The sequence below is a fragment of the Treponema sp. OMZ 855 genome, from assembly GCF_024181145.1.
In the GTDB taxonomy this organism is placed as follows: domain Bacteria; phylum Spirochaetota; class Spirochaetia; order Treponematales; family Treponemataceae; genus Treponema.
Genome location: NZ_CP051194.1, coordinates 689736 through 747406, shown reverse-complemented (window position 1 = coordinate 747406; position 57671 = coordinate 689736). Strand labels below are relative to the sequence as shown.

Genomic DNA, 57671 nt, shown 5'->3' with positions numbered 1-57671 from the left:
AACTAATTTATGATTTTCATATTCTGCATGGTAATTTAAATATGGTTCACCACCAATCGTGCTATGAAAATATGTCATATCACCATTTGAGTCATATTCGTAAAAGTATTCAATTTTCCATTTTTCGCATCATAAAAAAATATTTCCGCTTTATCTGCTGATTTCATAATTCTCGCACGTTCAGTCCATTCACGGTTGTAGGTAATGTAACGGCTAGCTGCAAACATTGGGAGCTTTTCTAAATAGTTGGTTTTATGAATATAACAACCGTTTCCATTGTACCTACCAGCAACAAGCAAACTTGATTTTGCATCTGGATTATCAAAACCCACACTATCAGCCACTAAATAGCAAAGCATATCTTTACTGTAAAGCGGTTTTATTCTCTTTTTTACTGAATCATCTGCTTCTAGTCCATTGAGACCAGTTAAAATACCATCAAAGGTTGATTCCCTAAAATCGGATTTCTCATAATACTTTGTACTAAAAAGTTCATGAATTTTTTTCACAGGCAATATGAGTTCATCAGAGATAGAATAATCGTATACTTAGGGTCATCTATATACTGCTTTATAACTTCATTTTCTACATACTCTTTTGAAAGTGCATCCGCCGATGTGTCGCTTACTCATTTTATGAGCCGTGTTGAAAAAAAATTAGAAAAAAGCGATACGCAGGAAAACGATTAAAAGTGTATAGCACCACAAAAAAAGAGACTGCCGATATCATTTCAGCAGTCTCTTTTTCCGTCGTATTCAGGTGGGGGAAAGGGCAAGCCCTTTCCCCCACCACGTGATGTTCATTCTTTAAGCGCCATGATGAGGATACCGATCGTATAAATATGTATGCACACCATGATTGCTCGGAAAATAAGCGATAGAAGCTCGCCTTGCCCAATATAAATAGAAGTCGGTCCGTCAGCACCGCCTATTATTGCAATTGCACACGCACTATAAAATGAGGTAAAGACCGTCGTCGCTTGCGCTTGCAGCGGAATGAGACCTATGTTTAATATCAGCGCTATTATCAATAGCGTTTTCCGTACACTTCTTTTCATACTCTGCAATTTCAGAGGCTCTACCTCTCCTACACTCCAGCCGCCTTCTCCAGCGCGATGTGCCAGCAAAGCCCGTCGCCCATGTCAAGCTCAGCAGCAGTCTTTCCTGCAGGCAGCTGCACGCCAAAGGCCGCCTCGACAGCCAAGGTCTCATTCATCAGGTAGTCCTTGTTTGCCTCGAACGCTTTCTGCAAGAGGCGCTTTCCGTCCGTATCGGTGCCGGAAACAGAAAGCGTAATCCGGTCGGTTACTTCAAGCCCGGACTCCTTCCGCAAGTTTTGCACCGCGCGGACGAGGTCGCGGATATAGCCTTCCAGCAGCAACTCCTCGGTTACCTGCGTATTAAGAGCAACCGTCAACGTCCCTTCGTTCAGCACCTTGAGGTTCGCCTTTTCAATGCGGTTCAGGATCACCTTGCCGGAAGTCAGCTCAACAGCCTGCCCCTCAACATCAATGCTCAAGGTTGCACCGTCAAAGAGGCTTTCGATCTCCGCGGAAGAGAGTTTTTCAATCTGAGCCGCTGCGGTTTTCATCTTTGCACCGAGCTCTTTTCCCAGCACCTTAAAATTCGCCTTTGCGGAATACTCAACCAGCTCATCTTCTTTGTCGTGGAAAATCACCTCTTTCACGTTCAGCTCTTCCATAATGCTGCTTTCCATTTCACGTAAGACCGACTTCTCCTGCTGGTTTTTCGTAACAATTTCCACAGCCTTGAGCGGCTGGCGGATTTTCAAATTGAACTGATACCGGAGTGCCCGTCCCATCGACACGGCTTTTTGCACCGTCTCCATCTTAAACTCAAGCTCGGTATCCCGCGCCGCTTCCGCATAGACGGGATAATCCGCCAAGTGTACGGAAAGGGGATCATCCGCTGTTCTCAAGTTTTGCCAAATCGATTCGGTAATAAACGGCACGACCGGAGCCGCGACCAGTGCAAACTTCTTGAGCGCGCGGTACAGAGTCTCGTAGGCTTGCGCCTTATCGCCGTCGTTTTCGCTCTTCCAGAAGCGGCGGCGGGAGCGGCGGATATACCAGTTGTTCAGCTGATCGATATACGCAACAATCGGGTCAATCGCCTTCGTAAGGTCGTAATCGTCCAACGCCGCCGTTACATCAAACACAAGCTTTTCAGTTACGGAGAGAATCCAGCGATCAAGCGGATTGTTCAGCTCTTTCACAAAGGCGGCGATGTGGGCATCCGTGCCGTCGAGTTTCGCATGGGCAGGCGGCGTAACACCGTCGATGTTCGCATACGTAACGTAGAAGCTGTAGCTGTTCCACAGCGGGATTAAAATACCTTTCAGAATATCGCGCACACCGTCATCGGAGTATTTCAAATCCTCCGCCTTGACCACGTTTGAGTGCATCAGGAACAAGCGCAGCGCATCCGCCCCGAATTGCCGGACAACCTCATTGGGATCGGTATAGTTCCGCAGCGACTTAGACATCTTTTTCCCGTCGGTTGCCAATACCAGCCCATTGACAATACAGTTTTCAAAGGCGGGGCGGTCAAACAACGCAGCCGCCAAGACAGTCAGCGTATAGAACCAGCCGCGGGTTTGATCCAGCCCTTCGGAAATAAAATGAGCGGGGAAGTGCTCTTCAAAGTATTTTTTATTCTCAAAGGGATAGTGCACTTGCGCATAGGGCATCGCACCGGACTCAAACCAGCAGTCCAGCACTTCCGGAACACGGTACATCGTTTTGCCGCACTGCTTACACGGTATGGTAATCTTGTCAACAAAGTGCTTATGCAAGTCTTCAGGATAAACACCGCTCAATGCTTTCAGTTCATCGCGACTTTCCACACAGAGGGAGTGTCCGCAGTCGGGATTGGAACACTTCCAAATCGGCAGCGGATTTCCCCAGTACCGGTTCCGGCTGATTGCCCAGTCGCGGGCGCCTTCAAGCCATTTACCAAAGCGTCCTTCTTTGATATGAGCAGGCTGCCAGTTGATTTTGCTGTTTGCCCGCAGCATCGCGTCCTTTACCTTTTCCACCGAAACAAACCAGCTGCTCACTGCACGGTAAATGAGCGGGCTTGAACAGCGCCAGCAGTGCGGATAGGCGTGCAGGATTTGATCCCGTTTCACCAGTTTCCGCTCAGCCTTCAGCCGCTCCATAATATCTTTATCAGTATCTTTTACAAAGCGTCCCTGATAGTCCGGAACCTCCGCTGTAAACTTACATTCGGCATCAACAGGGCAGATCATCGGTATTCCGCTGCCCTTGAATAGCGTGCTATCCTCTTCACCAAAGCCCGGCGCCGTATGGACAATACCCGTACCGTCTTCCGTCGAAACAAAGTCGCCGATTAAAGTCTGGAACGCACCCCGTCCTGCATCATCGGAACTGCCGTCCTCTTTTACGGTCAAATTCGCAAAATACGGGAAGAGCGGCTCATAGCAAATACCTTGCAGCTCTGCGCCTTTTTTCTTCCATACAATGGTGCATTTTTCCGGTTCACGGTAGTACGCAGCTAAGCGGGATTCCGCAAGAATATAGTGCTCCCCTTCATCGGCAACCAGCACGTAGTCGATATCCGCGCCGAGTGCAAGCCCCAGGTTGCTCGGCAGTGTCCACGGGGTGGTCGTCCACGCCAAAAGATAGGTGTTCGGCGGAAGCGCCACGGCAGCAAAGGTTTTCGCTGCAGGAGTTCCCGCAACGGTGTACCGCACCTTAAAGCGGATGGTAATCGCAGGATCGTGTACATCCTTATAACCGCCGAGATTCAGTTCATGATTGGAAAGCACCGTGGAACAGCGCGGGCAGTACGGCAGAATATAGTGCCCCTCATACAACAGCCCCTTCTCCCACAGCTGCTTCATCACCCACCAGATCGACTCCATATACGCCGGTTCCATCGTCTTATAGTCGTTATCAAAATCAACCCAGCGCCCCAGCCGATTAATCGTATGCCGCCACTCCTTCACGTACCGCAGCACACTCGCCCGGCACGCCTCATTAAACTTGGCAATACCGTACTTTTCAATGTCGGTCTTCGAGTTCAGCCCCAGCTCTTTTTCGATCAAGTTTTCTACCGGCAACCCATGACAGTCCCATCCAAACCGCCGCTCAACCTTCTTTCCTTTCATCGTCTGATAACGCGGAATAATATCCTTAATCGTACTCGGCACAAAATGCCCAAAATGCGGCAGCCCCGTTGCAAAGGGCGGGCCGTCAAAAAACACGTACTCATCAGCCCCCTCACGCTGCGCAACTGACTTCTTAAAAACATCGTGATCTTCCCAAAAGCGCAAAACCGCTTCTTCCTGTTTCGGAAAATCCACCTTAGGATCAACCGGTGTATACATACCTCATACTCCTTGTCTATAAAAGGCGTTATCTGGAACCCCTAAAACTTTAATCTTTAGAAATGCCCCTCTTTCACTAAAACGCACATCTATTTATCTGTGTAGTTTCAATTTTTTGTGTTGTTATGTCAATATTTGGGCGGCTTTTTGCTTACGCAAAAACCGGTCTCCGGCTCCAATCTTTTTCCCGCTCCTGCATCATCGGAGGCAGGTTTTTCCGCTCCACTACAAAGCCTTCCTGCTGTTCTTTTTCTGCAAAACGTCCACGGATGGACGTGGTTCTGCTCAGCAACGAGTTTGACATCTCGTCAAACTCGTTATCAGGTGCTGTACACGGATGTATAGCACCTGATAGGGGATATCCGCCTCCGCCCTTCCGCTGAACAGTCCCTTGACAGCATTTCCTCCGTTAGTATATAGTACAAGTAAGGAAAGTAAGGAGATGTTTTATGGAACTGGCAAAAGTAACATCGAAAGGGCAGATCACTATTCCTCTTGTAATACGAGATATGCTTGGGTTAAAAAGCGGTGATAAAGTTTTTTTTGAAGAAAGCAAAGGAAAAGTGTATATTGCAAATGCTTCTCAAATAACTTTGTCAAATATTCAAACTCAAATGCGAGGAGAGGCAGAAAAAGAAGGCTTTCAAACGGAAGATGATGTTGTTGCATACATCAAAGAATTAAGGAAAACACGTTGAGAGTTTTCGTAGATACCAATATCATTATTTCTGCGATACTTTTTCCCAATGCTAAAGTTGCTAAAGTTTTTTCTCATTTAATTGAAAAGCACACGGTAATAATTGCTTCATACATAAAAGACGAATGTAAAGAAGTTTTTGAAAAGAAATTTCCATTAAAAAAAGAACAGTTGAATATTTTTTTTAATGGAATCAGGTTTGAAGAATTTAAGACTCCCGAAAAAATTGATGAAAAGAAATATCCGGAAATTCGAGATATAAAAGATTTACCGGTTCTTGTATCTGCAATTTTATCCGATTCGGATATTTTAATCACAGGTGATAAGGATTTTGAAGATATAAAAATTGATAAACTACTCATCTTTACACCGGCAGCGTATTTTGAATTGATTTAAGTTTGAGCTTTCCATTATGGACTTCTGATTTCACCAAGAGGAAAAATTGATATGAAATGCCCTATTTGCAAGTTTTGAAAAATGCAAATAGGGTTTTGGCAAGTTGTACTGACCAGCGGCAATACAACAGTTATTTTCCGTAATGTTCCTGCATAAATTTCTAGAGCCTGTCAGGAAAACTGTGTAAATGGATATGTACGTATTAGCAAACAACTTTCATACCAAAGCATTTAAAATAGTTAGTAAGTATTATATTTTTTAAAAGAAAGTTGGGATTATTTGCTCTTTAATCGGGTGTATCGAAGAATATGATTACCTACATCGAAACGGGTAAACGCCCCCCCCACCTTAAATACACTGTTAAAATTATGTACGGCAATGGGAATTGATCCATCTGTATTATTTCCGCAGAATAGCATTTTGTCAAAAGATGAGGCTAAAAAAACAATTATTAATCTCATTGAAATGTATCTATAACTGATACATTGCTGCGACAGATTTACCGAAGCACCAATCTAAGAAACGTTCATAACAAAACAAATGTCAGATTTGAAGCGGGTGATGAGATTTTCTATCTTTTACCAAATAGTTTTTACATTATATAACGGAATATTTCCATCCGTAGTTACGATTGTTAAATCATTTTCAAGTGCTTGTGAGATTAAAATTCTATCAAATGGGTCATTATGTTTTACATTATCTTGAAACGGCAAATTTCGAATTCTGTTGAAATCATCAAGTGTAATCGGAAGTTTTCTAAATCCTGCTCGTCTGCACATCTCATCTATTTCATATACAGTATGAGTAAATTCCAATTTTTTCTTACTTTGTTTTATTGAAATCTCCCAAAATGAAGCATAACTGTAAAAACAAACATTAGATTCAATGATATTTTTAGTACTTTTCGATAATCGCTCATTCCCAAATAAATACCAAAGAATTGTATGAGTGTCGAGCAAGTACTTCATTACATATACTCCGCAAAATCTTCGAGAGGGTCATCAAAATCCGGAGACATATAAAAAGGTTCATTTTTCCAAACGCCAAAAAGAGACTTCTTTTCAGAAATAGCATCGTCTTCAGGAAATTTCAATTTTATCAGGCGGATAAAATCAACAACCTCACTTATTGCAGCATGAGGGAGCGTTGCAAGTTCTTTTTCTAAAACTGTATAAGGCATATATGGTCTCCTATACAATTCTCTAAAAATCTACCCAAGTTCTTAGAGATGCTCTATTATATGATAAATTCATCAAATTTTCTACATCTCGCATCAGATTTCTATTCCGTTTTCTTCGGAATAGAAATCGTCGTAAAATCTGAGTTGATAACCCGTTTTCCTATATCCGTGCCAAGGCTCCCATCGGATCCCACGGCTCAAGCTGTACGAGCGGCTGTTTTAAGGCGTCAAGCCATTTTTGTTCAACAAAGGTCTTTTCTACCATAATCTGATAGGTATACTCATCGAACCACGCATCGGACATCGAGAACATTCCCTTTTTGCCTGATTCATCACCCCACGAATTTTCTACCTGCCATTTAATCGGCTTTCCCGATTTATCCAGATCGACGCCGGTCAGCACCATTGCGTGGGTAAGAAGGCTGTCGCCGTAATCGAGCCGTTCCGCTTTTGTGAATTCAGGCAGTTCGCCAAGCGTTTTATCGTAGAGGTATACTTCGGTATCCATAATGCCTTCGGGGCGGCAGATATACGGCCCCATATCGCAGCCGAACCAGACTGGTTTACCGGCTTTAATCGATTCAATAGCCGCCGTTTTGAGCACGTCGATCGGTACGTTGATGTAGTGAATGGGCTCCGCTTCTTTCACGGTACCGAGGAATTTTACCGTGTAGGCTCTGCCGTAAGGCTTATCCGCCGTCGGCGCATTGATTAAGCTGATTTTATTGTTTAAATCCCAGCCGACATATTCCTTAAAGAATTGCTGCGGGGTAATTTGCTCTGCTTTGTGAAACTTCTTATCCTTATCGCGGCATTCAAAGTCGAATACGCGCGGCGGTTCGCCGAGTGCCTTAACCAAAAAGCTGTATACATGCGAAAGATAGGTTTCTTTGTCTGCACGGAGCTCTTTGATAGACTTGCCGGCCTTGTGCCCGTCCCGCAACAGCTGCGCATATTTGCGGAGGCGATGGGTTAATTCGGCAACAAAAAAGCGCGTATCGGAAGAATGGAAGGTTTCGGGCATCACATCCTTAGGCACAGCGCCGTATTTTTGCAGAATACCGGAGAACATATCCCACTGCCCGCCGTCCTGAATAGGATTGGCCAGCAAATGCGCGAGCAGCCGTCCTTCAAGCGGTTCGTCAAGGGTTTCCAAAATGCTTTCAAAAAAGTAATTGGATTTTTCAAGTTTATCCCAAAACAACGTGTAGTTCTGGGAAAGCTCGAAGGTTTCCAAGTTGAGCTTTTTCATTATTTCTACACGGGCGGCATTTAGCGAAGCAAACATCCAGCAGCGTCCGCTCTTTTTTTGATTGGTAATTTCTCCACGCTCGGTTTCGTGAGAAAAACAAAAATTGTGGCGGCGGCGGACATCATAGTTAAACGATGCGTCCTCGATGCCACTCTTGGCGACAGCCCCTGCAATAATCGTATTCGACGGGTCTGCACGATAGTCACTTTCAAACTTTTTTAAAAGTTCAGGTGAAATATTCATATATAACTCCTCTCGGTTTGATGTACCGTATGTAAACTGACGGTAATAATACATCGCATAGGCTATAAAATCAACCTTTTAGCAATGCAGCACATCGACTGCGCCGTATCCAGCCCAGCACTTTTGAAAAGAGCCAATGCAGATACAGGGCAACCGCATTATAAAATATTTGCAGCGGTTGCCTTCCTTCTGTGCGAAATTTTGCTTAAAATTTCGCACATTTTTCCAGCAAAGGGGGAAACGCATCAGGCAAAATAGATAAAAATCGCGGAAAAATTGAGACTGTGAGACCATTTGAACCATCTTCAACTGTTGTACATCCATGTACATCAGTTGAAGGCGAGTTTTGGTTGTACCAAAACATCGCTACTATATGAAACCACTGCCATCCTTGGCAGTTCTGGTCGAATAGTCTCAATTTTTCCGCGGGGGTGTTAAAAAAACGGCCTGATGCGTTTCCCCTGAATGCAGATATGCCGTATATTTTCAAAAGGAACGCATTATGGTATAATAAAAAGCGATATCAATGTATTTTAATATTGCTAATGAGGTTATACATGGGAAACATGAAGGTGCGGAGTACAACCGTTATTGCCGTCAGACGGAACGGAAAGGTTGCGATGGCAGGCGACGGACAAGTTACGATGGGGCAAACGGTAATGAAAGGCAATGCCCGCAAGGTCCGCAAGATTTACGACGGCAAAGTGATGACCGGTTTTGCCGGTGCAACGGCAGATGCCTTTACACTGCTCGAAAAGTTTGAAGGGCGGCTCAAGGAATACGGAGGCGACATTACCCGCGCTGCGGTCGAGCTTGCCAAAGAGTGGCGCACCAACAAAATGCTGAAAAATCTTGAAGCACTGCTGCTGGTCGCGGACGCAAAGACCATTTTACTGATTTCCGGAAACGGGGATGTTATTGAACCGCAGGAAGATGTACTCGCTATCGGATCAGGCGGCAATTATGCGTATGCCGCAGCGCTCGCCTTACTCCGCAACACGGACTTATCAGCCCGCGAAATTGCCGAAAAGAGCTTAAATATCGCCGGACAGATTTGCGTATACACCAACGAAAACGTACATATAGAGGAAATATAATGACAATCAACTTGGATGAACTCACCCCTCCGCACATTGTGGCGGAACTGGACAAATATATTATCGGGCAGACAAAGGCAAAGAAGGCTGTTGCTGTTGCCTTGCGAAACAGGACACGCCGGCTCAAATTGAGCGAAGAAATCCGCGAAGAAATTGCGCCTAAGAATATTCTGATGATCGGGCCGACCGGTGTGGGTAAAACCGAAATTGCCCGGCGGCTTGCAAAACTTTCGGGAGCGCCGTTCCTCAAAGTAGAGGCGACAAAGTACACCGAAGTCGGCTATGTCGGCCGTGATGTCGAATCGATGATCCGCGACCTGATGGCTGTCGGTTACTCTATGGTAAAAAGCGAGATGCAGGAAACGCTGAAAGCACAGGCGGAAAAAAACACGGAAGAAATCCTCCTTGACCTTTTACTACCGGGTTCCAACAAAAAGAAGCGGAATCGGAAAGAAAGCGCTAAGCCGCTTTTAATCGCCGGATCGGAACATGATGCAGATACTGAAAATAACAAAGAAATCCGAATAGAAGTCAATTCAACAGAAGACAGCGAACAAGCCGAAGACGATATGCACGAAACGAGGGAAAAATTCCGCAAGATGCTTCGGGACGGCAAGTTTGAAGATAAAATGGTAGAAGTTTCCGTGCAGCAGTCCGGTATGCCGAGTTTTGAAATCTTTGCCGGCGGTTCCAGCATGGAAGACCTCGAAAGCGCGATGTCGAATATCAGCAGTATGCTGATGGGCGCCGGTAAAAACAAACGTAAAACGACCAGCGTAAAAGAAGCCCGCATGATCATTATGAACGATCAGCTCGATAAGCTCGTCGATCACGATAAAATCGTAGAGGAAGCCAAAGAGCGGGTTGAGCAAATGGGCATTATCTTTATCGACGAAATCGATAAAGTTGCTTCCAAAAGCGAGCGAAGCAGCGGCATCGACGTATCCCGCGAAGGGGTACAGCGCGATATTCTGCCGATTGTAGAAGGCTCCAAAGTCAACACAAAGTTCGGCGTGGTCGATACCCGCCACATCCTGTTCATCGCGGCGGGGGCTTTCAGCATTTCAAAACCGAGTGACCTTATTCCCGAATTTCAAGGACGCTTCCCGCTGCGGGTGGAACTGGAATCGCTCCATGCGGAAGACTTCAAGCGGATTTTGCTTGAACCTAAGAACGCATTGACCAAACAGTACAAAGCATTGCTCGAAACCGAAGGGCTGACCGTCATCTTTAAGGATGAAGCAATCGACCGCATGAGCAATCTCGCAGCGGAAGTCAACTCGACAATGGAAAACATCGGCGCCCGCCGCCTCCACACGATTATGGAAATGCTGTTGGAGGATATCTCGTTTAATGCAAGCGGCATGACGGAAAAAACCGTCGAAATAGACCGTGCATACGTCGATGAACGGTTGAAGGACATCGTACAGGATCAAGATTTATCCCGTTATATTCTGTAACGTTCCTCAAGGGAATTTTTATAATGCCGATATATGAGTATACGAATAGCTTAATAGAAATAAAGAGGAGTTGAGATGCACATAAACAGTTTTCAAAAGACAGTTGATCTTTTACACCGTGCGCTTGATGTAAACGCCCTTCGCTATACCGTGTCGGCAAATAACCTTGCAAACTCGGAGATACCGGATTTCAAGCGGACATCGGTCAATTTTGAAACGGAGTTAAAACATGCGCTCGATTCCGAAAAACGGGCTGCCGGTCAATTTCAGTTAACGGTAACCAATCCGAATCATATTAAGTCGGACGGTGTTATCGACTATCGTTCGGTTTCTCCGCGCCGTGTGCTGGACTATACCACGACGGCAAAGGCAAACGGCAACAACGTAGATGCTGAAGAAGAAGCAATGACTATCCTCAAGATTCAGATGCAGTATCAGCTGTTAAGTCAGATGACCGGTTTTCAGTACAGCCAAGTACAGTCGGTGTTAAAATAAGGAGCGGTAAATGGGTATCTTCAGCAGTATCAACATAGCGGCGACCGGCATGAGCGCCGAACGGTTACGGACGGATGTTATTTCCGATAACATCGCCAATGCTTCCACCACCAGTTCACAGGAAGGGGGCTATTTCCGCCGCAGCCGCGTCGTTCTTGCGCAGAAAAATGACGGCATCGATTGGCGGCTTCCCTTTGTTTCTTCCGATATGGATAGAGGCGTCGGAACGGGTGTCCGCGTAACCGGTATCGAAAAAGATAACTCCGAACCGCGGCTTTCCTATGAACCCGACCATCCCCATGCAATACTTTCGGGGCCGAAAGCGGGCTACGTGGAATATCCGAATGTGAATATCGTAACGGAAATGGTTGACCTGATCTCCGCATCCCGCTCGTATGAAGCGAATGCGGCAGTTGTTCAGGGTTCAAAAGAAATGTTTCAGCGTGCGCTCGAGATCGGACGCTAACGAGATAAGGGGCACCTATGACTATTACCAATACGGCAACCTTGTATAAGGTTCCGGCTATTATGAAAAATCCGGCAATAGCGCCGATCGCCGTCGATAACTTCCGCAGCCGCATGGTTTCTAATACGGATTTAGTCGATACGGCAGTAAATAAAAAAGCAATGAGCTTTGAGCAAACCCTGCTCAAGGCCTTTGACGAAGTAAATGCAAAACAGCAGCGGACTGCGGAACTCGGACAACAGATGATTGTCGATCCGGAATCCGTAGATGTACACGATATTACCATCGCAATGGCGGAAGCCGGTATGTCGCTGAAAATTGCACAGACGCTGATAGACCGCGTCGTAAAAAGTTGGAATGATATTACCATAACCAGATAATGGAGCTGTTATAATTATTGTAGCAGGTTCGTTCAGTAAGGGGGAGGACACATGAACGAATGGTTTAAAAAAACATTAACGCAAATCAAAACACTGTGGAGTAAGTGGACGCTTATCCAAAAAGGCATACTGGCAGCCGTAGTTGTTGCAGCGATTGTCATTATCGTCTTGCTTACTTCATGGTCAGCTAAGCCCTCTCTTGTGCCGCTCATCGATACCCCGGTAACGGATGCAACGGTCAGAGAACGTATCATTCTAAGGCTCAACGAAGAGAATGTGAAAGCAACCGTTTCGCAATCGGGAGTTATTTCGGTGAATGACGAACAAACCGCTCGCCGGATGCGCGCCATCCTCTTGCGTGAAGACCTTATTCCGCAGAATACCGACCCGTGGGCTATTTTCGACGTAGAACGCTGGACACGCACGGACTTTGAACGCAATATCGACGTACGGCGCGCTGTTATCGAAGAAGTCCGCAAACACATTAAAGCATTGGACGATGTAGATGACGCAAGTGTCGTAGTCAATATGCCGAAAGATAAGTTTTTTCAATCAGAGCAAAATCCCGTAACGGCAAGTATTATACTCTATCCGAAACCGGGCAGCGACATCAGTACAAACCGAAAAAAAATTGAAGGTATCCAAAAGGTCTTAAAATATGCCGTTGAAGGTTTGACCGATGACAATATCACTATTGCCGATAACAGCGGCAATATTCTCAATGATTTTGCAGGGATGAAGGACTTTGACCGCCTCTCCATTATCGAAAAACAACAGAAGATTATTGCAAAACTGGAAACGCAGTATGAAATCAAAATTCTTAATATTCTGCAAAAGACCTACGGCACCGATCGTGTCCGGGAACTCAGTATTAAGATCGATATGGATATGTCGGAAAAGACAGCCGAAACGGTAGAATTCCTGCCCTTCCAGCTGAGACCGGACAATCCTGAAACCCCGTACGATGAATCCGAGGTACGAGCTTCGGTAACCCGCTCTTCGGAAACGGCAACAACAACCTATCAGGGAACAGGCTTTAATCCTGAAGGCCCCGCCGGTGTGGAAGGACAAACAGCTCCTTCATATCGGGATACCAGTAATTTAACGGGATTGTCTACGCAGTCGATTGTAAGAACAAACGAAGAAATCGGCAGCCGGAGAACATCCGAGATTGTCAGCCCTGAAATGGGACGCCGTACCGTGTCGGTAAACATCGACGGGCAATGGCGCAAAAAGAAAGATGCAAACGGCAATCTCATCATTAAAGACGGACAGATTGAGCGTGAGTATATCCCGATTTCCGATGAAGAATTGCAGAAAGCCACACAGGCTGTGCAAGCCGCAATCGGATACAACGCACTGCGGAATGATTCAGTCAGCGTTCTTAACATCCAATTCGACCGCTTATCGGAATTTGAAAAAGAAGATGAGGCTTATTTTAGAGCGGTTCAGCGGCGGTTGATATTACTGGTCAGTTTAGCAGGCTTAGCGGTTCTCTTACTCCTCTTTATCATCTACCGTATTGCCACCCGCGAATTCGAACGCAGAAAGCGGCTTAGAGAAGAAGAACTTTTGCGGCAACATCAGCTTGAACGAGAAAAAGCGCTGTGGGAGGCTGAACAGGCCGGCATGGAAGTTTCAATGTCCGTAGAAGAGATGAAACGGCGAGAACTGTTGGAAAATGTGATAAACAATGCGCGTGAACATCCTGAAGATGTTGCATTGCTGCTGCGCACATGGTTGATGGAGGAATAGTATGGCAGTATCACCCGCAAAAGAAAAAGCGAATGCAGCAAACAGCAAAAAGCAGAAAGATATAAAATCGCTGAATGGGCGGCAAAAGGCGGCAATTTTCTTGGTTGCAGTCGGAGAAGAAATCTCCGCCAAAATCATGGAACAGATGCGCGAAGACGAGATTGAAAAACTCGTCTTCGAAATTGCCCGTACCGAAACGGTTGAATCCGAGCTGAAAGAAGCGGTATTACAAGAGTTCCAAGAACTCATGGCCGCCCAAAACTTTATTACGACCGGCGGTATCGACTATGCGCGCGGCTTATTAGAGAAATCTTTAGGCAGCCAAAAGGCGATTGAGGTTATCAACCGGCTCACCAGCTCGTTACAGGTACGACCTTTCGACTTTATCCGGCGTACCGATCCGGCGCACCTTTTAAACTTTATTCAGCAGGAACACCCGCAAACCATTGCGCTCATCCTTGCATATTTGGAACCGCAAAAAGCGTCGGTTATTTTGCAGAACCTGCCCGATGAAATTCAAAGCGACGTAGCCCGCCGTATCGCAACGATGGACAGAACATCGCCCGATGTTTTGCGTGAAGTTGAACGAGTACTCGAAAAGAAGCTTTCTACCCTCTCCAGCGAAGATTATACGGCGGCAGGCGGTGTCGAAAGCATCGTTGAAATACTCAACCTTGTAGACCGTTCTTCCGAAAAGTCGATTATCGAATCGCTTGAAGACCAAGACCCTGACCTTGCGGAAGAGATCAAGAAACGGATGTTCGTATTCGAAGATATCGTTATGCTCGACGACCGTTCTATTCAGAAGGTGCTGCGTGAGGTTAACAGTGAAGAGCTTGCAAAAGCGCTCAAGATTGTCGATACCGAAGTACAGGACAAGATATTCAGAAATATGTCAAAACGCGCGGCAAGCATGTTAAAAGAAGAAATGGAATACATGGGACCGACCCGTTTGAAAGACGTCGAAGAGGCACAGCAGAAGATTGTTTCGATTATCCGGCACTTGGAGGACAACGGCGATATCGTTATTGCACGTTCCGACGAAGACGAGATGATTGTCTAACCCGGGCAGCGTAGTCAAATCGGCAAAAGGAGATTCTGAAAGTGGCTAAAAATATTTTTCGTGATTTTGAAGTTAAAAAGCTCAACGGCGATATGGTGCTGGCATTAGCGAAAACCTTTGAACCGGAAACAACTACCGAAGTGGTAGAAGCAGTTCCGGTTCCTGAGGGGCCGACGCTTGAGGATCTCAAAAACGAAGCGGAAGAATTTAAGCGTCAATGGGAAATCGAAAAAGAACAGCTCATTGCCGACGCTCACCGCGAAGCCGATGAAATTATCGAAAACGCAAAGAAAACCGCTTTTGAAGAAGCAAAGCGGCAGATGGATGTGTCCCAAATCGACGCGCAAAAAGCCCGTGAACAAGCCCAAGAAATAGTCAGCGATGCGGAAAAAAGAGCTGCAGACATTGTCGATAAAGCTGAACAAACCGAAGCGGCTACACAAAAGAAAGCTTTTACCGAAGGTTTCGATGCCGGACGGGAAGCGGGATTTAAAGAAGGAAAAGTCGAAGTAACCCGTTTGATAGAACGCCTCCATACGATGATCGAACGCACAATGGATAAACGCGAGGAGATTTTAGCGCAGACGGAACAGCAGATTGTCGACCTTGTACTGCTGATGACCCGCAAGATTGTAAAAGTAATCTCAGAAAATCAGCGGAATGTCGTAACATCGAATATTATCCATGCGCTGCGCAAGGTAAAGGGACGTGCCGATGTCATTATACGGGTAAACCTTGCCGATGTCGGTTTAACGAGCGAGCATACCAAAGACTTCTTGGCAGCGGCAGAAAATATCAAAAATATCACCGTTGTGGAGGATTTATCGGTCGATGCGGGCGGCTGTATCATCGAAACCGACTTCGGTTCGGTAGATGCACGTATCGCCTCTCAGCTGCATGAGCTTGAGCAACGCATCCTCGAAATATCTCCGATAAGGACACGCGCGGCTTCCTCCGACGGGTCTTCAAATCGAAAGTAGCCTATGACGTCGATTTTTGATAAATACCTTGACGCGGTTTCCGAAACGGAACCCATTAAACGTACCGGTGTCGTCAGCCGTGTACAAGGGCTTCTTATCGAAAGCCGCGGCCCGCAAGCCTCTGTCGGGGAATTATGCAGAATCAATCTAAGAGATAACACAGAAAGTATCATCGCCGAGGTTATCGGTTTAAACGGCTCAACCGTACAGCTGATGGCCTACGAAGATATACAGGGTGTAGAAATCGGCTGTGATGTTATTGCAAGCGGGGTGATGCTTTCCGTACCGGTCGGGTCGGTGCTGCTCGGCCGCGTCGTCGATTCACTCGGAAGGGCGGCGGACGGCAAACAGGAACCCTACGCTCCCCTGCACTACCCCATCCTTGCTTCACCGCCTGATCCGCTGGAACGGCGTCCCATTAAAGAACGCATCGTAACGGGTATCCGCGCTATCGACGCACTCCTTGCCATCGGCAGAGGGCAGCGTATCGGCATCTTCGCCGGTTCCGGTATCGGTAAATCAACCTTGATGGGCATGATTGCGCGGAATACGAGCGCCGACGTCAACGTCATTGCACTCATCGGCGAACGCGGCCGCGAGGTAAACGACTTCTTGGAACACGACCTCGGCCCGGAAGGTTTAAAACATTCGGTTGTGGTAACCGCTACATCGAATACTACCCCGCTCGCCCGTATCCGCGGCGCATATACGGCAACGGCAATCGCCGAGTATTTCCGCGACCAAGGAAAGGATGTAATGCTCCTTTTCGATTCGGTTACCCGCTTTGCCAAGGCTCAACGCGAAATCAGCCTCGCTATCGGGGAACCGCCGGCAACCCGCGGCTACACTCCAAGTGTCTTTGAAACATTGCCTAAATTGCTTGAGCGGAGCGGAACATCCGCAAAAGGTTCGATTACCGGCTTTTATACCGTACTCGTTGACGGCGACGACATGGACGAGCCGATCTCAGATGCGGTGCGCGGTATATTGGACGGACATATTCTACTCAACCGGAAACTTGCCCAGCGCGGACACTACCCTGCCATCGATATACTCGGCAGTATTTCCCGTTTGGCAAACCGCGTTTCAGGGGAATGCAGTAAAAAAGCAGCACAGTATATGCGTAAATTGATGGCAGTCTATGCCGATGCCGAAGATATGATTCAGGTCGGCGCATACCAAAAAGGCAGCAATCCCGCCATCGACGAGGCGATCGCACACCATGATAAAATCGAAACTTTTTTACAGCAAGAGGTAAACGATCCCGCGCCGATTGAAAAAACACTGGAACAACTCAGCGCCATTACCCACATCGACATACCGAATGAAGAAAGTTTCCAAGCGGGTGCAGGCGCAGCAAAAAAATACTTGATGCCGTCGGAAGCCGCCGATTTATACAAAGCAGAAATTGAAAAACCGGCCGCGGAGCATACGGAAGGCTAATTCCGTATGAAAAAATTTCAATTTACCCTGCAAAAGCTCTTGGATATCCGTGCCTTCCGCGAAAAAGAAGCGGAAACCAACCTCGGACGTGCCGTTGCCGCCCGCGAAGCGATTGTGTTGCGCCTTGCCGAAATTGCACAAGAAGAAGTAAAAACGCGCCGGTCGTTATGGAGCAGCCTTAAAACTCCTGGAGAGCTGTCTTTACACGAAAACTATTTAACACGCCTTCATACTGAACGCGAAAAGCAGGAAAAAGCACTCGTGGAAGCGGAGCTTGTAGTCGAAGAAATGCGGAAAATCTATATCAAAGCACATCAAGAACGGCTCATCGTATCAAAACTGCGGGAGCGGAAAGAAGCCGAATGGAAAGCTGAGGGGCTAAAACAGCAAGATGCAATTCTTGACGACATCGTCAACGCCCGTGAATATAGAAAAAGTCAGAATATACTTTAAATTGCTTCACTACATTGATTTTTTGTAGAAATCCACTATCGAACGGCCATAAGCGCGTTGATCAACGCGCGTTAATGACAAGATTTGATCGGGCAGCTCTTTTTCTTTGGGACGATGTATCAGTGCAAGCCCTCCCACGGCTAGAATCGGCTTTTCGGCGATTGTATGCAGTAAATCATAATGAAACTGATACGGAAAAGGGGGATCAAGATAGATAATATCAAAGATATGTTTAGAGCGCTGAAGGTAAAGCTCCACCGGCATACATTTACACTCAAGTTTTTTATCTGCAAGCGCGGCATTCTTTAACAAAATGGGGAATTTATCCTTATCTTTTTCCACCAATACGACAGGATAGGCTCCCCGTGAATAGGCTTCAAGTCCGCACATACCCGATCCGGTAAAGAGGTCTAAAAAAGACTTGCCTTCCAAATCACCTAAAATCGCAAAAAGAGATTCCCTCATTCTATCCATTGCCGGCCGGATAATCCCCTTAGGGCATTGAACTTGCCGGTTTTTTAGTGTTCCGCCTGTTATTCGCATATCGGTATATTTAAATACAAAGAAGCTGACTTAACTCGTTTTGAGAAACAATCTGATATGCATCAAGATTCTTATCGCTTTCTTGAATCCGTTTTTCTATTCGATCTTTCACATCGCTATGCAGCTTATAATAAGCACTTAGATCGGTGCCGGAAACAGGCAAAGTAATCTGTTTTTCGATCGTTTTAGCGGCGAATGCTTTTAAGAGTAATAAATAATCCGTTTCACACGAATAGAGACTCTGCATAATTGGGAGATATTCGGGTAAATGCGAAAGATTCTGTACTTCGCCAAATAAGGTTTGTAATGTATCTGATACAAAAGATATATCGGCAAGCATTTTATCTAAAAACATATTCTCTGACAGTTCAAGCGAAAGCCCTTCGGTGGTAATACTGACTATTTTTGCAAGTTGATAGAGATTATCATGAAATGCGGTATTTTTAAGCATAGAACTCCTCCCTTTCTACGTTTTGAGTATCGGCATTTTTTTAACAACAATGAGTTTTACCTCAAGCAGGCAATTAGCTTGTAATTTTTTATGCAATGTGGCAGTATGGTATATATGATTTTCAATGATAAACTCCAAATGGGAATAGACGTCGGCTCCACAACCGTAAAAACGGTCATTCTTGCAGCTGACGGTTCCATAGTATATAGCCGTTATGAACGGCATCGCGCAGATATTCGCAAAACGATTATCGTGGTGGTAACGGAAGCATTGGATGCTGCCGCAAAAATATACGGCGACCATGCTCAGCTGCAAGTACAGGTAACCGGTTCCGGCGGTTTGGCTGTTTCAAAATGGCTCTCCGTACCGTTCGTTCAGGAGGTTGTCGCCGCGGCCGTCGCTGTGCAGGCAAAGATTCCGCAAACCGATGTCGCCATCGAGTTGGGCGGCGAAGATGCCAAAATTACCTACTTCGGCCATTCGGTTGAACAGCGTATGAACGGCACCTGCGCAGGCGGTACGGGCGCCTTTATCGACCAAATGGCGGCGCTTCTCGAAACCGATGCGACGGGGTTAAATGAACTTGCCAAAAATGCAACAACCATTTATCCCATTGCCGCCCGCTGCGGTGTCTTTGCAAAAACCGACGTTCAGCCGCTTATCAACGAAGGAGCACGGCGGGAAGATATTGCCGCAAGTATTTTTCAGGCGGTTGTCAGCCAGACAATTTCCGGTCTTGCGTGTGGCAAGCCTATCCGCGGGCGCTGTGCCTTCTTGGGCGGCCCCTTACACTTCCTTGACCAACTGCGGCAACGGTTTATCGAGACACTGAAGCTTGCGAACGACGAAATCATTGTGCCGGAAAACTCCGAACTCTTTGTCGCGCTCGGCGCAGCGCTCAGCGCCGGTTCCAATCAATCGCTGAGGGCATCGCCCCACAGGGCTGTCAACAACGGCTCCGAAACGGCGGAAATTTCCTGCACAGCGCCGACGCAGACCCAACTGTTACGCACGGGGTTTCGCGCTCAGCCTGCTGCAACCCCTAAAATCACCAATACAACGATGTTTATCAATCCCGCCGCGTTGACCGTAGAAGTACTGCGGGATAAGCTCGGCTCCCTCGCCGATGCGGAAATGCAGGAAGTCCAGCGGCTTCCGCCCCTCTTTGAAAATGATGCGGCGCTTGCAGAGTTCCGCGAACGGCACGGGCGAGAACGAGCGGAAACCGCCCCGCTTGAAGCAGCAACGGGACCCGTGTTCCTCGGTATGGATGCCGGCTCAACAACGACGAAGGCCGTGCTTATCGACCAAGAAGGACGAATCCTCTGGCAGTTCTACGAATCGAATGCAGGCAATCCCGTCAATCTTGCGGTAACCATGCTGCAATCCCTCTATAAACAAATTCCGAGCGGAGCGCATATTGCCCGCTCTTTATCCACCGGCTACGGTGAAGGACTCTTCCAAGCAGCCTTCGGTGTAGATGCGGGAGAAGTTGAAACCATCGCACATCACCGTGCAGCCGATTTTTTCCTGCCCGGCGTGGAATTTTTGCTCGACATCGGCGGACAGGATATGAAGTGCATCCGCATGAAAGATCGCTGCATCAGTTCCATCCAATTAAACGAAGCCTGTTCTTCGGGATGCGGCAGCTTTTTGGATAACTTTGCCCGGTCGCTCGGTATGGCGGTTACAGACTTTTCAACCCAAGCGCTCCTCGCACCGAAACCTATCGACCTCGGAAGCCGCTGTACGGTCTTTATGAACAGCCGCGTTAAACAGGCGCAAAAGGAAGGCGCGTCCGTCGGCGATATTTCGGCGGGACTTTCGTATTCGGTTATCAAAAATGCCCTTTTTAAGGTTATCAAACTGAGAAATACCGCCGCTATCGGTGAAAAGGTCATCGTTCAAGGAGGTACGTTCCACAACGATGCGGTATTACGCGCCTTCGAGCTGATTACCGGCAGAGAAGCGGTGCGCCCCGATATCAGCGGCTTGATGGGTGCATTCGGTGCCGCGCTCCTTGCCCGCGATCAATGGATTGAGCAAGGGGCAGACATACAGGTTAAGTCGGATATCTTACCGGCGGAAGGGCTTGATGCATTAACCGTCAAGCTCGATCTTTCCCGCTGCGGTAAATGTGCCAACAACTGCCTTTTAACCGTCAACCGGTTCAATACACCCGCGGCAGGCACCCGTATTTTTATTACGGGAAACCGATGTGAACGCGGTGCCGAAATAGCGGAAACGGAAAATACTCAAGCAAAAGAATCGCTGCTAAAATTCGGTAAAAAGAAACAGGATAGCGGCATTCCCAATCTCTTCGAATGGAAATACAAACGCGTATTTTCATATAAGCCGCTGCCGGAAGCCGAAGCGGAACGCGGCACCATCGGTATTCCGCGGGTACTCAACCTCTACGAAAACTATCCGTTCTGGTTCACACTTTTTACCAAGCTGAAATTTTCGGTAAAATTGTCTCCGCGTTCATCCCGTACACTCTATGAACTGGGATTGGAATCCATCCCGTCGGAATCGGTATGTTATCCCGGCAAAATTTCCCACGGACATATCGAAGCGCTTTTAAAAGCAGGCGTTACGACGATTTTCTATCCCTGTATCCCCTACGAATTGAAAGAAGACCCTAAGGCAAACAACCATTTCAACTGTCCCGTCGTAACGAGCTATCCCGAAGTGCTCAAAAACAACATCGATGCGTTACGGCAGGATGAACATATCCGGTTCCTTAACCCGTTCTTGCCGCTCTATAACGAAAAACGGCTCGGCGAGCGGCTCCATGAAGAACTCAATAAATACTGGGATATTCCGCTTGCCGAAATCCGTGCTGCCGTGCGGAAGGCGAAAGAGGAAGCGGAAGAGGTAAAAAAAGAGACCCAGTTCCAAGGAGAGGCGGCGCTCCGAAAAATAAAAGAACAGGGGCTTATCGGTATTGTACTTGCCGGGCGGCCGTATCATCTTGATCCGGAAATTAACCATGGAATTCCCGAACTGTTGACGGGCTTGGGACTCGCCGTATTAACCGAGGATTCCGTTGCGCATTTAGGTAAACTCCCCCGCCCGCTTCGGGTTGTAGACCAGTGGGTGTATCACAACCGCTTGTACCGCGCCGCCGAATTTACCGCACGGCAAGATAACCTTGCGTTTATTCAGCTTACCAGCTTCGGCTGCGGTTTGGATGCGGTTACTGCGGATCAAGTGCAGGAAATTACCGAAGCGCATGGGAAAATGTATACCTTGCTCAAAATCGACGAAGGTTCCAACCTCGGCGCAGTGCGCATCCGTATCCGCAGTCTTATGGCGGCTATCCGTGAACGCAGTAAAGGCGCTTCCGTCAAGGCGCAGGGATACCGCGGCTTTAAGCACGTAGAATTTACCGAAGAGATGAGTAAACGGTATACCGTCCTCGCTCCACAGATGGCGCCCATTCACTTTGATTTGTTGGAAGCAGCCTTTCAACATTCGGGCTTTAATCTCGTCATATTGCCGGATACCGATCCTCAGGCAATCGACTGCGGATTACGATACGTCAATAATGATGCCTGCTATCCGGCGATCATCGTTGCGGGACAGATGATTTCGGCGCTGCAATCGGGTAAATACGATCTGAATGCGACGGCGCTCATCATCACGCAAACGGGAGGCGGATGCCGCGCAACAAACTACATCGGGTTTATCAGGCGGGCATTGGAAGATGCGGGCTTAGGATATATCCCCGTAATCGGATTAAGCGCGCAGCAGATTGAAAAGAATTCCGGCTTTAAGCCGACATTCGGTTTGGCAGACCGCGCGTTAAAAGCGCTCTGCCTCGGCGACTTACTGATGCGTGTACTCTACCGTACCCGCCCCTACGAGCAAGAAAAGGGCGCGGCAAATACGCTCTATCGGCACTACGCAGACAGGATAAAGACCGAATTGAAACACATGAGCGGGCGGGATTATCGTAAGGTTGTACGAGATATTGTACACGACTTTGATACGCTGCCGCTTATTCAAGAAGAAAAACCCCGAATCGGGGTAGTCGGCGAAATTTTGGTAAAATTTCATCCGACAGCCAACAACGATATTGTAGGCACCATTGAGCGGGAAGGCGCAGAATGTGTCATGCCCGACTTGATGGACTTCTTCTTCTACTCGCTATTCGACGGAGTTTATTACGAAACATCGCTGGAATCGAGCGCATTTAACCGATTTAAATATCACGTCGCAATCTGGTATATTGAACGGTACCGCAACGGGATGAAAAAACAGCTGAACAAAAGCCGCCGTTTTACCGCCCCCGAATCGATCTATAATTTAGCAAAGGGTGTCCACGGGGTTCTTGATTTAGGGAACGTCGCCGGTGAAGGATGGTTCCTTACCGCCGAAATGGTTGAACTTATCAAGTCAGGCGTTGTCAGCATCGCCTGCTTGCAGCCGTTTGCGTGCCTGCCTAACCATGTTACCGGCAAGGGTATGATAAAAGAGCTGCGTCGCCGGTATCCTGATGCGCAGATATCCGCAATCGACTTTGACCCGGGTGCAAGCGAGGTAAATCAACTCAATCGCCTCAAGCTCCTGTTGGCAAATGCACCGTATGGTGAACATCCTGACGGAATGAATCGGAAGAGGGCATAATAAGAACCATGATATACGCACCTATTGACGACACGGCGCTGCAACAGCACCTTGATAAACTTGAAAAAGATGAACTCCATATCTTTACTGCCGACGACGGCCTGTTCCGCGGAGGGCTTTTCCACGGCACGCGGTTCGTAAACCGAATACGTGCACAGCACCGGCTGGGAATCCTCGAAACCCTTGTGCTCGGACAGGCAGGCCTCTGTGCAGCACTGATGATTCAAACGATGAAAGGGCGCGAAACACTCCAGCTGCGCTATGAAACGGACGGCCCTGCAACCGGCTTTTCAGTAGAAGCAGACTCGCGAGGCTTTGTGCGCGGCTATCTTCTGCAAAATCCCATACCGATTGAAACTCCGCTTGAAAGCTGGGATCTCGCCCCCTTTTTAGGAAACGGCACACTTACCGTTACCCGCTTTCCGGAGGCAGATCATGCTGCCGGGCGGGAACCACATCGCGGTATTGTCGAAATTAAATACCGGAATATCGCAAAAGACCTTGCGTGGTATTTTCAGCAATCGGAACAGCTCTATACGGCCTTTAATACGAGTATCAGGTTTGACAGCATTGGCAGAGTAGTCGGCGCCGGAGGCTTTTTTATCCAACGGATGCCGACGGAAGGAGGAACTCGCCGCGGAAAACAGGCAAAAACGGAAGAAGAAATTGAAGATGCCGTTACCCGTATGGAACGGGCGTTTACCGCCTGTCCTCCGCTCGGCGATTGGTTCAGTGAAGGCGGGAACTGCGAAGATATCATTTTCGGCTTACTGAGAGAGTTCAATCCTCAAGCGGTTGCAGCACGGAACATAGCCTTCGATTGCCCATGTTCAAAAGAGTATTATCTGGAAGCATTGCAGAAGCTGTCGGAAGCTGAACGGAAAAACTTAAAAGAAACAGCAGACGATCCGCTTGAGATTGTCTGCCGGAATTGCTCCAGTGTCTACCATATTCCGCTTGCCGAACTATAAAATCAGCAAAGCGGAGGTATCTCGAAAGTAACTAATTTTCGGGATACCCCTGTTCTCTATTTTTTTGTGTAGTTTTTACTATCGATAAATTGACGCAAGATACTCAAACTTTCGATAACCGATGCAGAATAATCCAGCAATTTTGAATAAGAAGCTTCCAATTCGGTTCTCGATGATGTTTTAAGCTGACCGACAATAGCTTTCGTCTCATTATGGAGCTGCTCATGGTGTACCATAAGCTTTTTAAACTCGGGATGCTGCATTAAACCTTCATGCAGCGGAGCTTCTTTTTCAATCCATTGACCTAAATCACATTTTTTATGGTCACCCAATTCTATTGTGTTTACATCAAGCCGCCCATCAATCAAGGCACGCACCTTAGTAACCCAACCGAGATGTTTCAATACAATGCGCGCAAATGGCATAGCATACTCATCCGCTACTGTCTTTCCGTTTACCAGATCAATACCTTTTTCGACTGCAGCATCGACCACAACGGTACTATCAATAATATTGTTCATATTAAACAGGGCGCTGCTCATCAAATCGCTTACTTCGTTTGCAGTTGTCTGCAAAGAGGTCAGCATATTGCCGCCTTTATCCGCCTGATCAGCTATTTTATTGATATATTCAATAGCGGTGTCCGCACGGTTATTCAAGTCTGCCGCAGATTCCGGCACCAACATAACAGCATCGCGTACCGATGTGCTTGTTCCGGCAAGCATATTCATCTCAGAAGAAATTTCTACGAAAGAAGAGGCTGTTTCATTTACCGAATTACCGATAAGCGTCATCGCAGTACGCGTTTCGTCAGCGGTATCACGCGCAATCTGAAGCGCTTCAAGCATATTTTTAAGGGTTTTGGAAGCATCGGCAGCATTGAGCGCCGTCGCTTCAGAAAGCTTTCTAATTTCACCCGCAACAACGGCAAAGCCGAGGCCAGCCTTCCCTGCATGTGCCGACTCTATGGCAGCGTTCATTGCAAGCAGGTTTGTCTGAGCACTGACATCATTTATCGAGCCGATAATATCTTTAACCGCATCAATGTTTTGATTAAGGCTGTCGATAACCGTAAATAAGTCTTTTACCTTTAATGAGCCTTTTGCGACGGCATCCGTTAACTGAGAAGTAACCGAAATTCTATCGGTAACGATGTCCGCAACACGATTTACCGAATCGGTTATTTGCTCTACCGACGAACTTGCTTTTCCGGCCGTATCCTCCAGTGCAGTAGTGCAGCTATGCACCTCTTGCAGCTGTTCCTGAACCGACATGATGGAATCCAGAATTGAATGGATACTATCGGTAAACGCCTCAAATTGATGTTCTTGCTTGAGGTTTTTAAAAAGAACCTGAGACGCACCGGTTATCTTGCTTCTGATATTAAGTGCAATATTTTCCGCAGCAGTCATCAATGCTTCTACTTCTTTTACCTCAAACACGATACCGTTTGTGATAGGCGCTATCTCATGCTTTTCCGCTTCCGAATCCTTTTTTGTAAATGAAAACATACTTTTTCCCCTTTGTTTACAGACACAAGGCTTTCCAAGCAGCCTCCGCGGCAGCTTGTTCCGCTTCCTTTTTGCTTTTCCCTAAAGCAGGTTCATATTCCTTCTCTTTAATGACAACTTTTACTTGAAAAACTCTGTCATGATCCGGCCCCGATGTCTCTACCAGCACATATTTAGGGATAATGCGATATTTTTTTTGCACATATTCTTGCAGCAAGGATTTATAATCCCGATATCGATGTTTATTTTGTTCGACCAACTGCATCTGCGGTTCAATAATTTTTAATACGAACTGTTGAGCAGCCTTGAATCCCGAATCTAAGTAGAGTGCACCGATAAGTGCCTCCACCGCATCGGCGAGCAGGGCTTTTTTCTTCCTACCGCCCGACACTTCTTCACCGTGCCCCAGCATTAGATATGTATCGATATTGAGATTCAGTGCAATGGGAAAAAGAGAGTCTTCGGAAACAACCGCAGCTTTAATTTTTGCAAGATCGCCTTCAGGTTTATCTGGATGAGCAAGATACAACTCTGTTGCAACAATCATACCAAGTACGGAATCACCCAAAAACTCAAGCCGCTCATTATTGATAGGAGAATCGCTGTGTTCATTAGAAAATGAACGATGACAAAAGGCTATATCCAATAAGCCAATATTTTTAAATTTACATCCTGCTTTTTTTTGAAAAGTAAGCAGTTCTTGCTTCCGATGTTTTTCTAAAACATGGATAAAAGGAAACAAGAACGACATCTTTTGCAATATTACTTCGACTGAGATTTAATGAAATCGTAAGCATCCCTAACGGTTTCGAATTCGCTTACTTTTCCATCAGGAATCTTGATTCCCATCTCTTCTTCGATTGCATACACCAGCTCATACGTATCAAGGCTATCTGCACCGAGATCTTGGCGGAATGAAGAATCGAGCGTAATTTTATCCGCATCAATTTCCAACTTGTCTGCAATCAACTTTTGAATTTGAACAAATAATTCGTCCATAAGAAAATCCTCTCTTAATTTAATGTATCCGGATCAACGACCTGATGTCCGCGGTAGAACCCGCATTTTGAACATACATGATGAGATAAAATTAAATTGCCGCAATTTGCACACTCCACAAGATGAGGTGCGTTTAACCGCATATTGATTCCTCGACGGCGGCGTGTGCGTGCTTTTGACGTTTTAGCTCTTGGCACTGCCATAAGGTAACCTCCCTATTCATAATTAAATCACAAAAAGATATTCCATATTATACGTGAACCTGAAAATAGTCAATATGAATCCTTGCATAAATACCGAATGGATTATATAATTTAAACTATCAGGAGCATCACAATACATTTCTTATGGAACATATTATTCAAGAAAACATCCTGCACATTATGGAACGGATTAAGGCTGCCTGTAAAAAAGCAGGGCGCGATCCTAAAGAAGTTCAGCTGTTGCTTGCAACTAAAACCGTCGAGCCGGAGCGGATTCTACAGGCTTTTGCCTGCGGTTGCACTTTAATCGGCGAAAACAAGGTACAGGAGCTGCGCGATAAATATGAGGCGCTTTCCGCAGTGCCGCATACGGCGCATTTTATCGGGCATCTGCAATCGAATAAGATTAAAGAGGTGATTCAGTATGCGCAATGTATCCAATCAATCGATAACCTCGATACGGCACAAAAACTGGAACAGCGGCTTGCGCAAGAAGACCGTAACCTCGACATCTTAGTGCAGGTAAACACCTCGGCAGAGGAAAGCAAATTCGGCTGTGCACCGGAAGAAGCGGAGACTTTGATAAAAGCCATCGCTACCCTGCCCCATATCACTATCCGCGGGTTTATGACTATCGGATTATTCTCTGGGGAAGAAGATAAGGTACGGGCGTGCTTCCGCTGCCTTAAACAGGTGCAAAAGCGCGTTGCAGCACTGGCGCTGCCGAATGTTTCTACGGATATTCTTTCGATGGGGATGTCGGGCGACCTAGAAATCGCCATTGAAGAAGGTTCAACCATGTTGCGCATCGGTACGGCGATATTCGGCGAACGTCAGTACCCCGATACTTACTACTGGAATGAACAAAGTCCTTCATAATGATAACGGAATGATGAAAAAAAAGAGTTTACTTGTAGTTGTATTCTTACTATCCGCAGTAGCCGCTTTCGGTGAGGAGCTTACCTATGCGCGGCCGAAAACCAACGGCCTTGATATTGAGCTTTCTCAGGTACATTTGATTGCCGAAGCGTTTGATGAAGAACGCATCGCATATCGATTTGAACTTGCGGAAGGCAAAAAACTTTCCTGCATAGAAACGCAAAAAACACTGCGGATACGCCAAATGGCTCCTTCGCAGGGCACGCTGTATGTCTTTATACCGAAAAAGATGTTGCTTGAAAATTGCAGTATACGGGTAAACCGCGCGGATATCCGGCTCGAAGGTGTGCAGGCGGTACATATCCTTGCAATGCTGAATATGGGCTCGGTAACAACGTCCGAATGTGTCTTTAAAAATGCCGTAATCAATATTGCGCGGGGTTCGCTATCCTATGATAAAACGCAAATTGTAAAATCCTGTGCATTCACCGTAACCGATGCAACCGCTGCCATAGTCTTCCCTTCGGAAGAGGCTGAATATCATATCGATTACGTCCAAAACGGAGGGACGCTCACCATTGCCGGTAATGAGCTTACCAAAAGCCCGGGAGAATACGGCAGCGCGAAAGCAAAACGCCGCATCATCTTTTCGGGAGGAGCGGCAAAAACTTCGATCAACTTTACAAAAAAAGACACAAAAACGGCAGCTTCAAAACAAAATTCCGGAAACTGATATGCCTCGTACATAAAAAAAGGCTTCTTTTGAAAATCAAAAGAAGCCTTCATGCGGCGAACTGGACTTGAACCAGCACACCTCGCGGCATCAGCACCTCAAGCTGACGTGTCTACCAATTCCACCACCGCCGCATTTGTAACAGTGATGTACTATATCTAAGATTACAAATAAAGTCAAGACCTTTTGAAATATACGACGCATCTACTGCGTCATACGGCAAAAAAGTGTCCTCAACGTATCATAGATACGCCTGCGGTACTTTTTTGCCTAATTCCTTGTATCTGCATCGTCTATTTCAAAAGGCTTACGGAAAGCTATATACTTCGTTGCTGCGCGAAAATTAATCCTCAACGTATCATTTCCGCCACGGATGGCGGGGGTTCCAAGCAGCAGCGTGTTTGCCCTGCAAACACGTAGGTATAAAATGTACAGGGAAGTACATTTTATACCGTGCCTGTGGTTAATTTTTGCTCGCGCCTTGTATCTACGCCGTCTATTTCAAAAGGCTAACGGAAAGGGTATATACTGCGCGCCGCTGCTGAAAATACTCAACGTATCAGAACGGACAGGGATGTCCGTGGTTCCAAGCAGCAGTAAGTTTTTCGTTAGAAAAACTTATCGTTGAGCAGTGTACAAGGAGGTACACTGCTCAACAGCGGCACTGATGGCGGGGGTTCCAAGCAGCAGCGTGTTTGCCCTGCAAACACGTAGGTATAAAATGTACAGGGAAGTACATTTTATACCGTGCCTGCGGTTAATTTTCGCTCGCGCCTTGTATGTTCAGAACGGACACGGATGTCCGGGGATCCACGCAACGGCGACGTTTTTGCTCCGCAAAAACTCGCGTCCAGAAGTGTACACGGATGTACACTTCTGGACAGGCTATTTTCAAAAGGCTTACGGAAAGCTATATACTTCGTACCACTACTATTGAAAATACTCAACGTATCTCAGAAGCGATGCGGATGTCGCTGATTCTCGTCAGTAGTGTGTTTGTCTGATTGCTAGAAAAAAATGTGCGGAATTCCACGCATTGCAAAATCACGGAGTTTTTGTTACAGTGAGCGGCGATGAAGCTCATACTGGCGCCGCTGGCAAATATCAGTCATTCGGGATTGAGGATGCTTATCCACACTTTCGGCGATCCCGACGAATATTTTACCGAGATGATTCATGCGCCGTCGCTGCTTGCGGGCGGGCGGTTTGAACAGTGGTATCTGCGGGCAAACCCCGTGCCGGAAAAGCTGGTGTGGCAGCTTACCTCGCCTAAGGCGGAAGCATTCACACAGGCGGTACCGGTTGTACTGCAGCACGGCGGCATCGGGGTTGACTTAAACATGGGCTGTTCCGCTCCGCCGATTGTACGGACGGGAGCAGGCGTTGCTTGGATGCTCAAGCCGCTTAATACGACAGCCGAAGCGGTGCGCTCGGTTAAACAAGCGCTTGAAGCATATTCTACAGAACAAGGCAAGTCGTTTAGACTGAGCGTAAAGCTGAGGCTCGGAGCTACTATCGATTATGCGTATCTTTTACGCTTTTGCACGATGCTGATTGATGAAGGCGTGCAGCTTATCACAATCCACCCGCGCCTTCAGCGGCAAAGCTATGCGCGGCCGGCTCTCCACGAATACACGGCTGCGCTTGCAAAGGATTTAGCTATTCCGGTATACGGCAACGGAGACATCGATTCGGCAGAAAAACTGCAAACCGCCGCCCAGCACTATCCTTGCACGGGGTGGATGATCGGACGCGCAGCGGTACAAATGCCGTGGATTTTTGAAGCAATACGCCGCAAACGCGCCGGCGATTCGAGTTCCGTACCGTACCGTATCGACCTTGAACAAACGGCGTTATCGTTTTTGCACTACCTCGAAACCGAACAGCCGCCGGAATTCTTCCTTACACGGGCGCAGCGGTTCTTTCAGTTTTATTGCGACAATTTTTCGTTTGCGCACTATTGTAGAACACAACTGCTGCGGTCACAGAGCCGAGAAGAAATGGAGCACGCGCTGCATACCTACTTTGAACAGGCTCCTGAGGATAAAATGATTCAAATTTAAAGTTTTCGGTTTATTTTCCGATGCTTATTAAATGGAAGTATGTTATTATTAAAAGATAACAACCGGTTAAAATATTCGGGGAGGACATCATGCGCAATGCAATACGGCAAAAAGCCGTGGCGGTCTTTTTTTTCTTGTGTATACTGATCGCGGCGCAAGCGGCGGAACAAACTGTCATCGACACATACACCTACGGTGAACTTGTTGAAACGATTGCACGGACGGATGCGCCGCTTATCACCGGAAAATATATCATTTTTACGGCAGCAGGATCCGCACGTCATGTCGGGATCGCCTTTGAACATGAAAACTTTCAATCAATTCATTCTTTCCAGCGCTTATATCGAAGCGATGATAGCACCGAAACTAAAAAATCAATCCTCTTCTATATCATGCAGATACCTGAAGAAATGAGAGAGCTGCACTATCGGCTGGTTATCAACGGTCTTTGGTCTACAGACCCGCTCAATCCCGATGAAATCTTCGACTACTCTGCCGGAATGTCTCTTTCGGTTTTAAAGATTCCGTATCAAAAAGAATATAGAACCGCTGTTGAAAACAACGGCAGAACTCGTTTTGTCTATCAAGGAGAATCGGGAAAACGAATATACCTTGCAGGCACGTTCAATAATTGGGATCCCTTTATGTATACCTTGGAAGAAGTGATGCCGGGCAGATACGAATTATATCTTCCGCTGCCGAACGGCGTTTGGTATTACGCATACTTTAAAGACGGAAAGCAGATTCCCGATACGACAAACCGCGAACACGTCTACATGGCCGACGGGAGAACAGCTTCGGTTATTTCCGTTAAATAACACAGCGTATTGCCTCCCCGCCTATGAAGACATTCCTGAAGCAATCCACGGAAGCGCGGCGCGAACTCATCCTGACCGCCAACCCTATTAAAACATTGCTTATTCTCTCTCTCCCATCACTGCTAATGAATACCGTGCAGGCGATGATGCCGTTTACCGATGGGCTTTTTATCAATAACCTCACCGGCTATGCAGTAACGGGGGCAGTAACCTTTTCCCAGCCGATTATTTCGATGGTATTGGGTTTATCACAAGGGTTAAGTGTTGCCGCGATGGCAATTATCGGGCAGCTGAACGGCAAAGGCGCAATCGAAGAAGGGAAAAGGGTTGCTGCGCAGATATTTTTATTTGCGGTCATACTCGGTATCATCAGTGCGCCGCTTCTTCTGATCATCAGTGTGACGGTTTCAAACGGATTGAAGAGCGATATTGCGCCGTATGTCCGTCAGTACATCGCATGGTACAGCATCGTCTTACCGTTTAGCTTTTTGGAGTCCGTATACAACGGTATCAAAAACGCGAATGGGAAACCCGAAGCGGCTTTTACCCGAATGACCATCCTCTTTATCATGAAGGTCGTCGGAAATTTTCTCTTTCTCTATGTATTGCGGCTCGAAATTCTCGGCTGCGTACTCGCCTCGCTTTTGGCAAACGCAACGATCACAGTCTGGATGGTATATGAATTGTTCATCCACAAAAGTCTGGACAAGCTCGATGTCAAAAACTTCAAGTTCGATTCAAAGATCATCAAAGAGGTTCTGAAAGTCGGTTTCCCGGCAATGTTCAACTATTCCTTTTTATACTTAGGCTTTTTCCTTATCAATAAAGAGATTGAAAAATACGGAGCTATTGTGGTCGCGGCGCAGGGAATCGCGAGCAATATCAACGCACTGTGCTTCAACCTCCCTGCGGCTTTTAGCGCGGCAATTACAACGATGGTCAGTATGCACATCGGTGCAGGATATCCGCAAAAGGCAAAACGGGATTGTCTCCTCGGCTGCATCACCAGCATCATTATCGCCGTTATAATGATTTCGATTATGATTCCGCTTTCGCCTTATCTGACTGTCTTATTCAGACGGGAGCCGGAAATTATCGGTATTGCAAACAACGCACTCAACATCTACACCTATTCGATTATCGGCTTCGGTATTTGTATGACCATTCAAGGCGCGTTTATTGGACTCGGCAAAACGAAGATGCCGCTTGTGCTCGGTGTGCTCCGTATATGGCTGCTGCGTTACATCTTTGTATTGGCAACGGAACACATCCTGCAATACTACGCTATTTTTTGGGGAAATCTCTTTTCAAACATAACAACCGCGCTTATCGCAACCGTCCTCATTTTGCGGACAAAATGGGTGTCAGCACTCACCATCACCACTGAAGAAAAGGAGTAACCGCCATGCACGGTTCACTGGCACAGATACCGCAAGTTGAAAAACTTCTGTCGCATCATGACCTTTCCGGCTGCATCGAAAAGCTCGGCAGACCGATTGTAGCCTCTATCGTATCGGAGTATATTAAGCAGATACGGGCTGAGGCTTTAAAAGGAGCCGCCGTTCCGTCTTTTGATGCGTGTATAGCGGACATCCGGCAGCGATGCACGAAGCATATACGGAAGCGGATTTCGAAGATTATCAACGCGACGGGCATTATCCTGCACACCAACCTCGGACGAAGCCCGCTTCCGCACGGTATTTGGGATGCGGCAAAGGAAGCAGCCCAATCATATTCGGCTATCGAGATGGATTTGGAGGACGGCAAACGGGGACAGCGGTTCCCCTTTGCCGTCGAAGCGATGAGTACGCTTGTCCGTGCGGAAGCGGCGCTGATGCTGAACAACAATGCCGCCGCCGTGTTTCTGTTACTTAAAGCGCTTGCAAGCGGAAAAGAGGTTATCGTTGCGCGCGGCCAGCAAGTGCAAATAGGCGGCGGCTTCCGCATCCCCGACATTCTGCGGGAGGCAGGCTGCACGCTCGTAGAAGTCGGCACTACCAACATCACCACCATGGAGGACATTACCACTGCCGTTACCGAACAGACGGCAATGGTGCTGTGGGTACATACCTCAAACTATAAAATCCGCGGCTTTACGGAGCAGCCCTCCCTGAGCGCCATCCGCAAGGCCTTACCGCCTGAGATTATTCTTGCGGTGGATCAAGGGTCAGGCACTATTTCACTTAACCTACAAGATGAGCCGACCGTACCGGCCTTATTAAAAGAAGGCGCCGATCTTGTTTGTTTTTCGGGGGATAAAGTATTCGGCGGCCCGCAGTGCGGATGGATTACCGGCAAAAAAGATTTAATCGCGCTCATTGCCCGCCATCCGCTGATGCGCACCTATCGGGTAGGACGTGCCGTCGCCGCTTTAATGGAAGAAACCCTCGTGCACTACCTGAATAACGGAAAGAGCGCCGCGGCCGAAGCGTTGCTGCTTGACCCTGCCACAATAAAAAAACGCAGCGAAAAACTTGTGAGAAAACTGCCGTCCGGAACCGCATGTGTTGTCCCCTACCCTTTCTCGCTCGGCGGCGGCAGCACCCCCGACGAAGCCTTCCCGTCATGGGCAATTATGCTGCACACGCATAAACCGGAAGCGGTCAAGACAGCGTTACGGTTTTGCAGCATTCCGATTATCGCTATTATTTCGGAGGACAGGCTGCTATTACACCTTGCCGCCGTAAATCCTGCCGATGATGCATATATTATCCAAGAATTACAGGAAATCTCTAAAAACTCGCCCGGCTTTTAGAGGTTCGTTAAAAAATCACAGAGGTGCGTTGACTATGGCATATATTTTAGGAACCGCCGGACACGTCGATCACGGCAAAACCGCATTGGTAAAATGCTTAACCGGAGTGGAAACCAGCCACATCCCCGAAGAAAAGAAGCGGGGGATGACCATTGAGCTGGGTTTTGCCGCCTTGGAAGATCCCGTACACGGAACGGTTGGCATCGTCGATGTTCCCGGACACGAACGGTTTATCCGTAACATGGTGGCAGGCACGTGGGGACTTGACGCGGCAATGTTGATTGTCGCAGCAGACGACGGGTGGATGCAGATGTCGTCGGATCACCTGCGGGTACTTAAAGCGATGCATATCAACTCCATCCTGTTGGTCATAACTAAATCAGACCTGACCGATCCCGATATGATTGATCTGATACAAGAAGATGCAAATCGGCATTGCCGCAAAATCCTCGGAAGGGAATTACCCTCCGTGGCTGTTTCCGCACATACCGGCGCGGGTATCGACGAACTCAAGAAAAAAATTACGGAATTATTGAGCGCCGTCCGTACCGCTCCGTTAGATAAGCCGTTCCTGTATATCGACCGCGCCTTTACGCTCAAAGGGATCGGCATCACGGTAACCGGTACGCTCCGCGGTAAAAGCATTGCCGTCGGCGATCAGCTTACACTCTATCCCGGCGGAACCGAATGCAAGATTAAGAACATTCAAAATCACCACGCCGACGTATCTTCTTCCGAATCGGGAATGAGGACGGCGCTCAACCTGAAAATATCCGAAAAAGAAAAGGTAGAGCGTGGTATGCTGCTTGCAGGCCTTGGCGAAAGTCCCGTACTGCAAGGCTCCGAACTGCTTGTCCGCGTCGATGAATATTTTAACAAACAGGAAACCGGCGCCGGTATGAAAAATCATATTGAACTGGAACTTGCCACCGGCAGCACCAATGCCATCGGCGCGATTCACTTTAACAAAACAGATCCTACGCTGGCGCGGGTGTCCTTACAGGAACCTATCGCCGGACGCTGGAACCAACCGGCCGTCCTTATCAGACATGGGGGAAGTTCAATTCTTGCCTCGTGCAGAATACTTGCGGCCTTTGACTCCTACCGTGCGGCCGTCTTTAAGCAGTTTTTTTCGGTGTATGCCGGACGGGAATTACCGTCGTGGAAAAGCTGCGGCTTTTTTATCACCGGCTTTATAGAAAAAGACCGCGCGGGACCGAAGGAGCTTTCGGCTGACGCAAAAGACGTTACGGCTTGCGGCAAACAGCTCATCTTTACCAAGAAGCTTGCCGAATGGGAAGCAAAGATTTTAGAGACCGCAAAGAAAAGTCAGGCAGGTTTTACGGCAGAAGAAATCGATACGGCTGTACCGGTAAAGGTGCGACAGGAAATTTTGAAAAAGCTGTGTGCGGAAAACAAACTTGTCAGTGAAGGCAGTGTGTACAAGCTGGCAGGCAGCGGAGATACCTTGTCGAAAACGGCACAGCAGCTTTTACAGTTGGCGCTTAAAGCAGGGTTCGACGGTATCGAAATAGATAAAATCCAGCTGCCGCAGGTGCGGAAAGACGCCCGCGATTTGGTAAAGCTCGGTAAGCTCGTCGTATTGGAAAATTTTTTGCACTACCACCGTGAGGTATACGACAAAGCGATTGCCGCTATCTTAAAAGGGAAAAAAGCAGGCGACATCATCACCATTGCAGACGCCCGTACCGCGACCAATCTTTCGCGTAAATATGTTATCCCCCTGCTCAATGTGTTGGAAAAAAACGGCAAGGTAAAGCGCCGGGAGAATGATAGAATCGTCTTGTAGGGTTAAGACAGGGTAATCACACTCATTCGTAGAGGCTTAACCAATGCATTCATGGCAAACGCCTGAAATAATTCCGGTCGGTCAAGCGTCAATTTATACCTTAAACTTACCGACTTCTGCAGACAGACTTTCGATTGTGTCTTTATTCTGCTGCGTAATAGCATTTACTTCCTGTACGGCATTATTTATCTGAACAGCTTCGTGCGCCATTGCGTTCATATTATCGGTGATGATTTTTGTTAGATTGTCAAGTTTCCGTATCTCGCCGGTAACGTGTGTTCCATCTTTGAGCATTTGTTCCGACCCTCTTTTGACATCCGATGTTACTGTTTTTATATTCGAGATTGCCCCCAAGATTTCACGATTGCCGTTTTCTTGTTCACCCATTGCTTTCATAAGATTGGTGCTCATTGCTTTTACATGTTCGGAAAGTTCGAAAATACTGGCAAATTTTTCTTCGACGGTTTTTGATGACGTAGATAAACTCGTGATTTCGGAGCCGAGCATTTTCAATGTCATCGTAATGGTTTTGCCTTGTACAGAAGATTCTTCCGCCAGCTTCCGTATTTCGTCTGCAACAACAGCGAATCCCTTGCCGGCTTCTCCTGCGTGAGCAGCTTCGATTGCAGCGTTCATTGCAAGGAGATTTGTTTGACTTGCAATATTTTGGATAACATTACTTGCCTCCATCAATCCGCCTGATTCCTCAGCTATCTTTTTTGTTACGGCATTGGAATTTACTATTGTTGTTTTCCCGTCGGCAGTCGCATCGGCAAGCCGTTTGATTGCCTCATCGGTTTTTTCCAGCGTTTGCGTAATAGAAGCGATATTCGCCGCCATTTGTTCTATCGATGATGAAGACTGAGCGACACTTTCCACTTGTACTTCAATACTCGCATTCAGTTGTTTGATCGTGTTGATTATCTCTTCGACTGCAGCGGATGTTTCCATAACACTTGCAGCCTGTGCGATAGTCTGTTGTTTCACTCCTTCGGCATTGGTATTTATTTGATGAGCCGAATCTGCGGTTTGTGCCGTGTTCATGGAAAGTACTCCGATAGCGTCTTTCATTGCTTGGGTATTGTTTTTTACACCGGTCAGTAAAGCGACTGTGTTTTTATGGAATACATTCAATCTTGTTCCCAAAAGCCCGAAAATATCGCGGCGCCGTAATTCCAAGTGACTCGGAGTAAAATCGCCAACCGCTAATTTATCGGTAAACGACACAATAGTTTCGATCTCGTTATTAATACCTTTGTAAAGAGTATAGTTGATAAAAAGCGCTCCTATTAGAATCACGATGGATATTGGAATAATTGAATGTGTTATCGTACCGACAATCGTCATACCGTTATAGAGACTTGCTAAAAACGGAGATACACAGAGAAAAATGATACCTAAAAAAAGGAAGAAACCGACAAGCATTCCTCGCGTCGTATAGGACATAGCAATATGTTCTCTTTCAAGCGGTACAAATTTTACATAGTTTTCAAGCTGCTGAATCCAGATCACATAAAAAAAGAGCGCTATAAAAAACAAACATCCTACCGATGCAAAAATCGCTGCAGTAAACTGTGCAGTAGAATTCATACCTACCCATAACAGTGATACAACCGGAGTTACCGTTGATAATACAATCGGAACCACAATGCTGAGTTTTGAATATATATTCAGCGCTCTATTCGCCTTATTTATACCATCTTCTTCCGTTTGCCAGTTAAGAACGATATTCATAGTTTTTTTATAGAGACCAATAGGAAACACGATTGTAATACAGGCGGTCAACAATGTAGAAGGCGCCATAAAAATTTTAAAGAGTGCCTCTCTGGGAACTATCTTTGTATACAATGCATATAAGAAAATAAAAATAAAAACACCGCTGTATATTAAAAGATTCAAGACAAAAATAGATTTTGGCGGCTTTGAAACTACAGTAGTCATCGGTGATACCTCCCACACTGTATCGCGTTACGGTATAGTGTTTACCATAATAGAGGTTTTTATTTTCGCGGTCAATAAATTTTCGTAAAAAGAACCATGGTTACTCAGGAGGTATGCGAAATTTCGTAGGTATAAAATAAGCCTCTAAAATGACGTTGCGCTCCAATGCAACAGTTTCCAAAATTTATATTTTATTCAACTGTTGCATTTTAAAGAAAATAAAATTTCACACAAAGGGAAAAAATGAATATGTGCGGATTTTTCCTCGACTTTTTGCATTTTATTACGTATACTTAATAGAGAGGGCTTCTAAAAACGTGTTCAACCTTTTTAGAATGACCTGAAAGAAGGAGCGCTGCAAAAAGCAGTTGTTTTTGCGGCGTCTTCACACACCTGATACCGTATAGGAGGTCTCGTATGAACATCAATTTACAGGCGGTAAAATTTACGCTGGACGAAGATCAAAAAACCTTCGTACACAAGAAATTTGAACGGATTAAGTATGCGGAAGATTTAATTGTCGATGTCCTCTGCACAATAAAATTCGACAAAAAGTTTACTTACGAATGTACCGTCAATTTTAAGGGCGGAACCGCACACGTTTCCACCGAAGATTATGACTTTAAAGCAGGGGTCAATAAATTGATGGATGTTTTGGATCAAAAAGTACGAAAGGAAAAAGATAAGATACAAGCTAAAAAATAACATTCCCGCAAAACGGGGATGTCTCAAAAGTTGGTTACTTTTTCGACATCCCCGCGAGTTTAAAATTAAGTCTTTATACAGTAACGACTTAATTTTAAACATCGCATCTAAATCTAAGGAAACTGTCCAAAAACTGTTTCGCAATCCGCTTTAGCGGATATAATGAATAATTTCCTCACAGAAAAAGCCGATAGGCTTTCAGTTTTTGGACAGCCCTGTTTTTTTATAGGGAAGCGTAGAAGTCGTTTCCTTTATCATCCGTAATCAAGAATACCGGCAAATCCTTAACCGAAATCAGCTGCACGGCTTCCATTCCCAAATCGGGATAGTCGAGGACCTTACGCGCGGTAATATGCTTTTCCGCAATCAATGCCGCAGCACCGCCGATGGTGCCGAGATAAAAGGCGCCGTATTTTTTACACGCAGTGCGCCATAGTTCAGATCGGTTCCCCTTGGCAATGGTTATCAACGCAGCCCCCCTGCTCATCAAATCATCGGCATAGGGATCCATGCGGTTTGCCGTCGTAGGCCCGAAGCTGCCGATAACGGCGCCTTTCGGGGTTTCCGCCGGTCCGGCATAGAGAATCGGATAGTACAGCGTGTAATCGGGCAGCGGCTTACCGCTTTCCAGTAATGCCTTCCAGCGGGCATGTGCCGCATCGCGCGCAACTAAAATCTCCCCCGAAAAGAGAAATGCCTGCCCTACCGGATAGCCGGAAAGCTTGGTACGGGCGGCATCGATGGAGCTGAGGTCAACCTTAACCGGCTCCCCATGATGCGCATCGGCACCGGCTGTATAGGCCGTCGCTTTTTCAAAGAACGGCCGAGGATCGGAAACGTTTTTTTGCAAAAAAGCGCCTTCGCGGCTGATATAACCGACGAGGTTCCGGTGTGCATTACAAGATACGCCTATCGAGGCAAAGCAGCTTGCCCCGTGCCGCGGTAACCGGAACACACGGGCATGCGCCGCAAGGTGGGAACCACCAAACTGGGCACCCAATCCCGTTTCCGCTGCAATCTGTAATACCCGCTCTTCCCAATCCTTACACCGCAGGGGGCGCACTCCGCCGACCGTATCCGTCCAACGGATAGCGCCGCCGGCTTCGTTTAACGCCTCTACCGCATCCCAATAGCCGGTGGTTGCCAGCTTGAGGGTTTGTAAGTTCTGTTCGGGACTCAAGCCGCCGATAACAACGGCAATCGTGTACGGCGGACAGGCCGCCGTTCCAAGGGCGGCGATCTTTGTCTGCAAAAAGCGTTCAAAGGATTGTGGGTTTAACAGCGCCTTTGTTGCGCAGGTAAAATCCGTTTTATTGGAGGAACCGCCGCCTTTCGCGCAAAACAAGAAACGGTACGAAGGCTCGCCGCTTCCGTTTGTGCTGAATACATCGACTTGAGCCGGTAAATTGGTAGCCGAGTTTTTTTCATCAAAAAGCGAAGAAGGAATGTTGATAGAAAACCGCAGATTATTCTCTTTATACGCCTTCCCGACACCGGCAGTAAGCGCTTCCGTATCGGAAGCAAAAGGTACCGTTCCATCCACAGCGTTTAAGACCGAATACGCAGAGGAATCCTTCCAGGCAAAGACTTGCGCAACGCCCGTATCCTGACAAAGCGGCAGCGTACCTTTTGCTGCAATGACGGCATTCTCCAGCAATTTTACTGCAACGAGCCGGTCATTCTCCGAAGATGCGGGATCGCACGCAACATTCAGCAAACTTTCCAAATGTTCTTGAGGAAAGGTAAAGGATAAGCGTTTAAACGCTTTCTCTGTAAAGACAGCGAGTATGTTAGCATCAACTATTAAGCCGTTTCCGCCCTGTACCGCCGCAAGGTCGGAGGCGGGAATAATCTTTTCAAATTCCATACAAAACCTTGTCCATCTTCTTTATTTATTAATCTTCTTTATTTAATGGAATCAACGGCACCCGTTCAAGTTCGGCATCTTTACCGTATACTTCCTTGACGGCTTTTGCAGCGGCATCGAAATTATCAGTTCTTTTTACATCGGTTATATCATAAAACGGCCTGCTGCATTTGCAGGTAAAATCACCGATATATACGTAGCGTACGTCATCAGGCACTTCGATTTTAACCTGTAACGGGAGCGTAAGAAATAGCGCCTCAGCTCCCGCAAAATAGTATCGTAAAGAGTGAATCTCAATATATCGTTTCCGAGCCGCAAAACCGACGTGCAGCATAGCAAACTCACCGGAATCGGTATCTTTTTCAGTCCACCCTTGAAGGAAATATTTAGCATTTTTACCCTTAAACATGATAACATCATTTCCGTCACCGTACCGCTTGAGCGAGAGTGCAGCAAACGACATATCTGCATACTTTGCAAAAAATTCAGTATCCGGGGACGGCTGGAGTTTTAAAGAAAATACCATAACAATCTCATCCTTTCCGGGGGCTGCAGGACGGTTCTTGTCAGCGGCAAAGATATCCGTACCGATAATAAAAAACGCAACGGCAATAATAAATGAAGCAACAGCGTAGTTATTTTTTCTCATTTTGAATCTCCTCTATTCTTTTATTGATAAGCGCTTCCCAGTCAGTGTTTTTAAATTGACTTTTCATTTTAGTCAATGTTTTTAACTCATACGCAGACTGTTCGCTGCGGGGATACGGCGTAAGCGCTCCTATAGAGGTCTTAAAATCAACCTGAAAGTTATATGCGCCGATAAACTGCAAGCCTGCTTTTTTCGTAGTAAATGTAATACACCCTTCTTTTCCTACACTGGGTGAATAGATATTGACCCCAAATGCAGCTGTTTGACGGAGCTGTATAAGCTGAAAACTCAGTCCCGTGTCCAACGGAGGAAAACAAAAAGGCCCATTTCCCATGGCTAATGGGGTCGTATAAATAGCCTCCTTGGAAGCATCCATTTGCACATACATCTGTAGACTAACATACGAATCCACATACCCGTATACCAGACAGTCAGTTTCCGGATCTCCCATCGATTTTATAGTAACCTTTTTGCCGTTTAGACTTGCATAACCGTCTTCTGCCATAACTTTAAAGTTACGGAACATAGAACAGGAAGTAAATGCCGTCAGCACGCTCAACAAACAGAAAAGCACCGCGCCCTTCTTACTGATTTTTGTTTTCATATACTATTATCTCCTTTCAATATAATTAGAACCGTATTGATACGTTGATACGAACTCCAGGATTCGTTGTGCTCGGCTTCTTTAAGTATGTCCGTGCAATAAAATCGGCGCCGAACGACAGTGTTGTAAAATTAGCCGGAACAAATTCCACACCGGCGCCGTAATGTACAAACGTATCGACCGGAGGAATAAACAGGCCTACGCCGACAAATGCTTGCGGTGCAATGTATAGGACATTATTAATATTGATCGGTATCTGCCCCTTCAGCTCAGGACAGAGTCCGAATGTAAAGCTAAATAAACCGCTCTGCGAGGGACTGAATGAAGATATGCCATCGCGCGGTTTATCAATAATAGCCGACATTCCAACTTCTGCATATTTAAAACTGTAAAAGAAACCGAACGAAAAAGCCGATCTCCAACGTCCATCCCTACTAAAGCCGAGATACGATAAAGGCATTCTCATTTTTGTAGGAATTTCATCGATAAAGACCGAGAATTTTCCGGAAGATTTTTTATCTTTTTTTGCACTCTTTTTATTTTGGTCTTTCGAACCCGTGCCGCTTTGAGGAGGCTCATTCAGACTGGTACCGTCCATCTGCCATGAATTATAGGCTTTTTTCCAAACGGTAAAGAATTTCGACTTCTGAACTTCATCATACAGAACAAATTCATAACCGTTGTCCGTCTTTTTCAAGCTATTGATATCCGTCCCCGTATCGGGTAAATAGGTATTTTCCTCCGGATCGACCGCAGTATAGATATCGTATGCAAGAGCTGTTCTGATGCCGTTGATAGGATTTCCGAAAATTGACGCAGCTAATATTTCATTTCTAAAAAGTTTCGGAGCTCTTCGCAACGCTTTCAAGTATACATCAAGCCCGCTTTGGATCGCATAATCTTCGGAAACATAAACGGTTAATTTTCTGATCCGTTTAACGATCTCTTTATTTTTGTCACTCTCTTTCTCGATTTTAAAATTTTTACAGGATTCGGCAAATATATTTAAAGAAGCGGTTAAATCGCGTTCGATTTTTTTATTTCCGGCAAAAGCTTTCTCATCCATAAATTTAGTGATTGTAGAAGCAGGAATTGCAAAATTGGTGGCCTGTCTAAAAACCGCCTTTGCAGAGTTAATACCGATAATTTCGTATCCCGAAGGAGCATTTACCGCTTTTACAAGAAGAGGACCGCCGGAATTTCCGGAGTCGATAGGGGCAGAATGCTGAATGAAGGTAGATATTTTCGGATCAATATCATCGGGCAGTCGTGCGCGTGCATTTGTTACAGTACCTTTTCCGAGCTGCCACATCGGTTTTCCTGCCAGCCCCGGATAACCGGCAGACCAAACGTCAATTCCGTCGACAGGAGTTTTTGATGCAAATGTCAAATACGAATCAACTTTACCGCTTGGGACTTCGGCAATTGCAAGATCCAATTCTTCGTCAACAGCAATAATTTTACAGTTTTCAATTTTTGCCGTTCCACCGTTAGCGTCTTCAATTTCCAACGTAAGAGATGCCGCATAAGCAGCAACATGATAGTTGGTTAAAACATAGTCTTTTTTATTTTGTCCTTTAATAAAAAAACCGGATCCGAACACACCTTCTTTTGCATTTTTAAAAAGCTCGGCTAAATCCGAATATCCGGCTGTTTCCAGTTTATCCGACGCCGCTTCCATAAAAGCAGCGGTTTTCTCACTGTAATTCGGTCTTACAATACAAACAGCATTTCTGATATCAGCAAACGCTGCCGTAACACTGAGAAAAAAAAGCAAACAAATAATTTTGTTTTTCATGAACAACTCCTTTACATACTACGAGAAATCTCTGAAAACTTTGTTTTTAAAGATTTTTCTTAGATTTTATTTACAATCTTATATGGTATAGGGTATACCGTACTTTTGTCAACCTTGAAAACCTTGAAAACCGGTATATTGCGTAAATTTCCGTTCCACTCCGATCGTAGTCGGCGGGCCGTGTCCCGGAAAAAGGAGAAGCGAATCATCTTGAATAAACAGCTTTTTTTCGAGCTGTTCCGCAAGCGTTTTTGCCGCAAAACTATGCAGCGTACTGCCAACGATTCCTGCGGTAAGACTGTCGCCGGTAAAAATACAGTTATCTATCTTAAAGAGATAAGAATCGGGCGAATGCCCGGGTACCGAAAAACATTCGACGGAAAAACCGGCAATTGAAAGCGTACAATCACCCCGCAGCATCTTTCCGTGTTTACCGACCAATGCATGATCCGCCGCATATATGCGCGGGTTATATATTTTTAACAACGTCGAAAGCCCGTACCCGTAATGCCGGATATGATTATGCGTAATACAGACAGCGCTGAGCGTATAACCGTTCTTTTCGATGTGACCGATTACTTCACCGGTTATCTTTCCCGGATCGATAATCAGCGCTTCTCTACTGACTTCATTGCCGACAAGATAGCTGTTTACAAAACCTTCGTGTGAATAATGAGGATATATTTTCATTTTACAAATTCCTCAGTATCAAAATGAGCAACGCGCGTATTAGAATACTTAAATGATACGTCATCGTATATATTCTTTGTAAAATACACTTTTTTTATATTGCAATTTTCAAACGGTGTCTTACGCAACGAGCATCGAATAAAACGGGATCCGTATAAATCCGAATCCTTAAAACCGCATTCACACGTTGTAATCCCGGTAAAATTATTGATAAGCAATTCCGAATCGGTAAAAACGGTATTTTCAAAAATGCTTCCCGCAAAGCAGGAAAACTGAATATCGGCTTTATCAAAGGTGCAATTGACAAAGCGGGTAAAGTCAAAAAAAGAAAGCCGAACCCGCGTACCCGTAAAGGAACAATCCGTAAAACAGGCATGCGCAAATGAACAGCCGGCAAGTCTTTTACCGGAAAAATCAACACCGGTAAGCGTAAGACCGGCAAAATTCATACTGTTAAGATCGGAACCCGACTCAAGCGCCGAGGTGAGCGCCTCATGGGATAATTGTTTCGTCATGTCGAACATACCGGTAAGCTCCAATTGAAACCGTGTTAGTATCTATTATATCGCCTTTATCTTATTTGTCAAAGTTAGAGTCCGAAAATCAGCCGGGGAATTGATGCCTAGTGTAAGGGCATCCAATTCTTGTATGTTTCCTTATCTGGAGAAAAATCTTGCATTATCAATAATTTCTGCAATGGAACTTTTATCTTTTTCCGGAATGACTGAAGACGAGCTTTATGTATAAAACTCGCTCCGTTTAGAACCATGACCTCCGTCCTTGGGCGTTTTGATACGTCGAGCATTTATTTCGACGTAGCGACAACGCAGATGCGTCATATATTTGGAACCAACCTTTTTGGAAATAGCTCTGCCGTAAGCCTTTTGAAATAGACGGCGTAGATACAAGGCGCGAGCGAAAATTAACCGCAGGCACGGTACAAAATGTACTTCCGTGTACATTTTGTACCTACGTGTTTGCAGGGCAAACACGCTGCTGCGTGGAACCACCGCCATCCGTGGCGGTTCTGAAATACCATTTACCGTTAGCCTTTTGAAATAGACGGTGTAGATGCTAGGAGCCTAGCCGAAATAAAGCGGAGGCGTACTTTTTGTACGTCGAGCATTTATTTCGGCGTAGCGACAACGCAGATGCACCGTATATTTCAAAAGGACTAGGCGTGCCAGTCCATATCTTTATCCATCGGATACATCGGGCTCGGCAAGTATTTATAATGCAGACGGGAGAACACTTCGTTGGTGCTGCCGTCGGTGAGCACGAGCATTGAGCGTTTTGCAATGGCGCGGATTTCCGGTTCAAGGTAGCCGAGCTTGACGACAATGACCTTGCGTTCCGTAGGTTCAACGCCGAGCGCCCGCATCATTTCGGGGTCATAGCAGCCGACATGCTTTGACGTTACAACGACATCGACGCCGCAGACATCCAAGAGTGCCATATCGCTGTTCTGAGCCTCTGCCCATGCCTTGCATAGTTTTTTTACCGTCGCTTTTACCTGAATGGGTGAACTCTTTTCCTTGTCGAAGGCAGCGCCGAGCGTTCCCTCCACGACATTTCCTTCTCCGGCTTTAAAGGCGGCTGCAACTAAGGCGGGATCGTAAAAAGCCTGATAGCACAGCGGCGGGTTTAGCGAGGTTAAGAAGGGATCGGCAAGGATCGCCTTTAAGAAGTTGGTTACATCCTGCGAAGAACCGGCGGTCGGATTGTCACCCGAATCGGAGAGCACTACCGGATACACGCCTGCTTCAACACTGGAACGTGCATGGACAAGGGCGTCGGCGGGTTCGCGGGTTTCGTTGTAAAAGCCGAATTCTTTTCGGGTATCCCAGAACAACTGTGCAAGTTCCCGTGCCTTTTCCGTTGCGAGCTGCTTATCGCCGTCGGTTACCACCATCGCCGTAACGCCGTTGTCGGCAGTATCAGCCCACGGAAAGCCGAGTAGATACGAAGCAGCCATAATGTGCGGCTGCTTTTCATATTCGCGTAACGTTGCCGTCAATTTTTTCATCGGCTCAACACTGGTTTCCGATTGTTCACCTGCGATAAGGAATGGAATCTTAACTGCCGACATAACCGGCCTGATGCCTTTTTCCAAAGTTTCGATGGTCATCCGCGCTGCATGAATGCCGATTTCATACGTGTCCGTATGCGGGGCGCACTTATATCCTACATAGCCGTCTACATAGTCGAGCATCCGCTGCGAAATCGTTGCGTGCATATCAAGTGATGACAAAATAGGAATGTCGGGGCAGATTTTACGGATATCCTCCAGTAAATTGCCTTCCGCCTCGCCGATTTCGCGCACCCGCATCGAACCGTGCAAGGAAAGACACAGCGCATCCAGCGGCAGCGCATCCTTAATCGCCTGCAAAAATTCTTGTTTTAACGAAAGGTAGTAATCTTTGTCCCATTCGCCGTTCGGAACCGCCCGTGCGATAAGCGCCGGAATAACCTCGTATCCCGCTTCTTTCAACGTCGCAATCGAACCGAAAACGGAACTTTGCCCCTTTCCCTCTAAAAGCTCCTTTCCCCGTAACACCCAAATATCATCAGGTCCGGTGGTAATCGGATTAAAGGTATCGGACTCGTGATGCATTCCGCCCACGAGCACCCGCTTTTTTCTATTCATTTAAAAACTCCTTCGATAATATCAATGCCGAATATCAATGCCGCTATTCCTTCAAAGCCCCTTCTCCAAAGCCTTTAATCAGCTGTGCGTGGAAGACAATATAGAATACAATCATCGGAAGTACCCCGATAACAAGGGAGGCATATTGTAAACCGTAGTCGATGTTGAGCCGTCCGGCAAATTGGGTAATCGCAACCGGTAAACTTTTCAATGTTGCCTTCGTGGTAAAAACGAATACGAATAAAAATTCATTCCAGTGCTGCAAGAAAGATAAAATAATCATCGTCGCAATGACGGGAACGGAGAGCGGCATAATCATCGTCCAGAATATGTAGCGGTACTTTGCGCCGTCTATCTCCGCCGATTCAATGAGCGCATTGGGGATTCCCTTAACATACGAAATTGCAATCATAATGGAGATCGGCAGGTTGAAAGCAACATACGGAATGATAACCCCTAAGCGCGTATTCACCATACCGAGTTTTGCTTCCAGTTGGAACAACGGGATGATAACTGCATGAACGCTGATCATTAAACCAAAGGCAAAAATCGAAGTAAAGACCTTTGACGATTTGAAAGGGAATTTTGTTAAACCGAAAGCAGCAGCCATTGCAAGCAGCATGGTAGAGACGGTCGCCGTAATCGTATAGATAAAGCTGTTTACCAGTGCAATACCTAATCCGCCCTTTGCCCACGATTCGGTATAGTTAAAAAAGGTTGGAGCTTTCGGCAGCGCCAACGGGTGAATCATAATTTCCGCATTCAGTTTAAAAGATGAATAAGAAAGCCAAATAAGCGGGAACAGCGTAAGCACCGCAAAGGTCAGCATTAAAATGTAGGCGCTTGTTTGCCAACCATGAGAGGCTTCCTGCAGCAGATTTCGTTTTGTAGTCATATCAGCCTCCTAATAATCAAAGCGTTTTGTTACGGCTCGGCTTATCATCAAGGCTATAACGGTAAAGATGATAATGATAACAGCCAGCGCACTACCGTATCCGTAATTCTGGAATACAAAGGTTGTATTATACATATAAACGGCGATAACTTCCGTAAAGTGCGCAGGCCCTCCGCCGGTCATCGAATAGATGAGGTCAAAACTCTTAAAACTGCCCGAAACTGCCAGAATAGTATTGATAAAAATAACATTTGCCAGCATCGGCGCAATAAGGCGGGCAAAAATCGTTCCTTCCCGTGCGCCTTCCAGCTGAGCCGCCTCTATAACGCTGTACGGTATCCGCTGCAGGTTAGCTAAAAAGATAACCATATAAAGGCTGGTATGCTGCCACAGTAATACAAAGAGGATCGGCACAATCGCAAGATATTTATCCTCGAATATCGTCATAATGTAGTCGGGATTGCCGGTTAGATCGCGTATAATTGCAGGAACCACGCCGACAGGAGAAAATATTCGGTTCCACAGCTGTGCAACGATAACGGACGAAATAGTTATCGGTAAGAAAATCAGTACTTCAAAAAAGTTTGCGTGTTTTACCATTTTTCGGTAGAGCATGTACGCAAGTAAAAGCCCAAGCGGAATCTGCCCGAGTACTGAAATTAATACAATGAGGATATTGTTCCGTAAGCCAATGTAGAAAACAGGATCGGTAAACATTCTGATATAGTTACCAAGCCCGATAAATTCCATTTTTCCATACCCTTTCCACTTTGTCAGACTTAAATAAAAGCTGAACAGCACGGGAAAGATAATGATGCCGATGTAAATAATAAAAGCAGGCAAGATAAAAGAAATATAACTCATCCGCTTTTGCCGTAAGTAGGTCATATACCGTAAACCGCCTTAGTGTTTAAATTATCAATTATAATTATGCATTACTAAACAGATACAGCCATTACGGCGAAGTGTTTTAAGCTTCTGTATGCCGATCGGCAGTTCTCGTGTAAAGTTCATGTCTTTATATTCGTGTTCCCAAGATTTATTGTAGTATAGGACACCTCTAAAAACTCGGTTAGATTTTTAGAAGTGTCCTATAGATTTTTAGCATGGAAAATTTGCTTATCTCCACAGTCATCCATGGAGATAAGCATTCCCTTACGTTTATATTTTTGTTTTACTAGACCTGTTCCAAAACGGAAGTTTCTGAACAGGTTTACTTTTTGCGATGAGAATCGTTAGCAGCAACCCAAGCTTCGTATTCATTTGCAAGCTCAGCGGGGGTTTTCTGCCCAATCATAACCGCCTGGATACCGGGGTTGAGTACGCTGTTTACGCCTTCACTATCCATCTTCGCATCGATAACATAGCCCATGCTCTGATTGTTAATCAGGTCGATGTATTGCTTTGTAAGCTGATCGATATCGAATTTTGAAAGATCAAGCTTATAGGTGGTAGTCGTGCCGTGTTTTGTCAAAATTTCACAGGCTTCTTTACCGGACATAAAGGAAATGAATTTCCATGCAGCGTCGGCTTTTGCACCGGTCAATTTTGCATTCATACCGAAAGCTTCACCGGTTGTAGCAGCACTTGAGCCATGTGTAACCTCTCCTGCAACAGCGGGGAACGCCATTAACTGATATTGTGCATAGTCTTCCGGTTTTGCAGCTTTTTTCAATGCGGAAATACGCCATCCTGCATCCAAAAGATACACAGCCTTATCGGCAATAAATTCACCCCAAGAAGCGGTACCTTCCATCTGGTTTACTCCGGGAGGGAACAGCTTTGAATCGGTCATCGTTTTAATAACATTGATTGCATCGACAAACTGCTGATCGGAGAATTTTGCCGTTCCGACCATCGCTTTATCAAACCATGCGGTACCGGCCATACGGTCGGTTAACATGGATAACAAGAGCGACTGAGCCTGCCACTGTCCCTTATTCGCAAAAGCAAGCGGGGTTAAACCGGCTTCTCTGATAACGGGAACTTGCGCAATCATTTCGTTGAGTGTTTTCGGAGTAGTCAGACCAAGCTGTTTTTGCAGTTTCGGATTGATATACACAACCGTACACACTGCGAGGTTCTGAGAAATAATATAGATTTCTCCATTCGGTCCCTGGGGTGCCCAAACGGCAGGATTGTATTGATTTTTTAAATCGTCCGTCAGATAGGGGCGAAGGTCTTTTACCATACCGCGGTCAAGTACATAACCTGAACGGGCTCCCGCATACGTAGTAAAAACATCGGGAATATCCCCTGAAGCGGCCATGATTTGGAATTTATCATGGAATGCTTCGCCATTCACGTACTCGAATTCAAGTTTGATATTCGGGTATTGCTTTTCAAAAGCTGCAACGGTCTCGGGCCAATACGCTGATTGCGGGTTGGCAAGATCCATCTGCATATACACCGAAAGGGTTACCGGTGCATTCGAATCGGCGTTATTCTCTTTCGGTTTACAGCCTGTAAGTACGAAAAGAACAGTACACAAGCATAAGAACAATAGCGCAATGCTTTTTTTCATTGCATCCTCCTCAGGTAGACAACTAGTAATTCGGATATGAATTTTCAATTGTCAACTTTAAATATAGTAGATAGTAAATAGTATATCATTGATTTGCGCTTTTTACCAGCAAAAATTTTTCAAAAGTTCTTGAAAGCTGCAAATGTTCATCGAATTTTTAGAGATATCTGCGTGAATCGGGATCTAAGCGGCAGTATACCCGTACTATCCCAGCAGAGTATGTTCAAGATATTCAAAACACTCCTGCAAATCGGTACAGCGGAGAACCGCGTACTCGTCAAAATATGTCGGCTGTTCGTTAACGACGGCAACAGCACCGCCCGCTTTTAGGGTCAGCTGCGGCAGCGCTGCGGCGGGGTACACGGTAAGACTACTGCCCAACACCAGCAGTAAATCCGCCCTATTACATTCATTTTGTGCCTCCGTTATCGCTGCAAATGGGAGTGCTTCACCGAAAAACGTAATATCCGGTTTTAATGCATAGCCGCACTTTGGGCAGAGCGGTACCTCGCCTTTACGGGCAACCTCGACGACATCCTCAAAGGTTGTACTATAGGAACAATGCGTACAGCTATGCCGCGAAGGAGAACCGTGTACTTCTATCACGTGCTTGCTTCCGGCTTTTTGATGTAATAAGTCGATATTTTGAGTAATAAGCGCCTTTAAGATTCCGCGAGATTCCAGTCCGGCAAGTACCTGATGCACAATTGACGGCTCTTTTTCTTGTAATCCGTAGATAAATTCCTTTGCAAGCCGGTAATACACGGAGGGTGTTTCCCTAAAGACTTCGATATCGAACATCTTATCGGTTTCAGGCAGCGTATAAAGCCCGTTCTTACCTCTAAAATCCCGAATACCGGACAAGGTACTGACTCCCGCGCCCGTAAAGGCAACGCAGTGCTGCGCCGCTGCTATGCGATCCGCCAATTCCCGATATATTTCTTCCTTTTTCATACAAGCTTCCCTTTAGATTACTTCGCTTTTTTCGCCGCTTCTACGGCGAGGGTATCGCACAGTTCATTGTAAAGGTTGCCGGCATGTCCTTTTACCCACATCCATTCAAGGCTGAGTTGAGAAGCGAGTGCATCGAGCTGCTGCCAAAGGTCTTGATTCTTTACCGGCTCTCTGGCAGCTGTTTTCCAGCCATTCAGCTTCCACTTTTTTATCCACGAAGAGATCCCCTGCTGCACATACTGGGAATCCGTGTGCAGGGTTACCGGGCAGTCTGCATAGCCGGGCAATATTTTTTCCTGATAGGCAATAAGGGCTTGAATAACCGCAAGTAATTCCATTCTATTATTTGTAGTCAGTTTTTCTCCGCCGGAACCTCGCAGTAATTCCTGATCCGGCTGATCACCTTGCATATCTTTGAGGATCATCACGAACGCCCATCCGCCCGGCCCGGGATTTTGGGAGCATGCTCCATCGGTGTACAATTTAATTTTTTTCATAAAACTATCTCCATATATCCGCGGCTTCGGTGAGAAGTGATTCGGTCATTTCCCAGCTCATGCAGGGGTCGGTAATTGATTTACCGTATTCGCTCTTTTTTGAGCAATGCTCCGGCGAAACGGTCCCCGCCTGAATAAAGCTTTCGAGCATACAACCGCGGATTGCTTCAATCTGCGGCTGCTCCAACCTTAACCGGAGGCTTTCAAGCAGGATGTCCCACTGCTTTTCCGGCTGCCGTTGTGAGTTGCCGTGCGAACAGTCAATCAGGATCGCCGGCTGTATCCCCTGTTCAGTCAAAAGACGGCAACTTTCTTCTATTGAAACCCTGCCGCAGTTTGCTCCGTGAATGCTCCCCCGCAATACGAGGTGCGCGTATTCATTGCCGCTCGTATGCATTACCGCGGGATTGCCGTTCTGCATGATACCCAGAAAAGCATGCGGTTCCCGTGCGGAAACAATGGCATTTATCGCCGTGCTGATATCGCCGTCGGTAGGGTTCTTAAAGCCGACCGGCATCGACAGTCCCGAAGCTAGTTCCCGGTGTATCTGACTTTCGGCGGAACGCGCACCGATAGACGCCCAGCTGATAAAATCCGCAGTATATTGCGGTACAATAGGATCGAGCAGCTCCGAAGCGGCCGGCAGTCCCAGTTCGGTAATAGCACTCAATGTTTTACGCGCCGTCTCCAACCCGCCGGTAATATTAATAACCCCATCAAGCGCAGGTTCTACAATCAAACCGCGCCAGCCCAAACCGGTACGCGGTTTTTCAAAGTACACGCGCATGATAATACAAAAGCGGTCGCAGTATTTTATCCGCAGGCGCATTAACCGGTTCGCATAATCGAGTGCAGAGATCGGGTCATGAACGGAACACGGACCGGCAATGATTAAAAACCGGTCATCGGCGCCGGACAAAATCGCTTCCACTTCCGTTCTGCCGGTCAATACCGTCCGGCATGACACATCCGATACAGGGATTTTTTCAAGCATCTGCTGCGGCGAAATCAACGGGTGTATTCGTTCAATACGCCGATGGTATAACAGCGGGCGGCTATTCATGGTCAAGGCTAATCTTCAGCATCCGTACTGTCCGAAGTCCGCGCAATATCGATCAGCGTAAACAAGAGGATAACAAACAGCGGACCAAGCACAATTCCGTTCAGCTTAAAAAAACGAATACCGCCGAGTATCGAAAAGAAAATCAGCAACGGATGTATCTGAACACGGTTCTGCAAGAACATCGGTCGTAAAAAATTATCGATTGAACTGATAAAAAAGCCTGCGACGCAGAGAAAGAGGAGACCTTTAAATAAACCTGCCGTTAACACTATTTCGATTCCAATCGGGGCCCATACCAACGCGCAGCCGAAGAAAGGCAAAAAGGAACTAAAAAAAGTTAAAAACGATAAAAGCAGTGCACCTTCCACCTGAAAAATAGTATACACGATAAACGCCGCTGCAAACTGACATATTGAAACGAGAAAATACCCCATAAAAAGGTTGGAGATAGTGTCCTTTATCTTTGCCGCCAGTTTTTGACCTTCCGACACCTGAATCGGAATAGCCGTTACAAACACCGTACCGAGATATTGCCCATCGATAAAAAGAAAATAGAGGGCAAAACACATGAACAGGAGCGAAAGCACAAAATTACCGATATTTTTGGCAATACTTGTCGCGTAGCGGACGATCGTATTCGCATATTGTAGAAAGAAATTCATAAGTTCTTTTTTGACATCAAACACCGAAAGATCGATTGTTCCCATCGAAATCTGCATGACTAATTCATTCAGCGGTGCATCTTTTTCCATTCTAAATAACTGCGGATGCGTAATAAAAAAGTTCATTATTTTCTTTACAAACATCTGCCCTTGCCCGATCAGTTTAATAACAAAAAAGAACAGAATTCCGGCAACCAGTATAATAATACCGACCGAAAATGAAGCGGCGATAATACTCTGCTGCATTCTAAACCATCGGGACTCCGGCTTCAGCTTTTTAAGCAGTTTATGATACAGCGGCCCGAACATGATGTAGAGGATAGCTGACCACAACAGTACGCTTGCATAGGGCAAAAACACCCGCGCTACCAGCACAACGGTAATCGCCAATATGATAAAAAAAGAAACGGTTTGAAACTTGAGTGATTTCTGCATGCTTATTTTGTTCCGCCCGATGAAGTTGAAGTTTCTATATCTTTAAAATACCGAACAGTTCCGACACGGAGTTCATCGGTAGCCGGTTCGTCGCACACGATGATTGCATGCGGGTGCAGCTGTAGTGCCGAAATCGTCCAAATATGATTGACACTGCCTTCCACCGCATGCCGTACCGCCCGCGCTTTATTGTAACCGGTTGCGAGGATCATCACCTCTTCCGCATCGGTAATCGTACCGATTCCGACAGTCAGCGCTGTCTTGGGAACTGCTGCCGCATCGCCGTTAAAAAAGCGGGCATTCATCGCAATCGTGTCCTGTGTCAGTGTTTTCTGGCGTGTGCGGGACGCAAGGGAAGAACCGGGTTCATTGAAAGCGATATGCCCGTCTGCTCCGACCCCGCCCATGAATAGATGAATTTTTCCGTACTGCGCAATCGCCGCTTCGTATTGTTCGCACTCGGTTTTTGGATCTTTTGCCATCCCGTCTAAAATATGAATATTTGCAGGGTCTATATCGATGTACTTAAAGAAGTTTTCATACATAAAGTAGTGGTAGCTTTGCGGATGATCGGGAGTCAATCCCACATATTCATCCATGTTAAAGGTAACCACGTGTTTAAACGAAATATTCCCTTCCCGATGGCGTTTAATCAATTCTTTGTAGACACCGAGCGGTGTAGACCCCGTCGGCAAGCCGAGTACGAACGGCCTTGATGCAGTCGGAGCAAAATCCGTAATTTTTTTGCAAATATGATCAGCCGCCCATACGGAACAGGCATCATAATCGGGTTTTATAATTAATCGCATAGCTTCTCCTATAAAATTTTTAGCCTTATTAAAATAAATTTTTTTTCAAACTTCCTTTTATGACGGTTGCAAGCACATTGAACTGCTTATCGAATACGATAAGATCACCTTTGTACCCCGGCATAATGGAACCGCGTTTAGAATACCGCATAATTTCTGCCGGATTTGCGGATCCGAAGCGGACGGCGGTCTCTACCGGAAAACCGAAGGATACAAGGTTCTTAACCCCGCGAATCATCGAAAGACTCGAACCCGCGATAACGCCGTCCGTCTTACGATGGAAACACCCGCCTTGGAGTACAACCTCTTCTCCGTTTGCAATCAGAGTACCTTCACACTGTTCCGTAGGCTTGAGACTATCGGTTATTAAAACAATCTTATCGATCGGTTTATCCCGTGCCAATAAGCGAATAAGGTCGGGATGAACATGGATACCGTCCGCAATAATTTCGCAGGACATTTCCGGATGGATTAAAATCGCACCGACGGCACCAGGGTTGCGGTGGTGCATTTGGCTCATCGCGTTAAAAAGATGCGTCGAATGTAAAATACCCGCCTGCATCCCTTCGAGCATATTTTCGTAAAGTGCATTAGTATGCCCCGCCTGCAGCACAATATTTTTTTTGATGCAGTAGAGCGCCAGCTCGCGCATATTTTTAAGCTCCGGAGCTACGGTCATATTGACGATATTGCCGTTTGAAGCAGCCCAAAGCTTATCCATCAAATCCAGATTGACAGAGCTGATTGCAGAAGGGCTTAACGCTCCGGGTTTTTCCGGCGAAATAAACGGACCTTCAAGGTGCAAACCCATGATGGCAGCACCTTCTTCATGTCCCATTGCATCGACAACCGCACGGATACATTTCGTCATATTTTCCGGCTCCGTCGGATACAGCGTAGGATTAAAAGCCGTTACGCCGTATTCGGCAAGAGCCTTCGACATACCAAGTATGGAATCGGGAGAGCCGTCTTCCGTCCCGAATCCTGCAAAGCCGTGAATGTGGGTATCGATCAGTCCCGGAGCAATATATGCTTTATCGACATCGATGATACGTACTTCGGGAGAAAAACGTTTATTTAAAAAGCGGCGCTCGCTAAAGACATCCTCAATCTTGCCGTCCTTAACATAGACACAACCGTTTTCCATTAAGGAGTAACCGGTTACTACCGTTGCATTATGAAAACAAAGTGCATTTTCCATGATTTTCTCCATAAATTTGCGTAATTTTATCAAAAAACCGTTAAAAAGCCTAGGGGCGCACCACATCAGACATTTTTTGAAAAAATGTATTTTGGGATAACACTTTATTGGAAAGTATGGTATAATGATTTTATATGGATTCTCAGGGGAATAAATTCAGACCCGATTTGCGCTTAAAACGGCAGAATATGACCATTGGAGCGCGGAATCGTGTTATACAGAATATGTATTATCTCATGAAAGCACATCGTTCATTCTTGATTCTCGGTCACGAAAACCCTGATGAAGATTGTTATGCTTCGACCGTGGCAGGCGCACTATTGTTGCGTAAATTTAATAAACACGTCAGCATTTTTTTAGAATCCGTACCGCCTGAAAACCTTAAATTTCTCACTTCCATCTGCAAATATAACAAGATCAATATATATTACGGAACAATGCCGCCGATCCGTTCCGTCGAAGTTCTCTGTATTTTGGATACGCCGAAACCGGATATGATCGCGGCAAACGGCTGTATCTATGATTTTCTGAATACCCCATCTATTCCAAAAATTGAAATAGACCATCACTTTGATTCCGATGCTGCATATTCCGGAGATCCCGCCTATTCTTTAGTTCTCCATGCGTCCAGTACCTGCGAAATATTATGCCGGATATGCTATAAATTAGCAACGCACCCCGAAATACTACAGCGTTACAGCATCGAAGAGCTTTATTCGCGGAATCTGGTACTGACGCTTTTGACCGGTATGCTCGGCGATGCAAAAATGGGAAATTATATTTCCAACCCGCATGATAAAGAAGTTTTTGACTATTTTTCCAAGCATTTAAATTTGATGCTGCGGATAAGCACTCATTCGGAGGGGCGTACAAAAAAAATCGAATCGATGGAACGGCTGCTGGATGTGATGGAAACAACCGATGCCGAAACCGAGAAAATCTATCATACCATTATCGACCGTGCGAGATATACCGAACACATCGGAACAGTCATCTTGTCGGAAGATGAGTCGAATGCTTTCCTTAAAAGTATCGAATATACACAGTTTACCGGTATGATTAAGGAGGCAACCAATGCCATTGCAGAGAAAGTCGGAGGCATAGGAATTTCCGCCTACTACGATTCTCCCGGCAAATCCAATAAAATACAGTGCCGTATCCGTGCGAGCGAAGCAGTTCGAGGCATCAATTTACACCCAATTCTCAGTCATTTTAAGATTACGGACGGAGGCGGACATCCCGGCGCAATTGCCTTTCGACTGCCCCGAGAATCCGGCAGCTCGCTTTATACACTGCTTGAAGACATCCAATCTTTTATTAAACAAAATATATTAGTATGAAGCAAAATTTTCAATTATTGATGGAACAAACCATTGCGGAACTCGGTAGTTCCTTTACTACCGAAGCTCCACCGCGTCTTATGCTCCACTCATGCTGCGCCCCATGCAGTTCTTCAGTAATAAAGCGGCTGGCAGGGCATTTTAAGCTGACTGTCTTCTATTATAATCCTAACATCGACACCCAACTTGAATACCGTACACGGGCGGATGAACAAATCCGTTTAATCGAACAGTATAATACGTCAAAAGAATTCCCGTACCGAATCGATTACATGATACGGGACTATAATC

General features: G+C 46.2%; 54 protein-coding genes and 1 tRNA gene (1 of these 55 only partly in view). 24 read left to right on the top strand and 31 right to left on the bottom strand.

What is annotated here, in order from left to right; genetic code table 11:
• Positions 1-74: 74 nt before the first annotated feature.
• The 4 genes from E4N65_RS03450 to E4N65_RS03435 form a co-directional block, all read right to left on the bottom strand.
• Positions 75-509: a hypothetical protein gene (locus tag E4N65_RS03450; RefSeq protein WP_144389639.1), complete on the bottom strand. Its 435-nt coding sequence runs from the start codon at positions 507-509 to the stop codon at positions 75-77.
• A 290-nt stretch (positions 510-799) separates the two neighbouring features.
• Complete coding sequence (locus tag E4N65_RS03445; protein WP_044013158.1) at positions 800-1057, bottom strand: hypothetical protein; 258 nt, start codon at positions 1055-1057, stop codon at positions 800-802.
• A gap of 29 nt (positions 1058-1086) precedes the next feature.
• Positions 1087-4371, bottom strand: a complete 3285-nt coding sequence (gene ileS / locus E4N65_RS03440) for an isoleucine--tRNA ligase (protein WP_253674041.1) — start codon at positions 4369-4371, stop codon at positions 1087-1089.
• 151 nt (positions 4372-4522) lie between these two features.
• A complete protein-coding gene (locus E4N65_RS03435) occupies positions 4523-4675 on the bottom strand; it encodes a hypothetical protein (RefSeq protein ID WP_253674040.1) in 153 nt (50 codons plus the stop codon).
• Positions 4676-4820: 145 nt separating this feature from the next.
• Between E4N65_RS03435 and E4N65_RS03430 the strand changes: the two genes are divergently transcribed.
• A complete protein-coding gene (locus E4N65_RS03430; RefSeq protein ID WP_044013163.1) occupies positions 4821-5069 on the top strand; it encodes an AbrB/MazE/SpoVT family DNA-binding domain-containing protein in 249 nt (82 codons plus the stop codon).
• Complete coding sequence (locus E4N65_RS03425; protein ID WP_253674039.1) at positions 5066-5464, top strand: putative toxin-antitoxin system toxin component, PIN family; 399 nt, start codon at positions 5066-5068, stop codon at positions 5462-5464. The genes E4N65_RS03430 and E4N65_RS03425 overlap by 4 nt, the downstream gene beginning before the upstream one ends.
• 578 nt (positions 5465-6042) lie before the next feature.
• Here the strand turns inward: E4N65_RS03425 and E4N65_RS03420 are convergent.
• The 3 genes from E4N65_RS03420 to E4N65_RS03410 form a co-directional block, all read right to left on the bottom strand.
• Positions 6043-6432: a type II toxin-antitoxin system VapC family toxin gene (locus E4N65_RS03420; protein ID WP_253674038.1), complete on the bottom strand. Its 390-nt coding sequence runs from the start codon at positions 6430-6432 to the stop codon at positions 6043-6045.
• Complete coding sequence (locus E4N65_RS03415) at positions 6432-6644, bottom strand: DUF2281 domain-containing protein (RefSeq protein ID WP_253674037.1); 213 nt, start codon at positions 6642-6644, stop codon at positions 6432-6434. The genes E4N65_RS03420 and E4N65_RS03415 overlap by 1 nt, the downstream gene beginning before the upstream one ends.
• A gap of 160 nt (positions 6645-6804) precedes the next feature.
• On the bottom strand, positions 6805-8139 hold the full coding sequence (locus tag E4N65_RS03410) for a C1 family peptidase (RefSeq protein ID WP_044013171.1): 1335 nt from the start codon (positions 8137-8139) through the stop codon (positions 6805-6807).
• A 557-nt stretch (positions 8140-8696) separates the two neighbouring features.
• Between E4N65_RS03410 and hslV the strand changes: the two genes are divergently transcribed.
• From hslV to fliJ, 10 genes are all read left to right on the top strand, one after another.
• Positions 8697-9236, top strand: a complete 540-nt coding sequence (hslV, locus tag E4N65_RS03405) for an ATP-dependent protease subunit HslV (RefSeq protein ID WP_253674036.1) — start codon at positions 8697-8699, stop codon at positions 9234-9236.
• Positions 9236-10696: an ATP-dependent protease ATPase subunit HslU gene (gene hslU, locus E4N65_RS03400; protein ID WP_253674035.1), complete on the top strand. Its 1461-nt coding sequence runs from the start codon at positions 9236-9238 to the stop codon at positions 10694-10696. The genes hslV and hslU overlap by 1 nt, the downstream gene beginning before the upstream one ends.
• A gap of 75 nt (positions 10697-10771) precedes the next feature.
• On the top strand, positions 10772-11191 hold the full coding sequence (gene flgB / locus E4N65_RS03395) for a flagellar basal body rod protein FlgB (protein ID WP_044013177.1): 420 nt from the start codon (positions 10772-10774) through the stop codon (positions 11189-11191).
• Between the two features lie 10 nt (positions 11192-11201).
• On the top strand, positions 11202-11657 hold the full coding sequence (flgC, locus tag E4N65_RS03390) for a flagellar basal body rod protein FlgC (RefSeq protein WP_016524168.1): 456 nt from the start codon (positions 11202-11204) through the stop codon (positions 11655-11657).
• Between the two features lie 17 nt (positions 11658-11674).
• On the top strand, positions 11675-12037 hold the full coding sequence (gene fliE / locus E4N65_RS03385) for a flagellar hook-basal body complex protein FliE (RefSeq protein ID WP_253674034.1): 363 nt from the start codon (positions 11675-11677) through the stop codon (positions 12035-12037).
• 51 nt (positions 12038-12088) lie between these two features.
• On the top strand, positions 12089-13792 hold the full coding sequence (fliF, locus tag E4N65_RS03380) for a flagellar basal-body MS-ring/collar protein FliF (RefSeq protein WP_044013179.1): 1704 nt from the start codon (positions 12089-12091) through the stop codon (positions 13790-13792).
• Position 13793: 1 nt separating this feature from the next.
• Complete coding sequence (gene fliG, locus E4N65_RS03375) at positions 13794-14855, top strand: flagellar motor switch protein FliG (RefSeq protein ID WP_016524171.1); 1062 nt, start codon at positions 13794-13796, stop codon at positions 14853-14855.
• A 41-nt stretch (positions 14856-14896) separates the two neighbouring features.
• Positions 14897-15835, top strand: coding sequence for a flagellar assembly protein FliH (gene fliH, locus E4N65_RS03370; RefSeq protein ID WP_044013181.1), 939 nt, complete (start codon positions 14897-14899; stop codon positions 15833-15835).
• 3 nt (positions 15836-15838) lie between these two features.
• On the top strand, positions 15839-17278 hold the full coding sequence (locus tag E4N65_RS03365; RefSeq protein ID WP_044013183.1) for a FliI/YscN family ATPase: 1440 nt from the start codon (positions 15839-15841) through the stop codon (positions 17276-17278).
• 6 nt (positions 17279-17284) lie between these two features.
• Complete coding sequence (gene fliJ / locus E4N65_RS03360; RefSeq protein ID WP_044013185.1) at positions 17285-17731, top strand: flagellar export protein FliJ; 447 nt, start codon at positions 17285-17287, stop codon at positions 17729-17731.
• A gap of 9 nt (positions 17732-17740) precedes the next feature.
• On the opposite strand, the gene rsmD is transcribed toward fliJ, so the two are convergent.
• Positions 17741-18274, bottom strand: coding sequence for a 16S rRNA (guanine(966)-N(2))-methyltransferase RsmD (rsmD, locus tag E4N65_RS03355; protein ID WP_044013187.1), 534 nt, complete (start codon positions 18272-18274; stop codon positions 17741-17743).
• Between the two features lie 10 nt (positions 18275-18284).
• Complete coding sequence (locus E4N65_RS03350) at positions 18285-18725, bottom strand: hypothetical protein (RefSeq protein WP_044013189.1); 441 nt, start codon at positions 18723-18725, stop codon at positions 18285-18287.
• Positions 18726-18839: 114 nt separating this feature from the next.
• Here E4N65_RS03350 and E4N65_RS03345 point away from each other — a divergent pair, with 114 nt between their 5' ends.
• Complete coding sequence (locus E4N65_RS03345) at positions 18840-23357, top strand: 2-hydroxyacyl-CoA dehydratase (protein WP_044016898.1); 4518 nt, start codon at positions 18840-18842, stop codon at positions 23355-23357.
• Between the two features lie 8 nt (positions 23358-23365).
• Positions 23366-24328: an Hsp33 family molecular chaperone HslO gene (locus E4N65_RS03340; RefSeq protein WP_044013191.1), complete on the top strand. Its 963-nt coding sequence runs from the start codon at positions 23366-23368 to the stop codon at positions 24326-24328.
• 56 nt (positions 24329-24384) lie between these two features.
• On the opposite strand, the gene E4N65_RS03335 is transcribed toward E4N65_RS03340, so the two are convergent.
• Genes E4N65_RS03335 through rpmF form a run of 4 tightly spaced genes read right to left on the bottom strand, consistent with a single transcriptional unit; the run spans position 24385 to position 27041 of the window.
• Positions 24385-25839: a methyl-accepting chemotaxis protein gene (locus E4N65_RS03335; RefSeq protein WP_253674033.1), complete on the bottom strand. Its 1455-nt coding sequence runs from the start codon at positions 25837-25839 to the stop codon at positions 24385-24387.
• Between the two features lie 16 nt (positions 25840-25855).
• The gene (gene rnc / locus E4N65_RS03330; protein ID WP_144389693.1) at positions 25856-26590 is read right to left on the bottom strand and encodes a ribonuclease III; all 735 of its coding nucleotides are present in this window, start codon (positions 26588-26590) and stop codon (positions 25856-25858) included.
• An 11-nt stretch (positions 26591-26601) separates the two neighbouring features.
• The gene (gene acpP / locus E4N65_RS03325; RefSeq protein WP_016522148.1) at positions 26602-26838 is read right to left on the bottom strand and encodes an acyl carrier protein; all 237 of its coding nucleotides are present in this window, start codon (positions 26836-26838) and stop codon (positions 26602-26604) included.
• Positions 26839-26852: 14 nt separating this feature from the next.
• The gene (rpmF, locus tag E4N65_RS03320) at positions 26853-27041 is read right to left on the bottom strand and encodes a 50S ribosomal protein L32 (protein WP_016522149.1); all 189 of its coding nucleotides are present in this window, start codon (positions 27039-27041) and stop codon (positions 26853-26855) included.
• Positions 27042-27185: 144 nt separating this feature from the next.
• Here rpmF and E4N65_RS03315 point away from each other — a divergent pair, with 144 nt between their 5' ends.
• On the top strand, positions 27186-27920 hold the full coding sequence (locus E4N65_RS03315) for a YggS family pyridoxal phosphate-dependent enzyme (protein WP_044013201.1): 735 nt from the start codon (positions 27186-27188) through the stop codon (positions 27918-27920).
• Between the two features lie 10 nt (positions 27921-27930).
• On the top strand, positions 27931-28653 hold the full coding sequence (locus E4N65_RS03310) for a hypothetical protein (protein ID WP_253674032.1): 723 nt from the start codon (positions 27931-27933) through the stop codon (positions 28651-28653).
• A gap of 52 nt (positions 28654-28705) precedes the next feature.
• On the opposite strand, the gene E4N65_RS03305 is transcribed toward E4N65_RS03310, so the two are convergent.
• A tRNA-Leu gene (locus tag E4N65_RS03305) sits at positions 28706-28787 on the bottom strand.
• Positions 28788-29726: 939 nt separating this feature from the next.
• Here E4N65_RS03305 and E4N65_RS03300 point away from each other — a divergent pair.
• The 5 genes from E4N65_RS03300 (at position 29727) to selB (ending at position 36099) form a co-directional block, all read left to right on the top strand.
• Positions 29727-30716 (top strand): tRNA dihydrouridine synthase, encoded by a 990-nt coding sequence (locus E4N65_RS03300; RefSeq protein WP_253674031.1) that lies wholly within the window; start codon positions 29727-29729, stop codon positions 30714-30716.
• An 89-nt stretch (positions 30717-30805) separates the two neighbouring features.
• A complete protein-coding gene (locus tag E4N65_RS03295) occupies positions 30806-31534 on the top strand; it encodes a glycogen-binding domain-containing protein (RefSeq protein WP_253674030.1) in 729 nt (242 codons plus the stop codon).
• A 23-nt stretch (positions 31535-31557) separates the two neighbouring features.
• A complete protein-coding gene (locus E4N65_RS03290) occupies positions 31558-32934 on the top strand; it encodes an MATE family efflux transporter (protein ID WP_253674029.1) in 1377 nt (458 codons plus the stop codon).
• Positions 32935-32939: 5 nt separating this feature from the next.
• Entirely contained in the window at positions 32940-34289 is a 1350-nt protein-coding gene (gene selA, locus E4N65_RS03285; RefSeq protein WP_253674028.1) for an L-seryl-tRNA(Sec) selenium transferase, read from the top strand.
• Between the two features lie 34 nt (positions 34290-34323).
• Complete coding sequence (gene selB, locus E4N65_RS03280) at positions 34324-36099, top strand: selenocysteine-specific translation elongation factor (protein ID WP_253674027.1); 1776 nt, start codon at positions 34324-34326, stop codon at positions 36097-36099.
• A gap of 93 nt (positions 36100-36192) precedes the next feature.
• Here the strand turns inward: selB and E4N65_RS03275 are convergent, their stop codons facing one another.
• A complete protein-coding gene (locus E4N65_RS03275; protein ID WP_253674026.1) occupies positions 36193-38040 on the bottom strand; it encodes a methyl-accepting chemotaxis protein in 1848 nt (615 codons plus the stop codon).
• A 417-nt stretch (positions 38041-38457) separates the two neighbouring features.
• Between E4N65_RS03275 and E4N65_RS03270 the strand changes: the two genes are divergently transcribed.
• Positions 38458-38745 carry an HPF/RaiA family ribosome-associated protein gene (locus E4N65_RS03270; RefSeq protein ID WP_162663033.1) on the top strand — a complete coding sequence of 96 codons (288 nt, stop codon included), beginning with the start codon at positions 38458-38460 and terminating at the stop codon, positions 38743-38745.
• Positions 38746-38968: 223 nt separating this feature from the next.
• Here E4N65_RS03270 and E4N65_RS03265 read toward each other — a convergent pair whose 3' ends face one another.
• The 16 genes from E4N65_RS03265 to nagA form a co-directional block, all read right to left on the bottom strand.
• The gene (locus E4N65_RS03265) at positions 38969-40612 is read right to left on the bottom strand and encodes a fumarate hydratase C-terminal domain-containing protein (protein WP_253674024.1); all 1644 of its coding nucleotides are present in this window, start codon (positions 40610-40612) and stop codon (positions 38969-38971) included.
• Positions 40613-40640: 28 nt separating this feature from the next.
• Positions 40641-41261, bottom strand: a complete 621-nt coding sequence (locus tag E4N65_RS03260; RefSeq protein WP_253674023.1) for a hypothetical protein — start codon at positions 41259-41261, stop codon at positions 40641-40643.
• Entirely contained in the window at positions 41248-41865 is a 618-nt protein-coding gene (locus E4N65_RS03255) for a hypothetical protein (protein WP_044013224.1), read from the bottom strand. Before E4N65_RS03255 ends, E4N65_RS03260 begins: the two co-directional genes overlap by 14 nt.
• A gap of 25 nt (positions 41866-41890) precedes the next feature.
• Positions 41891-43663 carry a S1C family serine protease gene (locus E4N65_RS03250; RefSeq protein WP_253674022.1) on the bottom strand — a complete coding sequence of 591 codons (1773 nt, stop codon included), beginning with the start codon at positions 43661-43663 and terminating at the stop codon, positions 41891-41893.
• A gap of 108 nt (positions 43664-43771) precedes the next feature.
• Positions 43772-44353, bottom strand: a complete 582-nt coding sequence (locus E4N65_RS03245) for an MBL fold metallo-hydrolase (protein WP_253674021.1) — start codon at positions 44351-44353, stop codon at positions 43772-43774.
• Positions 44350-44868, bottom strand: a complete 519-nt coding sequence (locus tag E4N65_RS03240; RefSeq protein WP_253674020.1) for a pentapeptide repeat-containing protein — start codon at positions 44866-44868, stop codon at positions 44350-44352. Before E4N65_RS03240 ends, E4N65_RS03245 begins: the two co-directional genes overlap by 4 nt.
• Before the next feature lie 659 nt (positions 44869-45527).
• Complete coding sequence (locus tag E4N65_RS03235) at positions 45528-47000, bottom strand: M81 family metallopeptidase (protein ID WP_253674019.1); 1473 nt, start codon at positions 46998-47000, stop codon at positions 45528-45530.
• Between the two features lie 43 nt (positions 47001-47043).
• Positions 47044-47895 carry a carbohydrate ABC transporter permease gene (locus E4N65_RS03230; RefSeq protein ID WP_044013230.1) on the bottom strand — a complete coding sequence of 284 codons (852 nt, stop codon included), beginning with the start codon at positions 47893-47895 and terminating at the stop codon, positions 47044-47046.
• Positions 47896-47904: 9 nt separating this feature from the next.
• The gene (locus tag E4N65_RS03225) at positions 47905-48783 is read right to left on the bottom strand and encodes a carbohydrate ABC transporter permease (RefSeq protein ID WP_044013232.1); all 879 of its coding nucleotides are present in this window, start codon (positions 48781-48783) and stop codon (positions 47905-47907) included.
• Positions 48784-49108: 325 nt separating this feature from the next.
• A complete protein-coding gene (locus tag E4N65_RS03220) occupies positions 49109-50419 on the bottom strand; it encodes an ABC transporter substrate-binding protein (protein ID WP_253674018.1) in 1311 nt (436 codons plus the stop codon).
• A 204-nt stretch (positions 50420-50623) separates the two neighbouring features.
• Positions 50624-51373, bottom strand: a complete 750-nt coding sequence (locus E4N65_RS03215; RefSeq protein ID WP_253674017.1) for a Sir2 family NAD-dependent protein deacetylase — start codon at positions 51371-51373, stop codon at positions 50624-50626.
• Between the two features lie 17 nt (positions 51374-51390).
• Positions 51391-51870, bottom strand: a complete 480-nt coding sequence (gene rnhA, locus E4N65_RS03210; RefSeq protein WP_253674016.1) for a ribonuclease HI — start codon at positions 51868-51870, stop codon at positions 51391-51393.
• Between the two features lie 4 nt (positions 51871-51874).
• On the bottom strand, positions 51875-52933 hold the full coding sequence (locus E4N65_RS03205) for a 3-deoxy-7-phosphoheptulonate synthase (RefSeq protein WP_253674863.1): 1059 nt from the start codon (positions 52931-52933) through the stop codon (positions 51875-51877).
• Positions 52934-52941: 8 nt separating this feature from the next.
• Positions 52942-54030, bottom strand: coding sequence for an AI-2E family transporter (locus E4N65_RS03200; protein WP_044013242.1), 1089 nt, complete (start codon positions 54028-54030; stop codon positions 52942-52944).
• A gap of 2 nt (positions 54031-54032) precedes the next feature.
• On the bottom strand, positions 54033-54839 hold the full coding sequence (gene nagB, locus E4N65_RS03195; RefSeq protein ID WP_044013245.1) for a glucosamine-6-phosphate deaminase: 807 nt from the start codon (positions 54837-54839) through the stop codon (positions 54033-54035).
• Positions 54840-54867: 28 nt separating this feature from the next.
• Entirely contained in the window at positions 54868-56040 is a 1173-nt protein-coding gene (nagA, locus tag E4N65_RS03190) for an N-acetylglucosamine-6-phosphate deacetylase (RefSeq protein WP_253674015.1), read from the bottom strand.
• Between the two features lie 134 nt (positions 56041-56174).
• Here nagA and E4N65_RS03185 point away from each other — a divergent pair, with 134 nt between their 5' ends.
• On the top strand, positions 56175-57380 hold the full coding sequence (locus E4N65_RS03185) for a DHH family phosphoesterase (protein ID WP_253674014.1): 1206 nt from the start codon (positions 56175-56177) through the stop codon (positions 57378-57380).
• Positions 57377-57671 carry the start of an epoxyqueuosine reductase QueH gene (locus E4N65_RS03180; protein WP_253674013.1) on the top strand. The gene runs 332 nt beyond the window's last position, so only the first 295 of its 627 coding nucleotides appear in the window; the start codon lies at positions 57377-57379; the stop codon falls past the right edge of the window. The genes E4N65_RS03185 and E4N65_RS03180 overlap by 4 nt, the downstream gene beginning before the upstream one ends.

Coding starts and splice junctions, on each gene's coding strand:
- E4N65_RS03445 (WP_044013158.1), bottom strand. CDS start 1,057: ATGAAAAGAAGTGTACGGAAAACGCTATTGATAATAGCGCTGATATTA.
- ileS (WP_253674041.1), bottom strand. CDS start 4,371: ATGTATACACCGGTTGATCCTAAGGTGGATTTTCCGAAACAGGAAGAA.
- E4N65_RS03435 (WP_253674040.1), bottom strand. CDS start 4,675: ATGTCAAACTCGTTGCTGAGCAGAACCACGTCCATCCGTGGACGTTTT.
- E4N65_RS03430 (WP_044013163.1), top strand. CDS start 4,821: ATGGAACTGGCAAAAGTAACATCGAAAGGGCAGATCACTATTCCTCTT.
- E4N65_RS03420 (WP_253674038.1), bottom strand. CDS start 6,432: ATGAAGTACTTGCTCGACACTCATACAATTCTTTGGTATTTATTTGGG.
- E4N65_RS03415 (WP_253674037.1), bottom strand. CDS start 6,644: ATGCCTTATACAGTTTTAGAAAAAGAACTTGCAACGCTCCCTCATGCT.
- E4N65_RS03410 (WP_044013171.1), bottom strand. CDS start 8,139: ATGAATATTTCACCTGAACTTTTAAAAAAGTTTGAAAGTGACTATCGT.
- hslV (WP_253674036.1), top strand. CDS start 8,697: ATGGGAAACATGAAGGTGCGGAGTACAACCGTTATTGCCGTCAGACGG.
- hslU (WP_253674035.1), top strand. CDS start 9,236: ATGACAATCAACTTGGATGAACTCACCCCTCCGCACATTGTGGCGGAA.
- flgB (WP_044013177.1), top strand. CDS start 10,772: ATGCACATAAACAGTTTTCAAAAGACAGTTGATCTTTTACACCGTGCG.
- flgC (WP_016524168.1), top strand. CDS start 11,202: ATGGGTATCTTCAGCAGTATCAACATAGCGGCGACCGGCATGAGCGCC.
- fliE (WP_253674034.1), top strand. CDS start 11,675: ATGACTATTACCAATACGGCAACCTTGTATAAGGTTCCGGCTATTATG.
- fliF (WP_044013179.1), top strand. CDS start 12,089: ATGAACGAATGGTTTAAAAAAACATTAACGCAAATCAAAACACTGTGG.
- fliG (WP_016524171.1), top strand. CDS start 13,794: ATGGCAGTATCACCCGCAAAAGAAAAAGCGAATGCAGCAAACAGCAAA.
- E4N65_RS03365 (WP_044013183.1), top strand. CDS start 15,839: ATGACGTCGATTTTTGATAAATACCTTGACGCGGTTTCCGAAACGGAA.
- fliJ (WP_044013185.1), top strand. CDS start 17,285: ATGAAAAAATTTCAATTTACCCTGCAAAAGCTCTTGGATATCCGTGCC.
- rsmD (WP_044013187.1), bottom strand. CDS start 18,274: ATGCGAATAACAGGCGGAACACTAAAAAACCGGCAAGTTCAATGCCCT.
- E4N65_RS03350 (WP_044013189.1), bottom strand. CDS start 18,725: ATGCTTAAAAATACCGCATTTCATGATAATCTCTATCAACTTGCAAAA.
- E4N65_RS03345 (WP_044016898.1), top strand. CDS start 18,840: ATGATTTTCAATGATAAACTCCAAATGGGAATAGACGTCGGCTCCACA.
- E4N65_RS03340 (WP_044013191.1), top strand. CDS start 23,366: ATGATATACGCACCTATTGACGACACGGCGCTGCAACAGCACCTTGAT.
- E4N65_RS03335 (WP_253674033.1), bottom strand. CDS start 25,839: ATGTTTTCATTTACAAAAAAGGATTCGGAAGCGGAAAAGCATGAGATA.
- rnc (WP_144389693.1), bottom strand. CDS start 26,590: ATGTCGTTCTTGTTTCCTTTTATCCATGTTTTAGAAAAACATCGGAAG.
- acpP (WP_016522148.1), bottom strand. CDS start 26,838: ATGGACGAATTATTTGTTCAAATTCAAAAGTTGATTGCAGACAAGTTG.
- rpmF (WP_016522149.1), bottom strand. CDS start 27,041: ATGGCAGTGCCAAGAGCTAAAACGTCAAAAGCACGCACACGCCGCCGT.
- E4N65_RS03315 (WP_044013201.1), top strand. CDS start 27,186: ATGGAACATATTATTCAAGAAAACATCCTGCACATTATGGAACGGATT.
- E4N65_RS03310 (WP_253674032.1), top strand. CDS start 27,931: ATGATGAAAAAAAAGAGTTTACTTGTAGTTGTATTCTTACTATCCGCA.
- E4N65_RS03300 (WP_253674031.1), top strand. CDS start 29,727: ATGAAGCTCATACTGGCGCCGCTGGCAAATATCAGTCATTCGGGATTG.
- E4N65_RS03295 (WP_253674030.1), top strand. CDS start 30,806: ATGCGCAATGCAATACGGCAAAAAGCCGTGGCGGTCTTTTTTTTCTTG.
- E4N65_RS03290 (WP_253674029.1), top strand. CDS start 31,558: ATGAAGACATTCCTGAAGCAATCCACGGAAGCGCGGCGCGAACTCATC.
- selA (WP_253674028.1), top strand. CDS start 32,940: ATGCACGGTTCACTGGCACAGATACCGCAAGTTGAAAAACTTCTGTCG.
- selB (WP_253674027.1), top strand. CDS start 34,324: ATGGCATATATTTTAGGAACCGCCGGACACGTCGATCACGGCAAAACC.
- E4N65_RS03275 (WP_253674026.1), bottom strand. CDS start 38,040: ATGACTACTGTAGTTTCAAAGCCGCCAAAATCTATTTTTGTCTTGAAT.
- E4N65_RS03270 (WP_162663033.1), top strand. CDS start 38,458: ATGAACATCAATTTACAGGCGGTAAAATTTACGCTGGACGAAGATCAA.
- E4N65_RS03265 (WP_253674024.1), bottom strand. CDS start 40,612: ATGGAATTTGAAAAGATTATTCCCGCCTCCGACCTTGCGGCGGTACAG.
- E4N65_RS03260 (WP_253674023.1), bottom strand. CDS start 41,261: ATGAGAAAAAATAACTACGCTGTTGCTTCATTTATTATTGCCGTTGCG.
- E4N65_RS03255 (WP_044013224.1), bottom strand. CDS start 41,865: ATGAAAACAAAAATCAGTAAGAAGGGCGCGGTGCTTTTCTGTTTGTTG.
- E4N65_RS03250 (WP_253674022.1), bottom strand. CDS start 43,663: ATGAAAAACAAAATTATTTGTTTGCTTTTTTTTCTCAGTGTTACGGCA.
- E4N65_RS03245 (WP_253674021.1), bottom strand. CDS start 44,353: ATGAAAATATATCCTCATTATTCACACGAAGGTTTTGTAAACAGCTAT.
- E4N65_RS03240 (WP_253674020.1), bottom strand. CDS start 44,868: ATGACGAAACAATTATCCCATGAGGCGCTCACCTCGGCGCTTGAGTCG.
- E4N65_RS03235 (WP_253674019.1), bottom strand. CDS start 47,000: ATGAATAGAAAAAAGCGGGTGCTCGTGGGCGGAATGCATCACGAGTCC.
- E4N65_RS03230 (WP_044013230.1), bottom strand. CDS start 47,895: ATGACTACAAAACGAAATCTGCTGCAGGAAGCCTCTCATGGTTGGCAA.
- E4N65_RS03225 (WP_044013232.1), bottom strand. CDS start 48,783: ATGACCTACTTACGGCAAAAGCGGATGAGTTATATTTCTTTTATCTTG.
- E4N65_RS03220 (WP_253674018.1), bottom strand. CDS start 50,419: ATGAAAAAAAGCATTGCGCTATTGTTCTTATGCTTGTGTACTGTTCTT.
- E4N65_RS03215 (WP_253674017.1), bottom strand. CDS start 51,373: ATGAAAAAGGAAGAAATATATCGGGAATTGGCGGATCGCATAGCAGCG.
- rnhA (WP_253674016.1), bottom strand. CDS start 51,870: ATGAAAAAAATTAAATTGTACACCGATGGAGCATGCTCCCAAAATCCC.
- E4N65_RS03205 (WP_253674863.1), bottom strand. CDS start 52,933: ATGAATAGCCGCCCGCTGTTATACCATCGGCGTATTGAACGAATACAC.
- E4N65_RS03200 (WP_044013242.1), bottom strand. CDS start 54,030: ATGCAGAAATCACTCAAGTTTCAAACCGTTTCTTTTTTTATCATATTG.
- nagB (WP_044013245.1), bottom strand. CDS start 54,839: ATGCGATTAATTATAAAACCCGATTATGATGCCTGTTCCGTATGGGCG.
- nagA (WP_253674015.1), bottom strand. CDS start 56,040: ATGGAAAATGCACTTTGTTTTCATAATGCAACGGTAGTAACCGGTTAC.
- E4N65_RS03185 (WP_253674014.1), top strand. CDS start 56,175: ATGGATTCTCAGGGGAATAAATTCAGACCCGATTTGCGCTTAAAACGG.